The sequence below is a fragment of the Commensalibacter oyaizuii genome (assembly GCF_029953265.1).
GTDB lineage: Bacteria > Pseudomonadota > Alphaproteobacteria > Acetobacterales > Acetobacteraceae > Commensalibacter > Commensalibacter oyaizuii.
This window is the reverse complement of record NZ_JASBAO010000001.1, coordinates 1,038,085-1,095,755: the sequence shown is the minus strand read 5'-3', so window position 1 is coordinate 1,095,755 and position 57,671 is coordinate 1,038,085. Positions and strand designations below refer to the sequence as shown.

The following is a 57,671-nucleotide window of genomic DNA, read 5'->3' as shown; positions in this document are numbered from 1 at the left end:
TTGTATTCAAATAAAGAGCTTAATAAGTTGTATATTGAACAGATCTAAAATGATTACGGTTAAAAGATAATTGTTCAGGGGTTAGCTGAAAGCCAACCATTAACTCGTATCCATCAGGGGTTCTTGCAGGCGTTGCAGGGATTTTAAATAAGATTTTATCTGACTTTATTCTGGTTTGATCAATATTGTCAGGAAAATCGACGGTGGCGATCAGATTTTTTTTCTCGACAATCGCACCATTGCGGAAAGTTGCGATAAAATAGGGGATACGATAGTGTCGCTCTTGGGCTGCTGGGCCGCGTTGAACTTGCATGGTTACACTAAGCGTTGTATCGATTTTGTCTTGAAAATGTTTCTTTTTGTTTTTTTTCTCTTCTTTACTGGCATTTTTAGGATCATCAATACAACTTCCTTCGACTCCTAAGATACTGGCCCTGGTCACAAGATGAGAGATATCTGCCTTTTGATCTGCAAATTCGTAATAATCTGAAGCTGTAGGAACAACAGAAACTTTTGGGCAGGCGGGGGGAAAGTCATAGGTTACTTGTTCTGCACATCCCCACAAGAAAAAGCTAGAACCAAGTGAGATAGATAATAATTTAATTGTCTGTTTATGAAGAGCGTTTGAAAGAATCATAACTTTCCTGCCAATATAGTGTTATACGATCACTGAGTGTCATACCATAAAACAAAATGCTTTAATGTAAAATATGTTCTTTATATTAAAGTTCGATTGTTTAATGGTCTCTTGCTTACCAGCGCAAGTCGAAATATATAGTATATATATAGAATTTTATTAGTTATTTGGGAAAACGATGCCTAATCAAAATATTGATGCTTCTATTGAGCATTCTCGTGCATTAAAAGTCTTGTTGGCAGGACCACGCGGTTTTTGTGCAGGGGTCGATCGTGCCATTCGTGTGGTTGAAGAGGCGTTGCGCAGGTATGGTGCCCCCGTATACGTACGTCACGAGATTGTCCATAATCGAACCGTAGTTGAAAATTTAGAAAAAAAGGGTGCTATCTTTGTCGAGGAACTCGACGAGGTGCCAGAAGACGCACATGTTGTTTTTTCAGCTCATGGGGTACCAAAAACCGTTCCTTTAGAGGCAGTACGTCGGAATTTATTATATTTGGATGCAACTTGTCCTTTGGTTTCCAAAGTACACAGAGAGGCCGAACGTCATTTTGCAGATGGTGGGGCGAATTCCCGTCATATTTTGATGATTGGACATGCAGGACATCCTGAAGTTGTTGGCACAATGGGGCAATTACCCGTTGGAGCTGTAACATTAATCAAGGATGCTGACGAAGCCCGAACAGTACAGCCAGAAAATCCCGATCGTTTGGCATTTATTACACAAACAACCTTATCGGTTGATGACACTGCTGAAATTGTTGCTATTTTACGTGAACGTTTTCCTAAAATAGAGGGGCCAAAACGCGAAGATATTTGTTACGCTACGACGAATCGTCAAGAAGCAGTTAAACGTATCGCTCCAGAATGTGATCTGGTTTTGGTTATTGGATCGCCTAATTCATCAAATTCACAGCGTTTACGAGAGGTTGCAGAACGTTCTGGTGCACCCAAAGCTTTATTAATTCCTAAATTAGAGAATTTAGAGTGGGATGCATTGGACGGTGTTAATGTTTTGGGGATTACAGCAGGGGCCTCTGCACCAGAGACATTGGTTCAAGAGATTATTGAAGCACTATCTCAAAAATTTACATTGGATATTGAAGAACGCATTGTTAAAGAAGAACATGTTACGTTCAGTTTGCCAGCACCCTTAGGATAAGAAGGAACTAGGTCTTATCTCATGGCTGTTTATACACAAGTCAGCGAACAAGAAGTGATCCAATGTCTGAAAAATTATGATATTGGCACGCTTGTTATGCTCAAGGGAATTGCACAAGGGGTCGAAAATAGCAACTTTTTGTTAAAAACGACATCAGGGCAATATATTTTAACACTGTATGAAAAACGCGTTGATCCACAAGAATTGCCTTGGTATTTGGATTTGATGGGTCATTTGGTTAAAAATGGAGTATCTTGTCCTTTACCAGTGCAAGACAAACGTGGAAATGCATTAACTGTTTTGGCTGGTCGTCCAGCGGCTATTGTTACCTTCTTAGAAGGTAAAGAAACTTCAGAAATTACACCTGATCATTGCTTTGCCTTGGGCAAGGCAATTGCAAAATTGCATAAGGCAGGTGAGGGGTTTGAACAATATCGTAAAAATAATGTTGGGCCAGACTCTTGGCTAGGATTACTTGAAAAAATTACTGGGCTTGGACATGATGATTTAGTGCAAGAGATAAAGCCTGTATTAATGGATATTCTTGCTCAATGGCCAACGGATCAGGAACAATTACCAACAGGTCAAATTCATGCAGATATTTTCCCTGATAATGTATTTTTCAAAGATAATCAGTTAAGTGGCTTTATAGATTTTTACTTTGCGTGTACTGATTTACTTGCCTACGATTTAGCAATAGCTTTGAATGCATGGTGTTTTACAGAAGATGGGCAATGTTTAACAAATTGTGTGCAGGCATTAATTGCAGGGTATGAAACGATTCGTCCTTTAACTGAAATTGAAAAAAAGTATTTTTCAGTTTTAAATATGGGGGCGGCATTACGTTTTTTATTAACACGGTTGCATGATTGGATTCATACCCCTTCAACTGCACTGGTCACTCCTAAAGATCCCAAGCCTTATTTATATCGATTAAGATATCATCAAACGCTTAACTTGGTTGCTAATGGATAATATCGTGTCACAGGTTTCGTCCGGTCAGATTGTTGAAATATGGACAGATGGCGGATGCGCACCCAATCCAGGGCCTGGTGGGTGGGGGGTTTTGTTACGGTTTCGTGGTTCCGAGCGTGAAATAAAAGGTGGAGAACTCGAAACAACGAATAATCGTATGGAGCTTACTGCCGCTGCTGTGGCTTTGGAAACCTTAACCAGACCATGTCATGTTGAACTTTATACAGATAGTGAGTACGTGCGACGTGGAATTACTGAATGGCTGGCTGGATGGAAGAAAAATGGCTGGAGGACAGCTGCTAAAAAACCAGTAGCCAATGTAGATTTATGGCAGCGTTTGGAACAAGCTGCTCAAAAACACGATGTTTGTTGGCACTGGGTTAAGGGGCATGCGGGGGTTGCTGAAAATGAACGCGTTGATGAATTAGCAACGCTAGCTAGGCAAGAACTTACCGGTTCCTAATGAATACACGTGCGGTTATAATATTGATGCTTTGACAAGAGCGTCAAAGCATTAATTCGCAAAGTAGAGATAAAGCAGATTATAGATCATTAAAATCAAACTTTATCAGTAACCTTCACCCACACTTTGTTGTAATATTGTGCTGCGATTACCCCCTGGTTGACCAGCATAAGTATCATAAGATGCTGCAGCGTTGTAAGGGGGCGAAACTGGTGCGTTGAAATAAGCCCTTATCCCCGTTCCAGGGATGGTAATAGAGGGACCATTATAAGGTCTGTTTGGTGATTGGCTTGGTGTTGAACCTGGTAAACCTGGACCTTGCTGAGAGGTTACAGTATTAGATTGGGTCGCAGTCATAGAACTGGTATAATCTTCTACGGGTTGATATTGAGACATACCAGGCCCTGGAACCGGACGAGAGTTTTGTGCCATGCCAACCGAAGTTAAGCCCATACTGCCTATGATAATTGAAAAACTTAATAAAGTTTGTGAGAATGTTTTTTTTATTATCTTCATTTTTTTAATCCTTTTCCCTACTGTCACTTAACAAATAAGTGTTTTTCCTAGTTTATCAATGATAAAGAACCAGTATACAGGATTTTTTTTAAAAAATGGTTTTTATGTCATATTTTAAAAAATTATTTTAGTGGTGATATATAAATATTTAAGACGAATTATGGAATTAAACATATTTTATATTATAAACTATGATTAAATATAAATAAGATCATTACTCTGTAAATGTTAAGATAAAAGGCACGATCAATGAGCACAGAAAATCATACCAGTATAATGCCAATTGCTTTAAAGGATAACGAAGTTCAGGAATTAAACGCTGCTTTGGACAAATTAGAGTCTGGAAGAAGTGTTCTATTACGTTTGGCTGATATTATGGGAGGGGCTGTTGGTCATGCTGTCAAATTAGGTGGCCGCAGCCTAGGGATTTCAGCAAATTTTCAACAAAAGGTACAGAACCTTGCTGATAACGCTATTCAATGTGCGTTTGATGTTGCGGTTGTGGGGATGGACCCTAAATTAAATTTGTTCAAAGACATCCAAAAATACAAGAAGATACGTAATACCGCTGTACAAGCAATGGTCGTAACATCGGGGGCTGTGGGTGGATTTGCTGGGTTAACAGGAATGTTGCCTGATATTAGCTTTACAACCTTGGCTTTGATGCGTGAAATCGCCTGTATTGCTCAAGAAGAAGGGGAAGATTTAAATAGTGAAGAAACCAGACGGGCATGTTTAGAAGTTTTTGCGTTGCGTTCATTTGGAAATATTGGTCGGGCACATGATGAAAGTGAATTGGGATTCTTTTCTGCACGTTTGATGTTGCGTGGTCGCCCTATGGTTTTACTAATGGCAGATATTTCTTATCAATATGGACTTAGTCTTTCCCAAAAACTTAGTTTACAAATGATGCCTGTGGTCAGTGCGCTATGTGGGGCATCGTTAAATGCAGCATTCCTAGCTCATTATCGTTCTTTGGCGCGCGTGCATTTTATTGCCCGTCGTTTGGAACGTAATCATGGTCCTTTGGCCAAGGAAACTATAGAATTTATCCGTAAGCAGCGTTTTAATCAGTATTCTGCCGTATAATTTATGTTAGACAAACCACAATTAACCTCAGAGCTTTTGTTAAATGCCTATAAGGAAGGAATATTCCCTATGGCAGACGACAGGGATGATCCGCAACTATATTGGTATCGTCCAGAACAAAGAGGGATTATTCCCTTAGATCAATTTCACCTTCCCAGAAGATTGGCTAGAACGGTGCTGGCTGATTTGTATGAGGTCAAAGTTGATACGAATTTTGAGGCAGTGATTGACGGTTGTGCCTGCCCCGCCAAGGGGAGAGAGGAAACATGGATTAATCAGCCTATACGTTTATTGTTTTCTGATTTATTTGAACGGGGATACGCTCATACAGTCGAGGTATGGGACGGTATTAATTTAATTGGTGGTCTGTATGGTTTAGCCATTGGGCAGGCTTTTTTTGGTGAAAGTATGTTTTCACGTAAACGGGATGCCTCTAAAATAGCATTGGTGCATTTGGTTGCTCGGTTACGGTTGGGTGGTTTTCAGTTACTTGATACACAATTCATGACAACACACCTGACGCAATTCGGTGGATATGAAATTGACGAAATTGAATATGATTATCGTTTAAAAAGATCAATCTGCCAATCTGCACAATGGTTGGATAATCAATGGAAAGCCGATATTTTTCAAGAAATCAAAGCAATGCGTGCCTCTGCTTGGCAAATGTAATAATTGTTCATTATATATAGATCTATCGTCGGAAAAATCATAATAACGGTTGTGATTTTATTATCTTAAGGAAAAGAAATGCCATCACCTTTGCAAAAAATTATTCAACAACATCATTTGATATCGCTTGGGACGGGGATGATTGCTGCCTTGGGATCTTTTGGATCTTTTTTTGTGACTTTTGATGGTATGGCACAAGATACAATGCAACGACCTTTATTTATGCCAACGCGGGATGCGACGGTCGTTTATGCTGTGCAACCTGAAAATTCACCCTTAGTACAAACACGCAAAATATATTTCTCTGGCAATGGAAACACCTTACGAATTGATGGTCCAAATCATATTGGAATGACGATCGTTGATTCAGCAAAAAAAACGGCCATCGTGATTGCCAATAAATCCAAAGTATATACAGTCATTCCCAGTAAGTCTGGGCAATCTGGTTTGTTTTTAGATGATAATATGAAATTTGTGAAAAAAGGATCAGATCGGGTTGCTGGGATTTTATGTGATCGTTGGAAGGTTACCGGCAGTAAAGGTAAATCTGACGTTTGTATTACAAAAGATGGAGTTTTATTACAGCAAGAGGGCGTTGACGCTGATGGTCAAGAGGGAAAAACGGTTGCCATTTCCGTCGATTATAATGCTTTACCCGCATCTACTTTTCAGGTGCCTGTTGGTTATCAACAAATCAAGTTACCTGAACGAAAAGGGGACGTCCCTGCATTGGTTACCCCCAACAGTAATGGTCAACCTTTAAGTCCAATAAAGGCACAACCTCTTGATCCAAGTAAGGGGGTTAAGGTAAATGCAAATGAAAATCCATTTATCACCCCACAACGTGATGTGGATGTTGTTTATGCAATTGCCGCTGCAATGCCTGGGTTACCACCGTTTCATCAACGGATGCGGTGGTCGGTTGGCGAATGGAAACAACGTATAGATTCCCAAGGCGTTGATACGTATATGATTACTGATTATCGTAAACGTGAATTGGTTGTTTTAAATCCAGAGCTTAGGAAAAAAACTACGATGCCTGCACCTGGGGATGCCATTTTAGCACCTGGTCAAAAACCATCTGGTGATTATATCAAAGTGGGCGAAGCAACGGTTGCAGGGCAACATTGTAACGAATGGCAAATTGTTGATAGCGAGGGAAACCCCAATGATATTTGTTACACAGATGACGGGGTTATGTTAAGGGTTGTTCGTAATAACATCCCATTAGTGGTAGCATTGAAAGTAGCGTATGCACCGCAAGATTCTAAATTATTTAATGTGCCGACCAATTTGAAAGAATTGGCACCAGCACATCCATAAAAAAGATTAATGTTATAGGTTATATTGTTTTTGCGGCTTGTAAAACCTCTTCAACGTGACCTGTAACTTTAACTTTAGGCCAGATTTTAAGAATTTTACCCTGCTCATCAATTAAAAAGGTTGTGCGTTCAATACCCATATATTTGCGTCCATACATGGATTTTTCGACCCAAACACCATAATTTTCAGTGACACTTCCCCCTTCATCAGAGGCTAGGGGGAATGTTAGGTTGTATTTGTTGGCAAAGGCTTGTAATTTTTTTACTGGGTCTTTGGAAACCCCAATGACTGGGATATTTAAATCATTTAAAGCAGCTAAATTCTCTTCAAAGGCACATGCTTCTTTGGTGCATCCTGATGTATCGGCTTTTGGATAAAAATAAAGAATAAATTTCTTTCCCTGTAACGAAGCAAGAGAGATTGAATTATTTAACTGCGTAGGCATATTGAAATCGGGTGCTTTTGCACCTTCGGTTAATTGAGTCATGGTTATTCCTTGCAAGGTTGTATTTATACAGACTGATTAAGCTTATCATACAAAACTTATGGTAAAGGCCCAACAGTTTTAATAAAAATCTTACGAACTTGTTGACCAATTTTGTGGGCTTTTTCTTGTATGGTTTGTAGAGGGTTATCAGTATGTCTTTTGGATTTTTTTAATAAATCTCTGGATAATACTTCTATGATGGTTGGGGTAACTTCATTTGATAAATCTTGTGGTGGATGTTTTCCAAAAAAGATTCGTAGTAAACTTTGTGTATTGCGCCAAAAGTGATCTGCTTTGATTAAAGTTTTTGCTTCTTTGGGGGATAAATATCCATGATTTGCCAATCGACGCAAAGCAATACGGGTGCAAGGATGGCGTACTACCGCATCGCGAGCAGTTAATTGTAAGGCTTGGGCAATAAATTCAACTTCCATCAACCCACCTGTTAGATGCTTGATGTCCCACGGACTGGAAGGGGGGGCATCACGTAATAACCGTGCCCTCATGTTGGCAACATCTTGTAAGATAGCTTGGTTGCTATATTGATGCGGGGGGGTTGATAAGGCGTGATTAATTGCAGCCATAACGCGTTTTTGTAACTGAACAGAGCCACCAATAACGCGTGCGCGCGTTAAAGCCATCCGTTCCCATGTCCATGCTTCTTCTTTGTGATATCGTTCAAAAGAGGAAAGGGAAACCGCAACTGGACCTTTACTGCCAGAGGGACGCAAACGCATGTCAACCTCGTATAATGGGCCAGCTGTTCCAGCATTGGTAATGGCTGTGATAAATGTTTGGGTTAAACGGATATAATAATTATTTGTCGATAAAGATCGCTGGGCTGGGATTGCGTTTGGGGTGCAGACACTTTCATATGTTTCGGTGGGGTGATCAAAGATTAACATTAAATCCAGATCAGATCCCGAAGCCATTTCCCACGAACCTGCTTTACCTAAAACAACAATACAAATACCACCATCGGGAACAATACCGTATTTCTGTTGATGTTCTTTAGTAACTTTATCAAGTAATGCCTTCATGATGGTATTGGCCATGGCCGTACGTAAAATATGGGTTTTATTTAACCCTAGTTGATTTTCAATACGTGCAACTGATAATCTGAATTCTTCACTGTGAACCAAGCTGTGCAATGCTGGTAATGCATCAATGTAAGATTCAGAATTTTTCAAATAATCACGAATAGTTTTTTGCAAATTAAAGCGGCTTTTAACAATATTTACTTCTAATAAAGCATCCAGTGCTGAAGGATTATTTGCAATATATTCTGCTATAAAATGTGATGTTCCTATGATAGATGAAAGCCGTTTAATTAAGGCAGGGTTTCGTTCAAACAAAGAAAGCAATTGTATACCTGCACGATGACGTGCCAACAAAGTATCAAATCGCTGTAAAATAAGTAAAGGGTTTCTTTCGTTAGCAAAGGCATCTAAAATTTGAGGTAACACATTGGTTAAAATCGTTCTTGCTTTTGCTGTTCTTAGGGCCCTGGGACCACTGCCGTTCCACGATTGTAGAATAGTTGCAGCTTCATCAGGAAAACCTTTATTATTAAGATATTCTTTTAATTCGTGGGTAGGCATATCCAAGACGTATCGTTCTTTATGCTCTGGAGCAGCGAAAAGACCATCAAATGTTATACGTACGTGATGCATTAGAGGAAACAATTCACGAGCAAATTGTTCTGGGTTATCATATCCCATAAAGACTGAGAATTTTTTTACCTCCTCTAAATTATCAGGAAGGGAGTGCGTTTGATAGTCATTTTGCATTTGCAAGCGGTGTTCTGTTTTACGTAGCAATTCATAAGCGTTGATTAATTTTTGGGTTGAAGCCGAAGGAATTAGATCTTTTTCAACGAGTTTTTTTAGCCCCCCGACAGTGGTAGAGTCCTGTAATTCAGGAAAACGTCCCCCCCAAACCAATTGCATTGTTTGAGGGCAGAATTCAATTTCTCTAATTCCACCATGTCCTAATTTAATATTTTGGCCAGTCAACCACTCTAAAGCAAGATCATCGGCAAGATTGGGAGGGAGTTGGGAGAGATTACATTTGCCAATTTTTTTATGTTGGTCAATACGATTTTTCATCGCATGAATATCGTCAATGACGGTAAAATCTAGATGCCTGCGCCAGATAAAGGGGCGGATAGCTTCTAAAAATGCATAACCTGCGGCAATATCCCCTGCAATGGGTCTGGCTTTGCTCATTGCAGTTCTTTCCCATGTTTGACCAAGGCTTTCATAATAAGTAATCGCTGCAGGCAATGATACGGCAAGGGGCGACGACGATGGATCAGGACGCAGTCGTAAATCTGTGCGGAAGACATATCCGTTTTCATCGCGTTCTTCCATTAAAGTCACAAGCTGTCGGGTCATGCGAACAAAAATCGTATTTAACTCGTCATTATCAGGATATAAGTCAGGATCATACAAAATAATCAGATCAATATCAGAAGAATAGTTAAGCTCCTTTGCACCTAATTTTCCCATGCCAAGTACAATAAAACCGCTGTTTTTATCAGGTGTTTCAGGATGGGGTAGGGTGATTTTTTTGCTTTGATGCAGTTGTAATAAAAGGTGATTAACAGCCAGATTTAAGGTTGCTTGGGCTAAATTACTAAGGGTTAAGGTTATTTCTTGTAAAGACCAAAGATTACCGATATCCGCAATGGCACAGCTAAGGGCAATTTTTTGCTTGGTAATTCGTAATATTCTGGCGGTTGCTTGGCGTGATTCTTGTGTAGAAAAAGCGTGTAGCTGTGCAAAAGTGGTTTTGCATGCTTCGTCTGGACCGTGTTGCAGTAGAAAATCAAAGAATTCGATGTCTTTTAGGATTAAATCTGATAAATAGGGACTGTTCCCACCAATTCCATGGATTAATTCTATGACCTTATCGTGACTTAACACCAAAGGATCTTTTTCTTGTTGTATCCATATTTTCTTTATATCCTCAAGAAGAATATCAGCAGAACGTTGATCCGTTGGTTTAGGCCAATTTTTGTGAAACCATGGGGTATGTGATGGGGACGATGTTGGCATATGACGGTATGTTTCCTGTTGTTTTTTAAATTGTAAAGTGATTGATAGTTTGTTCAACATGCAGCCAGAAAAAAACCATAAATCAAAGACGATAATTAAACAGAACAATCTTATACGATGGATGAAAAACTTTCTATTAGTTCTTGGATTGTTGATTGGTTTTTTTGGACTGAGTTTATTGGTTATTGGAACATATATTACGTCTAAACCTATCGATATTACCTCGATTGTACATCGATGGTTACCTTTACCAATTATTATGGGGGCAGATAAAGCCCATCCAGCAGGAAGACTGACGTTCGATAAACTTGTTGTTACGTGGCCTGTGCAAAAGCAAGGGTTGTCTGCACCTCTTTACATTGACGTTGAAGGTCTAAAGTTATTAGATGCCAAGGGTGTTGTTCAAGATAGCTTGAATCAAGGGCAAGTTGTCATATCTGCTAAGGCATTATTGCACAAAACAATAGAACCCCTATCTGTATATATTTCTGGAGTAAAATTACATTTAAAACGAGGTTCAGATAAGAAAATTCAATTAGACCTTTCTGAACAAAGAAATGGTTCTAAATCTTCTTCTATTCGTTTTAATTTAATGCATTTGCGTCAGGTCAATGCACAACAAGGATATGTTCGGTTTATTGATGAAATTGATCATAGAACCTTGAAATTACAAAATTTTGATATTCATTTAAATCCTTTTTATGTTGATCATACATTGGCTGTCATAGGGCAGATAAGGATGCAATTTGATATAAATGGTCGTAAAGTCGATATTCAAGCCAGCAGCCAGCAAGACCCAAATACCTTAATAACGCATCAATCGTTAAAGCAAAACAGAACACTGCAATGGCAGATTAAATTGGACGAAGTAAATCCTGCCGATTTTGCTGAAATTATGCCTTCATTAAATTCATTAAAGGATATTGATCTTCCTATTTCAACGACAGCGATAATTGGATTTAATATTCAGAAAAATCAATCTATATTCACCCCTTATGACGTGCTACTTGATGTGAAAATGGGAAGGGGTAAAGTAGCTGTTAATAATCAGGCCTTATACCCTTCTGCTGTGCAAGGGCGCATTCATGTAACGTTGCCACCAGATCTGCATAAGCCAGTTCATGCAGAGATTCAAAAAATTGTGTTGCAATTACGCGATCCTGAAACCTTAAATGACGATAAAAGTGGTCCTTTCTTTCAATTTAAAGGAGATATTGGATTATCAAGTCTTGTACAAACAAAAGACGTTGATATTTCTTTTTCAGCGTTTAGCCCAACATTGAATTTTGCCACTATTAAGAAATATTGGCCTGCCACAGTGGCCAAAGGGGCTTACGCTTGGGTTACAGAGAACATCACAAAAGGGATTACAAGTGACTTTAATATTGATGTAGGTTTGTCCAGTCATACAGGATTGCATCATTTAGAATTGACTCATCTAAGTGGAGGTATTCAGAATGCCAAAGACGTTGAGATTCATTGGCTGCGTCCTGTACCACCTTTGCAAAAAATGTCGGCACAGTTAGAGTTCGTAGATACTGATCGAATAAAAATTATGTATCAAGGGGGATATCAAGTCGTTTATCCCAATAATAAACCAACAGAACAGTTCCATAAATTATTAGTGCCACAAGGGGAAATGTGGATTACAGGATTAAATAACCATCAAGAGACGGGAATTATTACCCCTACTATTCAAGGACGTTTACAAGACGTTTTGGCTTTATTGTCAGAACCAAGACTACGATTACTATCGCGTCATCCTATTCCCTTTAAAAATCCATCAGGGGATGTTACGACTCAATTGCGTGTAGAGCTGCCATTAAAAAAGAAAGTTAAAATCGAACAAGTCTTAATTCACGGGCATAATGTAATCAAAAATGCTTATTTAGGGGATGTTGCTCTGGGTAAAGATTTGAAGCAGACATCCTTGGTTATAGATGTAGATTCCAAGCATTTAGAACTAACAGGAAAAGGAATCTTTTCTGTTTTTCCTGTAACATTGAGTTATGCACAAAATTTTTATCATCAACAAAATAATAGTTTGGTGGAAAATGCACAAGCTAAGTTGGAAATAACACCTGCAACTTTAAAAAAAATGGGTGTTGATACTGTGGGTGATCTAAGCGGCGTGACAGAATTATTGGTAGATTATAAAAAGTTATATGATGGACGTTCTTGGGTTAAATTGAAATTTGATTTAACCCAAGCGGAGATTAAACTGCCGATTTGGCAAAAACCTATTGGTCAATATAGCGTTATGGCAGGGGATATTGCTCTTTATAAAAATCAGCTTATCAGTATACAAAATCTTTATGCTAAAGGCACTGATTTATCGGTCGTTGCCAATATAAATGTATATCAACATATTCCTCAACAACTTAATATCACATCTTTTAAAATAGGACGATCTGTTGGACAAGCTACGTTAAATTTTCCTATGACCAAGGCTGCTATCGATAACCCATCAAAAGGCGATATCAGATTATCTATTAAGGCAAAGATACTTGACGCAGTGCCATTTATTAAAAAATATATAGGTAACGATCAAACAAAAGCAGCAAATAGTAAAAAGGGTAAAAAATACCAGGTTCCTGTTGCTGCAACAGGTCGCTATTTAGGTCCTAAAGGTCGCAGATGGGTCGTTAACTTACAAGCACAAGAAATTTACTATAGTCAAAATCAATCCCTAAGTGCTGTTACCGCATATATGGAATATAATGGGGTACGCTTGATGCGTCTATCTTATGGGATGCGTAAACCTTTTTTAGTAACGGCCTCTTTATTTCCTAAAAATCAGTATCGCTATTTTTATTTAGAAGCTAGGGATTTCGGTCAATTACTACAAACATTTGGCATAACAACGCAGTTCGAAGGAGGAGATGCAGTTTTTGAAGGAAAATTTAACGATTCCAATCCATCAGCACCTTTTACAGGAAGTGTTAATATTAAAGATTTCACTTTAAAACATGCCCCTTATGCGATGCGTAAACTAAGCGATGCGTCTATTTACGGATTATTTAAAACCCGTAAAAATAAAGAAATTGTTCTAGATGAGTTGAAAGGTAAACTTTTTTTCGATGAGGGGCGATTAAAAATAATAGATGGTTTAGTTTATAACGCAGAACTAGGAGCAACTTTAGAAGGTGGTATTAGCTTTGATCATTCCTCTTTAGATTTAGAAGGTACGATTGTTCCTGCTTACGCAATTAACCGACTTTTTGGGAGATTGCCAGGTATCGGCAAATGGTTAAGCCCTGAAAAAGGGGGAGGTTTCATTGCGGTACCTTTTGACATTAAGGGACGCTTTTCCGATCCGCAATTTGATATCTACCCATCTCGAATTTTAACGCCTGGTGCTTTAAGAAAATTATTTTAACTTTTGAATATGCTATTTTTATTATCAAATTTGTGAAAAGTATTGTTTTCTATTTTGAACATATCTGCACAAGCAAATGGGTATTTGATCGTAGTATATGTTTAAATCAATAAAAATCATTATCGGTGGGAATAATATTATTTTTGTATTGGCACAGATGTTGATCCAAATATTGGATATAGAGTAATTAAGATCAGTAAATATTAGCCACTAAAATTTTCCTATTGTCCTAGCAATATTGTAAATTTTGCCTTAATCCCGCCTTGATTGGTAATTATTGGTTTGAGGGATATTTGTTAACGTTAAAATAAAAGCATTAAAAATATTGGATGTTGGTTTCGACCATTATTTTTAATCTTATTTCTAATTGTCTTACAAAATTATAAAACCCTCTATAGTTTAAAAAGATTGTCGTGGACCAGATTTAATGGTTACTTTTGATCAAGAAGTCGTCATATTTGTTAATGTTTTTTTATGTTTTACCTTTAAGGTTCAATAGATTAAAAGAGCTATACTATTAAAAAATTATGTTTATATTTAAAGATTAAAGAAATGGAGCATTTAGTAACGTGAATGCGATCGTTATTACGGCATTAAAACGCCCGTATACATTTGTTGTATTAGCTATTTTAATTTTAATTTTCGGTATTTTATCGATTTTTCGTACCCCAACAGACATTTTCCCTGATATTAAAATACCAGTTGTTGCAGTGGTTTGGAATTATACAGGATTGATGCCCGAGGACATGTCTGGACGGGTTGTATATTATTATGAGCGAGCGTTAACTTCAACCGTTGATAATATCGAGCATATCGAAAGTAATTCATTTTACGGGCGGGGTATCGTTAAAATCTTCTTTCAACCTGGGACAAATGTCGCAGAAGCACAAACGCAGATTACTTCAGTCTCTCAGACGGTTTTAAAGCAAATGCCAAGGGGGATTACGCCCCCATTAATATTGAGCTATAATGCTTCTTCAATTCCAGTATTAATGCTAAAAGTTTCTTCAGATACGCTGACAGGTTCGCAGCTATATGACATGGCCTCTAATCTTATTCGCCCATCGTTGGTATCTGTCGCTGGGGCGGCGTTACCATCGCCTTATGGTGGGGTATCTAGTTATGTGCAGGTTGATTTAAATCAAACACGTTTATTAGCCCATGGATTAACCGCTACAGATATTGGTAATGCATTGAGCCAACAAAATATTGTTTTACCTGCTGGTGATCAAAAAATTGGGGCGATTGACTTTATGGTGCAAACAAATGCCACCCCTCGAGCAGTGGAAGAATTTAATAATATTCCAATCAAACAGGTTGGAAACGCCACGGTTTATTTACGAGATGTGGCATGGGTGCATCGGGGGGGACCACCCCAAACCAACTTGGTTTTGGTTAAGGGACATAAAGCCATTTTAATGGTCGTGATGAAGACTGGGAATGTATCCACATTAAGTGTGGTCTCTGGCATAAAAAAACTATTACCGCAAGTTCAAAAAACGTTGCCCCCAGGGGTAAAGGTAGAGGTTATTTCTGATGCATCGACATTTGTAAAAGAATCTGTGCATGACGTGGTTCATGAAATGATTACGGCGGGATTGTTAACCAGCATTGTAGTTATTTTATTTTTGGGATCGTGGCGTTCTACGTTAATTATTGCGACATCTATTCCGTTGGCTATTTTATCAGCTTTAATTGGGTTGGAACTTATGGGGCAAACAATTAATGTGATGACACTGGGCGGATTGGCATTAGCAGTTGGAATTTTGGTGGATGATGCCACCGTGATGATCGAAAATATTGATACGCACATCGAAATGGGAAAAGATCTATATACTGCCATTATTGATGCTGCCAATCAGATTGTTATTCCGACTTTTGTAGCAACATTATGCATTTGTATTGTGTGGTTCCCATTATTCGAATTAACAGGGGTTGGTGGATGGTTATTCATGCCCATGGCAGAAGCAATTATATTTGCGATGTTAGCCTCTTTTATTTTATCACGAACTTTGGTTCCAACGATGGCTTATTATTTGCTGCCTGCGCAAATTGCAGAACACGCCAATCATGATCGTAAAAAATCTTGGTTTCAGCAAGGTCTGGATCGTTTTGATGCGGGGTTTGAGCGGTTCAGACAGCGTTATAAAAATTTATTGGCGCATTTGTTGTCTATACGAAAACGTTTTATCATTATTTTCTTGTCTTTTTCTGTCTTATCTATGGGATTATTATATTTTATCGGGGAAGATTTTTTCCCCGAGATTAAATCAGCAGAGTTAGACCTGCACATGCGTGCCCCTTTAGGAACGCGTATCGAAGAAACAGGTAAAATATCCTATTTAGTTAATCAAGAAATTGAACGGTTGCTTCCAGGTCAGGTCAAGGGAATAGTGAATAATTGTGGACTGCCATTTAGTAGTTTAAATCAAGCATTTATCGCCACACCAACAATTGGATCCCAAGATTGTGATATGACTATTTCGTTAAATAATCCTGAATCCCCTATTTCAGAGTATCGACGCATCTTAAGAAACGGGTTAAGGGATAAATTTCCAGGGACAGATTTTGCCTTTATGCCTGGTGATATTACAGCAAAAATTTTGAATTTTGGATTGCCTGCTCCGATTAATGTGCAAATTGTTGGTCGTAATTTATCCAGTAATTACGAGTTTGCTAAACATGTAGCATCCAAATTAAAACGTATCCCTGGTATTGCAGATGTCAGAGTACAGCAAACGGTTACAACGCCGACATTGATGATTAACACACGTCGTACTTTTGCATTAAATACAGGACTTACAGAATCTGATATTGCAAATAATGCCTTGGCAACTTTATCAGGTAGTGGTCAAGTCGCCCCAACTTATTGGTTGGATACGAAAACGGGCGTATCACATTTGGTGAATATACAAACCCCACAGTCAAATTTGCAAACTATGAATGATCTGGAAACTATTCCCATCAATGGCCCTGATGGGGCATCAGGAAAAACAAAAACGCAAATATTGGGTGCGTTAAGCCATATTTCTCAAACAGGCACTGGGGGTGAAATATCACATTACAATATTATGCCTGTTTTTGAAATTTACGCCAGTAACGAAGGACGTGATCTAGGGGCGGTGACCAAAGATGTAAAGCAAATTGTTAAAGACGTTACCCCGCAATTACCCAGAGGATCAACCTTGGCAATACGAGGGCAGGCAACAACAATGTACGATGCGTATGGTCAGTTGCTGGGTGGGCTAGCTATGTCAATTTTGTTGGTCTACCTGATTATTGTTGTTAATTTTCAGTCTTGGTTGGATCCTTTTATTATTATTACAGCTTTACCTGGTGCTTTGGCTGGTATTGCTTGGAGCTTGTTTTTGACCCATGGTTCGTTATCTGTGCCAGCGTTGACAGGGGCAATTATGTGTATGGGGACTGCAACCGCCAATTCTATTTTGGTTGTATCTTATGCACGTGAACGATTGGCTGAACATGGAGATGCAATTTTGGCAGCGTTAGAGGCTGGATATGGTCGTATTCGTCCTGTGATTATGACAGCCTCTGCCATGGTAATTGGGATGTTGCCCATGTCACTTAGCAATACACAAAATGCACCTTTAGGACGAGCCGTTATGGGTGGATTAACGATTGCAACGATTGCAACCTTGTTATTTGTTCCATGTATATTTGCCGTGGTGTATCATCGAAAAAATCAAAAAAAGGAAACCGTGTAATGTCGGGCTTTTCTAAAAAAACAAAAACGATTTTTGGTGTGGTGATTATTGGGGTAGTTGTTTATACAGGGTTTGAAATTATCCAACGCCAACAGCATGTGCATGAGTTAACAAAACAGGCAAAAGAGGATTCAATCCCAAGGGTGCAATATATTCACCCCCAGACGGGCCCTTCGGTAAGAAATCTAACATTACCAGGGAACGTGACCGCCTGGTACCAAGCACCAATTTACGCACAAGTTTCCGGATACGTGCAGCGATGGTATAAGGATTATGGTGCTGACGTTAAGGCTGGTGATTTGCTAGCAACAATCGATACACCTGGGCTGGACGCACAATATCAAGCTGCCAAGGCAAATTTAAAGGTTGCGCAAACAAAATATCAATTGGCCAAAGTTACTGCAAAGCGATGGCAAGCTTTATCAGGAACAAAGGCGGTTTCTCAGCAAGAGGTTGATGTTCAAGCTGCAAACGCCAAAGTACAACAGGCGTTGGTTGATGCAGCTAGTCACGACGTAGCACGATATGAGGCATTACAAGGTTTTAAAAATATTCGCGCCCCTTTTTCTGGTGTTGTGACTTCACGTTTGACTGATATTGGTGATTTCGTAAATGATAATGGTGATCTAAGTCGTCATGGTAAGGCAACAGAATTATTTACGGTTGCAGATATTCAGCGTTTGCGGGTATTTGTTGATGTTCCTCAAGATTATGCTTCTATTCTCAAGCCTGGATTAAATGTTGAATTAACAACTATTCAGTATCCTGGTAAAATTTTCAAAGCGAACTATTTGACTTCAGCGCGCGCTTTTAACACAACAACACGGACTGTTACGACAGAGTTAACCGTAGATAATGCATCGCACTTGTTATGGCCAGGAACATTTGTACAGGTGCATTTTATCGCCCCAGCAGATCCAGATATTCTGATTATTCCAGAACAAGCTTTGATTTTCAGGGCCCAAGGAATGCAGGTCGCCGTTGTTGGCCCTGATAATCGTGTTCGCATGCACAATGTTCAATTGGGAAATAATCTAGGAAAGTCAGTTCAAATTTTGTCAGGGATTAGTAAGACAGATAGGATTGTTAATAATCCTTCGGCAGGGTTGTTGGATGGGCAATTGGTGAAGGTTGTGGACAGCACGCCAGGTTATAATGATGATTTCCAAAATAGTGAACATGTTACATCCAAACATGAAAATGAATCATTGAAAAAGAATGCTGTGCAACCGAGCGAGGTGCAACAATGATTTCTAATTATACTTACAACAAATATAAAAAAGCAACCGTCTGTTTAGTCACAAGTTGTTTATTATTATCAGCTTGTGATCTTGCACCCAAATATAAGCCTGTTCAATTTGCATTGCCCGATAGTTGGCAGGGAACAAAACCTTTTTTTCCTGCTAATCCAGCAGATGAAATTCCAAAAGGCACTTGGTGGACAGTATTTAATGATCCTGTGTTAAATCAGTTAGAAGAACAGCTTAATCAAAATAATCCTGATTTGCAGGCTGCGGCTGAAACTTTTATGCAAAGCAGAGCAATTTTAAGCGAGGTTAAGTCACAATTATATCCTCAATTAAATTTGCAAGCAGGTGGGGGGAAATATAAACAATCTGAAAACCGTTTATTTCGAAGCTCTACTAGTAATGGACCTATTACTGAAACCAATACAGAATATCAGGGGGCTGCATTATGGGAAATTGATTTGTGGGGGCGCATTCGCAATCAAATCAAAATGCAACGCAGTTTAGCACAGGTTAGTGCTGCAGATTATCAGTCTGCTAAATTAAGTTTACAGGCAGATTTGGCACGACATTATATGATTTTGCGGGGATATGATGCGCAAAACGAAGTTTTAAAAGAGTCCATTCAATATTACGAAGCCGCGGTTGATGTAACGCGTATGCGCCAAATGGGGGCAATTGCCGCGGGGATTGATGTTTCAAGGGCCGAGAATCAGTTGGAGATGACTAAAGCACAACAAACAGAGGTGCAAGCACAACGCGATATTACTGAGCATGCTATTGCAATTTTGGTTAACAAAGTACCAATGGGTTTTCATATTGCCCCTATAAAGTCAAATGAAGCGATGAGGGTGCCTAAGGTGCCTTTGGGTATTCCGTCCAGTTTATTACAGCGCCGACCTGACATTGCCAGTGCTGAACGTCAAATGGCTGCTGCTAATCGTGCAATTGGCGTATCAAAAGCTGCTTTTTATCCTGATATTACAATTAATGCGGTTGGCGGATTTCAGGATAAAGGCTTTGGATTGGCTAATATGCCCAACAGTATGTGGTCTGCAGCTGTCCAAGCCACGTTGCCCTTGTTTCAAGGTGGTCTGCGTAGGGCAACATTGCAAAGAAGCTGGTCACAATATCGTCAGACAGAGGATAATTATCGTTCTGTTGTATTGAATGCATTTAAAGAAGTTGCAGATAATTTAACCTTAACCCAAAGAATGACCACAAAGTTGCAACAAAATAAAGAGGCTGTAAATGCTGCATTACGTACGCAAAGTATGGCCATGTCTTTATATACGGGGGGGTTAACGAATTATCTAGATGTTGTGACTGCCCAAAATGCTGCTTTAACAGCCCGAATTGCAGAGGTTGAGACAAAAACCAGTTTGATGCAGGCCTCGGTTGGATTAATTCGGGCATTAGGTGGGGGTTGGGATATAAAGGAATTGCCCGCAAAGAATTTAGAATCTGTGGGGGTATTTCAATATCAGAATCTTAGAAACGCTCATCAATTCCCTGGGTATGAGCAAAAAGAACAATCATCAAGTTATAATCTTAAAAACGATGAATAGGATAATATGTTTAATATAATATAAAATAATATTATTTCAAAAGGGATATCATTGTATGAAGTCATGTTTACTGGTTGGATCCGTTGGACATCCCAATTTTGGTGATGAAGCAATAATGCGTGTTTGGATTGATAATTATCAACAGGTTTTGCATGACAGAATAATATTTTGTGATGGTCCAGGCAGAAATTTAAAAAAATGTATTGATCAAAGTCGCGTGCAAAATGTTCATGTTGCGTCAGAGTTACAAAGTATTTATAGTACGGTTGGATATTTTGATTATACTGGAAGCAAAGTAGCCATTCGGGATATCGATCATTATAAAAAAACGATCAAATTAATTGCTAAAAATTTAAGGGAATTTGAAACGGAATCCATTCATCTTTTTGGGGGCGGTTATCTAAATTCTTTATGGAAACATAATTATGGTTTGATCATTTCTTCTTTATTGGTGGGTTTAGAAGCTAAAATTCCTGTATTTGCTTCTGGTTTAGGGGTATTACCTTGCGATCCCAAGAATCATAATCTTCTTAAATTATTGGAATATTTTATAGATCTTGATGTCAGAGATAAGGAAAGTTTTAATTTATTATCATCACTTTGCAATTCATCTGCGATCAGTTTTTCTGGCGATGATGTTCTTTTGGCTTTTTGTGCGGATAAAAATATATTGGTAAATGAGGAAGACGATCCGTCGATCGTAATTTGTTTACAAAATGACTTATTTGAAGGATACGGTTTTCTTGACAAGATTTTATCAGACGATTGTTTATCTGTATATATAAATAAAAACATTAAAAACATTAAAATCATTTCCGCTATGGAAGACGATGTTAAAATTCAAGATCAAGCAACATTGGACAGAATTCAATCGTTTGGTATGACGGTGACTAATATTGATCATTACGCCCTAATCGAACAGGGGTTGCCAGTCAATAAACATAGTTTTTATATTACAAGCCGCTATCACTTTCACCTTATTGCATCATTATGGGGATGCAAAGGGATTGCTGTGTCCAATCATCACTACTACGACGTTAAGCATAATTCTGTAAATATCATGGGAAGCTTATGGAAAGTATGTAATCTTGATGAAGCCACAAATATTTTTTTGGATTCAGAGAAAATATCTTATCTAATTGAGTTATCATCTTCTTATAATGAAACAGTCAGAAAATTTTATATGAGTAAAAAGATTGCTTTTAGAGACTCCTTATTACAAAAAATTGGTGGAACCATAGATGATAGTTTTAATATGGACTTCGTTGTTGATTTAATAAAGACGATTGATGCCCCGTCGGTGTTATAAGTAATTAAAATTTTACATAAAAAAAGTTTAAAAGACTTGACAAAATCTTAAAAAGAAAGCAAATAAACAAGTTCTTAATCGGAACGCGGGAGAATACTCTAATCATTAAGGGATGTTTCCTTGGGGTTTTCGTGTGAACCGCGGTCTGGGTAGAAAATTTTAAGGAGACCCGGATATGGCCAAAAAGATTGTTGGCTACATTAAATTACAAATTCCTGCGGGGAAGGCAAATCCATCCCCACCAGTTGGTCCAGCATTGGGGCAACGTGGTTTGAATATTATGCAATTCTGTAAAGAATTCAATGCTGCAACGCAAAATCTTGAGCCAGGAATGCCAATTCCTGTGGTGATTACAGCATATGCAGATCGTACATTTAGCTTTATTACCAAAACACCCCCTAACACTTATTTCTTGTTGAAAGCAGCCAAGCTTTCCAAAGGGGCGTCTGTAATTGGTAAAGGTGCAACAGTTGGTACTGTTAAAATGAGTCAATTGCGTGAAATTGCTGCTGAAAAAATGAAGGACATGAATGCGAATGATGTCGATGGTGCAGTTCGCATGTTGGTTGGTTCTGCACGTTCAATGGGCTTGAAAGTAGAGGAGTCTTAAGACATGGCTAAAAATAAACGTCTTGCTGCGGCTCAAGCTACTTTGGAACGGAATAAAGTTTATTCTCTACAAGAAGCAATTGCACTAGTCCTTGGAAATGCTAAAGCAAAATTTGATGAAACGATCGAAATTGCAATCAACTTGGGTGTAGATCCTCGTTATGCTGACCAAATGGTTCGTGGATTGATGTCTCTTCCTCATGGAACAGGTAAAACATTGCGCGTTGGTGTTTTTGCTCGTGGACCAAAAGCTGAAGAAGCAAAAGAAGCTGGTGCCGATGTTGTTGGTGATGAGGATTTAGCTGAAAAAATTCAAGCTGGTCAAATTGATTTTGATCGCTGTATTGCAACCCCTGATATGATGGCTTTGGTTGGTCGTTTGGGTAAGGTTCTTGGGCCACGTGGTCTGATGCCAAATCCTAAATTAGGAACCGTAACCATGGATGTTAAAGGGGCTGTACAAGCTGCTAAATCAGGTCAGGTGGAATACCGTGCTGAAAAAGGCGGTGTTGTCCATGCTGGTGTTGGTAAAGCATCTTTTAACGCTGACAATCTTCGTGAAAATATCCGTGCATTCGTGGATGCAGTGCAAAAAGCACGTCCTACAGGTGTTAAAGGTACCTATATGAAGAAGATTTATCTTTCTTCTACGATGGGTCCTGGTGTTGAAGTTGATGTTTCTAGTGTTAACGCTGGATAATATGATATTTGAGTTATCGTTGTTTTATTGTATAAAATAACGTATATACGGGGCAAGTTTAATTTGCCCCAACCTGTCCAAGACCGTGCGTAATTTTATTTTAAAAGTATTTATTGCTGCGAACGGGAGGCGGGGCTGGTATATTATAGGTTTTAGTAATCTGTTTATGTGCTAGTGATACCGTTTAGGACAGGCGAACCGAGTTATATCTTTATGGATATAACTTAAATGGCAACCTGAAAAGTCATTTTTTTTTGACTGATCAAAATGGAGACGGGATTTGGACCGCACGGAAAAACAAGCGTTTGTTGCTTCCATGGCATCTGTTTTCGCAAATACGTCAATGCTCGTTGTTACACGTAACAAAGGATTGGACGTTGCTGCTGTTACAGAATTGCGTCGTCGTATGCGCGCTGCTGGTGCAACTTACAGAGTTGGAAAAAACCGCTTGGTCACCCTCGCCGCTAAAGGTACCCCATTCGAAGCTATTACCCCATTGTTAACTGGACCTACTGCTCTTGCATGGGCACAAGATCCAGTTTCAGTTGCGAAAGTAGCCGTCGAGTTCGCCAAAACCAATGATAAACTGGAAATTCTTGGTGGTAATTTAGATGGGCAAATGCTTGATTTAAATCAAGTTAAAGCTCTTGCTGAATTGCCTTCATTGGATGTCTTGCGTGCACAGCTGGTTGGGCTTATCTCTACACCTGCTACACGTATTGCTGGTGTTGTTCAAGCTCCTGCTGGACAATTGGCACGGGTTTTTGGCGCTTATGCGGACAAAGGTGAAGCGGCTTAGGACTAAGCGTTTTAATATTTATTGGTCTGTTGAATGTTTCAATGGGCTTGTGTTGAGCCACTTATTAGTATATAAATAGGATAGATATCATGGCTGATTTAGCTAAAATTGTTGAAGAATTATCTGCATTGACTGTTTTGGAAGCTGCTGAGCTTTCTAAATTATTAGAAGAAAAATGGGGCGTTTCTGCTGCTGCTCCTGTTGCTGTTGCAGCTGCTGCACCAGCTGCTGGCGGTGCCGCTGCTGAAGAAAAAACAGAATTTGATGTAATTCTTGCTAAATCTGGTGACAAAAAAATTAACGTCATTAAAGAAGTTCGTGCAATCACAGGTCTTGGCTTGAAAGAAGCTAAAGATATGGTTGAAGGTGCGCCAAAAACTCTTAAAGAAGGCGTAAGTAAAGATGAAGCTGAAAAAATCAAGAAAACTCTTGAAGAGCAAGGTGCTACAATCGAACTTAAATAAGATTGTAAATCAAACAGTGGTGGGGCTTTCTTCATACTGTTCGGTTTGATTTTGGCAGGGCGGAACCCATATTTGGGTATCCGCCTGCTTGGTCGTTAAAGAGAAAATTCTTTAAGTGACCTAAAATATGTATAGATTCCCTATATAGTTTAGGGGTGGGCGTAATCTTGATATAGTCAGGATTACATGTAGTTATCATTAGCCAGATTATTTGTTTTGCTGATTTTAAATAAAGTAAGCGAATATATCAGGCAACAGGCGATGGGGCACAATACACGATGAACGCGGTAAGCAAATCGTTCACGGGACGCAAGCGCATTCGCAAAAATTTTGGACGGATTCCAGAGATCGCACCGATGCCAAATCTTATTGATGTGCAGCGGGCGAGTTATGAGGCTTTTTTACAGCGCGATGTAAAGCCAGAGAACCGTACATTAACAGGATTGGAAGAAGTATTTCGTTCAGTTTTTCCAATCAATGATTTTGCAGGTAATGGCCGTCTCGAATTTGTAAATTACGAATTTGAAGAACCGAAATATGATGTTGAAGAATGTCTTCAGCGTGGATTGACCTACGCGGCACCGTTAAAGGTTGTCCTTCGTTTGATTGTTTGGGATATTGACGAAGATACAGGGTCACGTTCCATTCGTGATATTAAAGAGCAACCCGTTTATATGGGTGATATGCCCTTAATGACGGAAAATGGTACTTTCATTGTGAATGGTACTGAACGCGTTATTGTATCACAAATGCACCGTAGTCCAGGGGTGTTTTTTGACCATGATGGTGGAAAAACGCACGCTTCGGGCAAGTTTTTATTTACAGCCAGAATTATTCCATATCGCGGTTCTTGGTTGGATTTCGAATTTGACAGTAAAGATTTAATTTATGTTCGTATTGATCGCAAACGTAAATTTCCAGTTACAACATTATTATACGCACTTGAAGGTGCAAACTCTATTGCTTTACGTGATGCAAAAGTAAAAGAGGGTGGTGATATAGATTCCGTTCCTGTGCGCGGAATGGATGATGATGAAATTCTTTCTTATTTTTATAATACTGTAACCTTTAAAAAGGTTGATGGTGGTTGGGCGCGTGATTTCGAGTCAGAAGCTTTCCGTAATATGAAATTATTGGCACCTTTGGTAGATGCTGATACAGGGAAAGTTGTTGCCGATGTAAATGTAAAATTAACAGCGCGCACTGTTCGTAAAATTGCTGAAAAAACGCAACGTGTCTTGGTTCGTCGTGAAGATTTGGTCGGTCGTTATTTTGCACATGACTTAGTTAACGAAAATACAGGCGAAATCTATGCCGAGGCAGGCGAAGAGCTAACCGAGGCAACGCTTGATATTTTAGAGTCATTAAAGTTAGATGAAATTCCAACGTTGGCAATTGACAACGCGACAGGTCCTTGGATTCGAAACACGTTGGTAACGGATAAAAATACCTCTAGAGATGATGCTTTGGTGGATATTTATCGGGTCATGCGTCCTGGTGAACCTCCAACTGCTGAAACTGCTGAATCTTTGTTGCACGGTCTATTCTTTGATTATGATCGTTACGATTTGTCCGCCGTTGGTCGTGTAAAAATGAATATGCGTTTGGGTGTCGAAGCAGAAGATACCATTCGTGTATTACGCAAAATCGATATTTTACGCACAATTAAGATTATGTGTGAATTGAAAGACGGTCATGGCAGTGTCGATGACATTGACAACTTAGGAAACCGTCGTGTGCGTTCCGTGGGTGAATTGATGGAAAATCAATATCGCCTTGGGTTATTGAGAATGGAACGTGCAATTCGTGAACGTATGGGGTCTGTTGATATTGATACGGTCATGCCTCATGATCTGATTAATGCTAAACCTGCTGTTGCAGCGGTACGCGAATTCTTTGGGTCTTCTCAGCTTTCACAATTTATGGATCAAACAAATCCATTATCAGAAGTGACGCATAAACGTCGTTTATCTGCTTTGGGTCCAGGTGGATTAACCCGCGAACGTGCGGGGTTTGAAGTTCGTGACGTTCATCCAACACACTATGGTCGTATTTGTCCGATTGAAACCCCTGAAGGTCCGAATATTGGGTTGATCAACTCTTTATCAACTTATGCTAAGGTAAATAAATACGGGTTTATCGAAACTCCTTATCGCTTGGTGCAAGATGGCAAGTTGCAAGATGGATGGAAATATCTCTCTGCAATGGAAGAAGATAAATTGATCGTGGCACAGGCTGATGCAAAGCAAGATGCTGATGGCAATCTAACGGATGATTTAGTGTCTGTTCGTAAAAGCGGGGACTTTCATCTTGTAAAACCTGAAGATGTTACTGCTTGCGACGTATCGCCAAAACAATTGGTATCGGTTGCTGCTGCTTTGATCCCGTTCCTTGAAAATGACGATGCAAACCGTGCATTGATGGGATCAAACATGCAACGTCAGGCAGTACCCTTGATTCGCTCTGATGCACCATTAGTGGGTACTGGGATGGAAGCTGCTGTGGCTCGTGATTCTGGTGCAACGATCGTTGCAAAACGTGGTGGTGTTGTAGACCAAATTGATGGTGCACGTATTGTTGTGCGAGCAACTGATGAAAATGGTGCAACGCAAGGTGTCGATATCTATCGCCTTCGTAAGTATACGCGTTCGAATCAATCAACTTGTATCAACCAACGTCCGTTGGTTTATGTTGGTGATCATATTAACGCAGGTGATATTATTGCCGATGGTCCATCAACCGAGTTAGGCGAATTGGCATTGGGGCGCAACGTATTGGTCGCATTTATGCCTTGGAATGGGTATAATTTCGAAGATTCAATTTTGATTTCCGAACGTATTGCTCGTGATGACGTTTTTACCTCAATTCATATTGAGGAATTCGAAGTGATGGCGCGTGATACTAAGTTGGGTCAAGAGGAAATTACTCGTGATATTCCAAATGTTGGCGAAGAAGCGCTGCGTAACCTTGACGAGGCAGGTATCGTCTATATTGGTGCTGAGGTAAATCCTGGAGATATTCTAGTTGGTAAAATCACCCCTAAGGGTGAAAGTCCAATGACTCCAGAAGAAAAACTACTTCGTTCTATCTTTGGTGAAAAAGCCTCTGATGTTCGGGATACTTCTTTAAAACTTCCTCCTGGGACCAGTGGTACGATTGTTGATGTTCGTGTGTTCTCTCGTCGTGGTATTGACAAAGATGAACGTGCTATGGCGATTGAACGTGCTGAAATCGAACGGTTAAGTAAGGACCGTGATGACGAGTTGGCTATTCAAGAACGTTCTTTTTACAACCGTCTCAGAGAGAATTTGTTAAATCAAACTGCTGGTGTCGGATTTAAGGGGATTTCTTCTGGAACCGTGTTGACATCAGAAGTATTGGCGGAACATCCTAAGGGAGCGTGGCGTAATATTGTTGTGGCTGATGATGCAGTCATGGCAAATATTGAAGCCGTAAAACGCGATTTTGATCGTGAAGTTGCTGGTGTTCAAGCCCGTTTTAACAATAAAGTTGAGAAGCTACAGCGCGGTGATGAATTGCCACCAGGTGTAATGAAAATGGTTAAAGTTTTCATTGCTGTAAAACGCAAGTTGCAACCTGGGGATAAAATGGCTGGCCGTCATGGTAACAAAGGGGTCGTTTCCCGTGTTGTTCCTGTAGAAGATATGCCTTTTCTTGAAGATGGAACTTCCGTTGATCTCGTGTTAAATCCTTTGGGTGTGCCTTCACGTATGAATGTTGGTCAGATTCTAGAAACACATTTGGGGTGGGCTTGTGCCAATGTTGGTAAACAAGTCAGTCAAGTGGTTGATCAATATATGCGTCAAGGAGAGCGTAAGCAGGAATTGTTAGATCGTTTGAAACAAATTTATGGTGATCAGATTTTTAATGAAAAAATCGCGACCCTTGATGAAAACGAGCTGATTGAATTCTGTCAGGATATCCGTAAAGGGGTATCTATCATGACGCCAGTATTTGACGGTGCTAGTATTCCAGATATTGAAGGTATGTTAACGCAAGCTGGATTGAATCCTTCTGGGCAAAGCACATTGATTGATGGCCGAACAGGTGAGGTTTTTGAACGTCCTGTCACGGTTGGTTATATCTACATGTTGAAATTACATCACTTGGTTGATGACAAGATCCACGCACGTTCAATCGGTCCGTATTCTTTGGTTACGCAACAGCCATTGGGCGGTAAAGCCCAATTTGGTGGTCAGCGTTTTGGGGAAATGGAAGTTTGGGCATTGGAAGCTTATGGCGCAGCGTATACACTTCAGGAAATGTTAACGGTAAAATCCGATGACGTTTCAGGTCGAACAAAAGTTTATGAAGCCATTGTCAAGGATCAAGATGATTTTGAAGCTGGTATTCCAGAAAGCTTTAATGTGTTGATTAAAGAACTGAAATCGCTCGGTTTAAATGTTGAGCTAGAACAAAACGTTGAATGATCGTTTGTTTTAGGTTGTAAGTGTTATCTTTAAGAGGTGCTATATTAATAGCACCTCTCTCCCCAAAAGGGTTTTAGGCGAATGAATGAACTAATGAAAATTCTTGGTCAATCAGGCCAAGCAATGACGTTTGATCAAATTAAAATTCAATTAGCCTCGTCTGAGCAAATACGGTCGTGGTCTTATGGTGAAGTTAAAAAACCAGAGACCATAAATTATCGTACATTTAAACCAGAACGAGACGGACTATTTTGTGCCCGTATTTTTGGGCCTATCAAAGATTATGAATGTTTGTGCGGCAAATACAAACGGATGAAGTTTCGTGGTATTGTTTGTGAAAAATGTGGCGTTGAAGTTACATTGGCAAAAGTACGTCGCGAACGTATGGGACATATCGAGCTTGCAAGCCCGGTCGCACATATTTGGTTTTTGAAATCTTTACCAAGTCGTATTGGTCTAATGGTCGATATGACCTTAAAAGATTTGGAACGCGTTTTATACTTTGAAAATTATGTTGTTTTAGAGCCTGGAACATCTCCTTTAAAGCAGTATAGTTTACTAACTGAAGAGCAATATCTTGATGCCATGGAAGAATATGGTCATGAAGGTGTTGAGATCAGTATTGGTGCAGAAGCTGTAAAAAAGATTTTAATTAATATCGATTGCGATATTGAGAAAGTCGATTTACGTGCTGAATTAAAAGAAACAACATCCGAAGTTAAACGCAAAAAACTGGTTAAACGTTTAAAATTGGTTGAAGCGTTTGCAGACAGCGGATGTCGTCCAGAATGGATGATTATGGATGTTGTTCCTGTTATTCCACCAGAATTACGTCCATTGGTGCCTTTGGATGGTGGTCGCTTTGCGACCTCTGACTTGAATGATTTATATCGTCGTGTAATCAACCGTAATAATCGTTTGAAACGGTTGATGGAACTACGTGCACCTGATATTATTATTCGTAACGAAAAACGTATGTTGCAGGAATCTGTAGACGCGTTATTTGATAATGGGCGCAGAGGTCGTGCAATTACAGGGGCGAATAAACGTCCGTTAAAATCTTTGGCGGATATGCTAAAGGGGAAACAGGGGCGTTTCCGTCAGAACTTGCTTGGTAAACGTGTGGATTACTCAGGTCGTTCTGTTATTGTGGTTGGACCTGAATTAAAACTACATCAATGTGGCTTGCCAAAAAAAATGGCGTTAGAGCTGTTCAAACCTTTCATTTATTCTAAACTTGAAAAATACGGACATGCAACCACGATTAAAGCTGCAAAGCGTATGGTTGAAAAAGAACGTCCAGAAGTCTGGGATATCATTGAAGAGGTCATCCGCGAACACCCTGTGATGTTAAACCGTGCGCCTACATTGCACCGTTTGGGTATTCAAGCCTTCGAACCTGTGTTGGTTGAAGGTAAGGCTATCCAGTTGCATCCATTGGTTTGTACGGCATTTAATGCTGATTTTGACGGTGACCAAATGGCTGTTCACGTGCCGTTGAGCCTCGAAGCTCAATTAGAAGCACGTGTTTTGATGATGTCAACGAATAATATTCTTAGCCCAGCCAGCGGTAAGCCAATTATTGTGCCTTCACAAGATATCGTGTTGGGACTTTATTATCTTAGTTTGGATGTGCCTGAATTTAAATTGACACCCGATCAAGCAGAATATGATGCAGAAGGACGCTTGGTTAAAGAAGGCGCACCTGTTTTTGCAAATATTGGCGAAATAGAACACGCTTTGGCTGTAAAAGCTATTAGCTTGCACGATAAAATTCGTACACGTTACACAACCAAAGATGCAGAGGGTAATGAAATTCTGCAACGTGTGATTACAACGCCAGGGCGAATGTTAATTGCTCAGATTTTACCAAAACATCCTGCGATTAGCTTTGATCTGATTAACCAACAATTAACAAAGAAATCTATTTCTGACATTATTGATATGGTTTATCGTCATTGTGGTCAAAAAGAGTGTGTGATTTTCGCCGATCGTATGATGGGTCTTGGATTTTCTTATGCTGCTCGTGCTGGTATTTCTTTTGGTAAGGATGATATGATCATTCCTGATGCTAAGAAAGAATTAGTTGAAAAAACGACAGCAGAAGTCAAAGAATTTGAGCAACAATATCAAGATGGTTTAATCACAGCAGGTGAACGTTATAACAAAGTGGTAGATGCTTGGTCACGTTGTACTGATGAAGTTCAAGCCGCCATGATGAAAGAGATTTCAAAGGTTGAACCTGGTCAGCGTATTAATTCTGTTTGGATGATGAGCCATTCTGGGGCCCGTGGGTCTCCAGCTCAGATGAAACAGCTTGCTGGTATGCGTGGGTTGATGGCAAAGCCGTCAGGTGAAATTATTGAACAGCCAATTATTGCAAACTTTAAAGAAGGTTTGTCTGTTCTTGATTATTTTACTTCTACTCACGGTGCACGAAAAGGTCTTGCCGATACTGCGTTAAAAACAGCGAACTCTGGATATTTGACACGTCGTTTGGTCGACGTTGCACAAGATTGCATCATTATTGATCAAGATTGCGGAACCGAACGTGGGTTGGTTGCTCGTGCGGTAATGGATGGTGGTGAAGTTATTTCATCCTTGTCTGAACGCATCTTGGGGCGGACTTTGGCTGCAGATGTTTTACATCCTGCATCAGGGACCGTTTTATATCCTCGCAATACTTTGGTCGAAGAAGCGGAAGCAGAAGCTATCGAGAAAGCTGGTGTTGAAAGCGTTATGATTCGTTCTGTCCTGACATGCGACAGCCAAGTTGGTGTTTGTGCGCACTGTTATGGTCGTGACTTGTCTCGTGGAACGCCAGTTAATATCGGTGAAGCCGTTGGAGTTATTGCTGCCCAATCAATTGGTGAGCCAGGAACACAGTTGACCATGCGTACATTCCATATTGGTGGTGCTGCTCAAAGAGGGGCAGAGCAATCAATGGTGGAGGCATCTCGTGATGGTACGATTAAAATTGTAAACTTGAATGTTGTTCAAAACAGTCAAGGTTTTGATATTGTGATGTCCAGGAATTGCGAAATCATTTTACTGGATGAAAACAACACTGAACGTGCACATTATCGTGTTCCTTATGGTGCAAGATTATTGGTCAAAAATGGCGCACAAGTTACACGTAACCAGAAGATGGCTGAATGGGATCCGTATACCCTACCAATTATTACTGAAAAATCAGGTGTGATCGAATATCAAGATCTGATTGAAGGGATTACATTGGTTGAACGTATGGATGAAGTCACAGGGTTGTCTTCCAAAGTTGTGGTTGATTACAAACAAACCAGCAAATCCCGTGACCTTAGACCAAGATTGCAACTGCAAGATGCAAATGGCGAAGTGATGAAGCTTGCGAACGGGAATGACGCGCGCTACTTCTTATCTCCGGATTCGTTACTTTCTGTCGAAAATGGTGTGCAGGTTAATGCAGGTGATGTATTGGCACGTATCCCAAGGGAAGGTTCTAAAACACGAGATATTACGGGGGGGCTACCTCGCGTTGCTGAATTGTTTGAAGCTCGTCGCCCAAAAGACCATGCAATTATCGCAGAGAATGATGGTGTTGTTGAATTTGGCAAAGATTATAAAGCCAAACGTCGTATCATTGTTCGTAACGAAGACACTGATGTTGAAACAGAATATTTAATTCCTAAAGGAAAGCATATTTCTGTACAAGAAGGTGACTTTGTTCGTAAAGGCGACCCGCTGGTTGATGGGCCACGTGTCCCTCATGACATTTTGAAAGTGTTAGGGGTAGAGGCTTTGTCCGACTATTTGATTGACGAAATTCAAAGCGTGTATCGTCTCCAAGGGGTAAAAATTAATGACAAGCATATTGAAGTTATCGTTCGTCAAATGTTGCAGAAAGTCGAAATTACAGATCCAGGTGACACAACATATCTAGTTGGTGAAACAGTCGATCGCCTTGAATTCGAGCACGAGAATACCAAGAGGATGAATGCTGGTGAACGTCCTGCAGTTGCATCGCCTGTTTTACAAGGTATAACCAAAGCGGCTCTGCAGACAAAATCATTTATTTCTGCAGCTTCCTTCCAAGAAACCACACGTGTATTAACTGAGGCTGCTTCTGCAGGAAAAGTTGATACATTAATGGGATTAAAGGAAAATGTCATTGTCGGACGATTAATTCCAGCAGGAACAGGAAGTGTGATGAATCGTTATCGTGCCTTGGCTTATTCTCGTGATAAGCAGAGATTGGCTGATGCGCGTAAACATATTCAACCACAAGAATCCGTCGACTCTTTAACAGTTTCCCAGGAAAGTGAAACACAAGACGTGACATAAATGTAGAAATACGTTATAAAAGAGCGATTCTAATACAAATTGGATGGAGCATATCCATCCAATTTATGAAAATACGGGACTTTTTCGTCTTTTGGCGGAAATAAAATGCTTTGTTTGAAAACGAAGCCTTAACGGGTTTGCACTGATTTTGCGATACGCAAATTTTACCTTGCAAATCGGTAGGGTTATTGTTAAAACAAGCATTAATGTTTGTTGAGAACAATATGTCTGTAAACTATTGGCAAAATAAAAAAGCTTTGCAAAATAGCAGACTAGATGTATTGAGAATGAGTAATATCTAATGCAAATTAGGTATCAATTGTTGTAAATGACCGTTAAGTAAGTTTATATTGCTTAACCTAGTAATAGTAAGGATCGGGAAAGGCGAATGCCGACCATTAACCAATTAATCGCTAAAGGCCGCGAACCTGCAGCCAAGCGCAATAAGGTTCCTGCCTTGCAGGGATGTCCGCAAAAACGAGGGGTATGTACTCGTGTTTATACAACAACACCTAAAAAACCGAACTCAGCATTGCGTAAAGTTGCAAAGGTACGTCTGACAAACGGTTACGAGGTGGTGAGTTATATTCCTGGTGAAGGTCATAACTTGCAAGAACATAGTGTGGTCTTGATACGCGGCGGGCGTGTTAAAGATTTACCAGGTGTGCGTTATCATATTTTACGTGGTGTCCTGGATACACAAGGTATTGCAAAGCGACGTCAACGTCGTTCTTTGTATGGTGCTAAACGTCCAAAATAATGAGGAATAATAGGCATGAGTCGCCGACACCGCGCAGTTAAGCGTGAGATACTTCCCGATCCAAAGTTTGGTGATGTGGTCATCACGCGTTTTATGAATGCGTTGATGTATGATGGAAAAAAATCAGTTGCTGAAAAAATCGTTTACGGAGCACTGGAAACATTACGTGCCCGTGGCGGTGAATCTGCAGATCCTGTGCGCCTGTTCCATGAGGCTTTGGATAATGTAAAGCCAGCTGTTGAAGTTCGCTCTCGCCGTGTAGGTGGTGCAACTTATCAGGTGCCTGTTGAAGTTCGTGCAGACCGACGTCAAGCTTTGGCAATTCGTTGGTTGATTGATGCGTCTCGTAAACGTGGTGAAAACACCATGGAAGAAAGACTATCGAACGAATTGTTGGATGCGGTTAATAATCGTGGATCAGCAGTAAAAAAACGAGAAGATACACATCGTATGGCTGAAGCTAATAAAGCATTCAGTCACTATCGCTGGTAGGTAAAAGATTTTTATTAATCTTTTAAGCGAATTTCTTGGTCTAGTCCAAGTTAACGGAGAGAGAAAATGGCAAAGGCTAAATTTGAGCGGAATAAGCCGCACTGTAATATTGGAACTATTGGTCACGTTGACCATGGTAAAACAACACTAACTGCTGCGATTACAAAAGTATTGGCAGAAGCTGGTGGTGCAGAATTCACTGCATATGATATGATCGATAAAGCACCTGAAGAACGTGCTCGTGGTATTACCATTTCAACAGCCCACGTTGAGTATCAAACTGACAAACGTCACTATGCTCACGTTGACTGTCCGGGCCACGCTGACTACGTTAAAAACATGATCACTGGTGCTGCTCAGATGGATGGTGCAATTCTTGTTGTGTCTGCGGCAGATGGTCCAATGCCTCAAACTCGTGAACACATTTTGCTGGCACGTCAGGTTGGCGTTCCTGCTCTTGTTGTTTTCATGAATAAATGTGACCAAGTAGACGATCCAGAACTTCTTGAATTGGTTGAAATGGAAATTCGTGAATTGCTTTCTTCATATGATTTCCCTGGTGACGATATTCCCATCATTAAAGGTTCTGCATTAGTAGCTCTTGAAGATGGTGATGCTGAATTAGGTAAAAACCGTATTCTTGATCTTATGAATGCTGTTGATGAATATATTCCTCAACCAGAACGTCCAGTTGATCGTCCTTTCTTGATGCCAATTGAAGATGTGTTCTCAATTTCTGGTCGTGGTACCGTTGTTACAGGCCGTGTTGAACGTGGTGAAGTTAACGTTGGTGAAGAAGTTGAAATTGTAGGTATTCGCCCTACAACAAAAACAACGGTTACTGGTGTTGAAATGTTCCGTAAGCTTCTTGATCGTGGGGAAGCTGGGGATAATATCGGTGCACTTCTTCGTGGTACAAAGCGCGAAGATGTTGAACGTGGTCAAGTTCTTGCTAAACCAGGAACCATTAAGCCACATAATAAGTTTAAAGCTGAAGCTTATATTCTTACTAAAGAAGAAGGTGGACGTCATACACCATTCTTTACCAATTATCGCCCTCAGTTCTATTTCCGTACAACTGACGTAACAGGTGTTGTGCATCTTCCAGAAGGTGTAGAAATGGTTATGCCTGGCGATAATGCTGCAATGGATGTAGAGCTGATTGCTCCTATTGCTATGGATGAAGGTCTACGTTTTGCTATTCGTGAAGGTGGACGTACAGTTGGAGCTGGTGTGGTTTCTAAAATCACCGAATAATTCCGTAGTGTTTAAGTTCGGATTCCCAGTCAAGAATTTGGCTGGGAATCTTGTTGCTATTTAGGATCTGGCTTTTTAGATCCGTTATTCAGATTAGGCAAATAGAAGATGGAAAGCCAAAATATCCGTATTCGCCTTAAAGCTTATGATTATCGAGTGCTTGACAACAGCACCAGAGAAATTGTAAATACAGCGAAGCGTACGGGGGCACAGGTACGAGGACCAATTCCTCTGCCAACGCATATTGAACGATTCACGGTTAATCGTTCACCCCATATTGATAAGAAGAGTCGTGAGCAGTTCGAAATCAGAACGCACCGACGTTTGTTAGATATTGTTGAGCCCAACCCGCAGACCGTGGATGCTCTAATGAAACTTGACCTCGCCGCTGGCGTGGATGTCGAGATTAAGCTATAAGGTCCAGACGATGCGTACCGGATTGATCGCAAAAAAGTTGGGGATGACCCGACTATTTAAAGAGGACGGCACTCATGTGCCGGTCACTGTTTTGCACTTAGATGAAGTGCAAGTTGTAGATACTCGTACACAAGACCGCGATGGTTATACCGCTGTACAGCTTGGTATTGGTAAAGCTAAGGTGAAAAACGTTAGTCAACCAAACCGTGGTCATTTTGCCCGAGTGAAAGTTGAACCAAAACAGAAACTTGTTGAATTTAGAGTTTCTGAGGATGCATTACTTGAATCAGGATCAACATTGACCGCAGCACATTTTATTGCTGGTCAAAAAGTTGACGTGACAGGAACCAGTAAAGGTAAAGGTTTTGCTGGTGCGATGAAACGCTGGAACTTCCGAGGATTGGAAGCAACCCATGGTGTTTCAATTAGTCACCGTTCCCATGGTTCCACAGGTAATCGTCAAGATCCTGGTAAAACTTTTAAAAATAAAAAGATGGCAGGACATTTGGGTGATGAAAGAGTCACTACTCAAAATTTAGAAGTTGCTGCTGTAGATGTTGAGAAAAATTTGATCATGATTAAAGGTTCAGTGCCTGGCGCAAAGAATAGCTTTGTCCTCGTACGTGATGCGATCAAGAAAGCCCGTCATGCGGATGCACCATTTCCTGCTGCATTAGCAACGGTTGCAGAGAAAGGTTGAGGGAAATGGATGTAGAAATCAAAACCCTCGATAATGGAAGTGCTGGTAACATCACACTCCCAGATGAAATTTTTGGGATTCAACCTCGCGCTGATATTATGGCAAGAGTAGTGCATTGGCAGCTTGCAAAGCGTCGTGCAGGAACTCATAAAGTAAAAGGCCGTGGCGAAGTTTCTGGAACAACTAAGAAGCCATATCGTCAAAAAGGTACTGGTCATGCCCGTCAAGGGTCTTTGCGTGGCCCTCAGTTCCGAACTGGTGGTATCGTTCATGGGCCAGTTGTGCGTGACCATGGTTATAGCCTTCCAAAACAGATCAGAAGACTTGGATTAATTTCTGCTTTGTCTCAAAAGTTGTCAGAAGGTAAATTGGTGGTTATTGACCAAGCCAATGGTGCGTCAAAAACTTCTGAGCTTGCTGCAAAATTAAAAGTCCTAGGTTGGAATTCTGCGTTAATCGTAGATGCTGTTGTTGATGAAAATTTCGGTCGCGCAGTAAGAAATATTCATTCAATTGATGTTCTTCCGACTGTGGGTGCAAATGTTTATGACATTTTGAATCATGAAGTGTTAGCAATCACACGTGCAGCAATTGATGGATTGAAGGAACGCTTAGTATGACAAATATTCTTGCACTTCGTCGTAAAGCAGAAAAAATGTCTCGTGAAGCGATGTTTAATATCATTCGTGCGCCATTAATCACAGAAAAAGCAACAATGTTGTCTGAGAAAAATCAGATTGCATTCAAAGTCGCACCTAACGCAACAAAGACACAAATTAAAGTTGCTATTGAAACCTTGTTTGGTGTTAAGGTGCTCGGCGTTAATACCCTTGTTTTAAAGGGAAAAACCAAAAGATTTAAAGGTCGTTTGGGGCGTCGTTCTGATGTTAAAAAAGCGTTTGTTCAGCTTGCAGAAGGTCAATCTATTGATTTGACCACTAAGCTGGTTTAAGCGTAGGGTAGGAACTGATGGCATTAAAACATTTTAATCCAGTTACTCCAAGTCTTCGTGGAACGATCTTAATTGATCGCAAGGAGCTTTGGAAAGGTAAGCCAGTTAAAACTCTTACAGAAGGTAAGAATAAGACTGGTGGTCGTAATAATAATGGTAGAATTACATCACGTTTTATTGGTGGTGGTCATAAGCAATCTTATCGTTATATCGATTTTAAACGTCGCAAATTTGATGTTCCCGCGACTGTAGAACGTTTGGAATATGATCCAAATCGTACAGCCTTCATTGCTTTGATTAAGTATGAGGATGGTGAGTTATCTTATATTTTAGCTCCGCAACGATTAAAAGTTGGGGATGTTGTTGTTGCCGGTCAACGTGTAGATGTAAAACCTGGCAATGCAATGCCTTTGGCTGCTATTCCTGTTGGGACTATTGTTCATAACATTGAACTTAAAGAAGGTGCTGGCGGTAAGCTAGTACGTTCTGCTGGAACTTATGCGCAATTGGTTGGTAAAGATGCTGGGTACGCACAAATCAAGTTGCAATCAAATGAATTGCGTTTGATCCGTGGTGAATGTATGGCAACTGTTGGTGCCGTATCTAATCCGGATAATATGAACCAACATTTTGGTAAAGCTGGTCGTACCCGCTGGAAAGGACGTCGTCCTCATAACCGTGGTGTCGTGATGAACCCAGTTGACCATCCACATGGTGGTGGTGAAGGTCGTACTTCAGGTGGTCGTCATCCAGTTACCCCATGGGGTAAACCAACAAAAGGTTACAAAACAAGAGTCAATAAGCGTACGGACAGTTTAATTATCCGTCGCCGTAAGACAGGCAAGTAAAGGGGCAAATTATAGATGGCAAGATCCGTCTGGAAAGGCCCGTTTGTAGACGGGTATCTATTAAAAAAAGCTGAGGCAGCTCGTGCTTCTGGTCGTAATGATGTGATTAAAATTTGGTCACGCCGTTCAACCATTTTACCACAATTCGTTGGTTTGGTTTTCGGTGTTTACAATGGTCATAAATTTTTACCAGTGCAAGTTAGTGAGAATATGGTAGGACATAAATTTGGTGAATTTTCTCCTACTCGTACTTACAATGGGCATGCTGCAGATAAAAAAGCAAAGCGGGGCTAGTTATGAGTAAACCAAAGCATCCACGTGCACTTGCTGAAAATCAAGCGCAGGCTATCGGTCGTAATATCAGAACAAGTCCACGTAAGTTAAATTTAGTTGCAGGGTTAATACGTAATGAACCTGTATCTGATGCTCTAGCAAAGTTAAGCTTTTCTAAGCGCAGAATTGCTCAACAGGTTAAGACTGTGCTAGAAAGTGCGATCGCTAACGCAGAAAATAATCATCAGCTTGATGTTGATCGTTTGGTCGTACATCGTGCAGAAGTTGGTAAGGCCATGGTTATGCGTCGTTTTCATGCAAGAGGTCGTGGGCGTTCAGCGCAAATTCAAAAGTTCTTTAGTCATATAAAGATCGTGGTTGCAGAACGTGAAGACAACGATGAAGGAAAGGCTGCATAAAAATGGGTCAAAAAGTTAATCCAATTGGTTTGCGTCTAGGCATTAATCGCACTTGGGACAGTCGTTGGTATGCTGATGAAGATTATACCAGATTGCTATTTGAAGATTTCAAACTTCGTGATCATCTGCGTAAAAAATTAGCAGGCGCTGGTGTTTCCCGCGTTGTTATCGAACGTCCTGCAAAAAAACCTCGTGTGACGATTTATGCAGCACGTCCTGGTATTGTCATCGGTAAAAAAGGTCAAGATATTGACAGTTTACGTAAAGAATTAGCAACGATGGCTAATGCAGATGTTGCGTTAAATATTGTTGAAATTCGTAAACCCGAAATTGATGCGACTCTTGTTGCTGAAAATATCGCGCAACAACTAGAAAGACGTGTAGCTTTTCGCCGTGCTATGAAACGTGCAGTTCAATCTGCGATGCGTTTAGGTGCACAAGGCATTCGTATTAATTGTAGTGGTCGTCTAGGTGGTGCTGAAATCGCACGCGTGGAATGGTATCGTGAAGGGCGCGTTCCTTTACATACGTTACGGGCTGATATTGATTATGGTGTGGCAGCAGCACATACGACTTATGGTAAATGCGGTGTGAAAGTCTGGATCTTTAAGGGTGAAATTATGGCCCATGATCCATTGGCTCAAGATCGCCGCGCTGCTGATCAAGTGCCACAACGGTAATTGATTAATGGTAGTTTAATAGTTATAAGTAAACTATTACAACGCATGAGGATATTAAATAATGCTATCTCCGCGGCGGACTAAGTTCCGCAAAGCTCATAAAGGCCGTATTCACGGAATGGCCAAAGGTGGAACGGAGCTTAACTTTGGAACCTATGGTTTAAAAGCTCTGCAACCTGAACGTATCACTGCGCGTCAAATTGAAGCATCTCGTCGTGCGATTACTCGTGCGATGAAGCGTATGGGACGTGTATGGATTCGTATTTTCCCAGACCTTCCAGTTTCTAGCAAACCTGCTGAAGTTCGTATGGGATCTGGTAAAGGATCTCCTGAATTTTGGGTTGCTCGTGTTAAACCTGGTCGCATTTTGTTCGAAATTGAAGGTGTTTCACCTGAAATTGCAAAGGAAGCTTTGACGCTCGGTGCGGCAAAGTTGCCTATTAAAACAAAATTTGTAACCCGTATAGGAGAGGCCTAAGAATGGCAAAGGCACTTAAGCCAGCTGATCTGCGCGCCAAAACCATAGATGAACTGAAAACATTGCTTGTTGATTTAAAGCGTGAACAGTTTAATTTGAGGTTCCAACGTGCGACAGGTCAAAATGAAGGGATCAGCCGTGTGGGTGTAATTCGTCGTGATATTGCACGGATTAAAACCATTATGGGTGAATTGGTTAACAAAAACGCCGTGGGTGCATCTGCATCCACCGGCAAGTCCTAAGGAGTTTGTGGGCGATGCCAAGGCGCGTTCTTACAGGTCGGGTGACTAGCGATAAGATGGACAAAACAGTAACAGTACTGGTTGTTCGTCGAGTTATGCATCCACTTTATAAAAAATTCATTCGTCGTTCAAAGAAATATGCAGCGCACGATGAATTAAATGAATGTAAAATTGGGGATACCGTTCGTATTATCGAATCTCCTCCAATATCTAAAAGAAAATCATGGGCTGTGATTTCTCGTAACGGTGCTCCTATTGGAGATGCCGTACAAGTTTCCAGCGTAGAAGTTTAAGGGAGGCTAGACATGATCCATCCCGAGACCAACCTTACCGTGGCTGATAATTCAGGCGCAAGAGAGGTGCAGTGCATTAAGGTGCTGGGCGGTTCAAAGCGGAAAACCGCTTCGGTCGGCGACGTGATTGTCGTTTCTGTCAAAGAGGCAATACCTCGTGGCAAAGTGAAAAAGGGTGATGTGCACCAGGCAGTTATCGTACGTACCAGTTATCCTGTACGTCGTGCTGATGGTACATCTATTCGTTTTGATAAAAACGCAGCTGTGTTGATAAATAAGCAGAACGAACCTATTGGAACACGTATTTTTGGCCCAGTGGTCAGAGAATTACGTGCACGCCAATTTATGAAAATTATCTCCTTAGCTCCGGAGGTTTTATAATGGCCGCACGTATTAAAAAAGGCGATCAAGTAGTAGTTATTACTGGCCCATATAAAGGTGTTAAAGGGGAGGTACTTTCTGTACTTCCTGCTGAAGATAAGGCTGTCGTTCGTGGTGTTGCAGTAGCAAAACATCATAAAAAGCCTACTCGTATGGGTGAAGCTGGTGGTATCATTGAAAGTGAAAAGCCAGTCCATTTATCCAACCTGAAGCTTGTCGATCCAAAATCTGGAAAGCCAACCCGTGTTGGATTCCGAATTTTGGAAGACGGACGTAAAGTTCGTGTTGCCAAAGCTACTGGCGAAGTGATTGAAAGCTAGGAGAGAGAGGAATGTCAGGAAATAATCAAGGGCAGTCTGAAGCACGCCTTTATACTCTCTATAAAAATGATTTACGTAATGGCTTACGTGAGCAGTTCGGTTATAAAAACGAGATGCAAATTCCGCGTCTTGAAAAAATCGTTTTAAACATGGGTGTTGGTGAAGCTGCTGCTGATCAAAAAAAATTAGATGCAGCATATGAAGAAATGACCTTGATTGCAGGTCAAAAACCAGTTAAAACACTTACAAAGAAAGCCATTGCTGGTTTCAAAATACGTGCTGGTTTACCGATTGGCTGTAAAGTAACATTGCGTGGTCATCGTATGTACGAATTTTTGGATCGTCTTGTGACGATTGCATTACCTCGTGTTCGTGACTTTAGAGGGTTACCAGCAAATAAAGGCTTTGACGGCCGTGGTAACTTTGCAATGGGTCTTAAAGAGCAAATTGTATTCCCTGAAATTGTTTATGACAAAGTGGACGATGTTCGTGGAATGGATATAATCTTTGTGACTACAGCTAAAACAAACGAAGAAGCCAAAGCTTTATTAAAAGCATTCTCGCTTCCTTTTGTTGGGTAAAAGTTAGTTCTTTCGCTGCAAGGTAATAATATTACCTTGCAAATCTGTTTATTTTTGGAAAACGGTCGAAACTAGTCGACAGGTTCCGGAGGGTAAAATTAAGCATGGCAAAAACTTCCGCCATCCATCGTAATGCCAAACGTGCGCGTATGTCTGCACGTGATAAAGCAAAGCGCATTGCGTTAAAAAATATTGTAATGGATAGAAGTCTGCCCGTTGAAGATCGTTTTGATGCTTCTTTAAAATTGGCAGAACTTCCTCGTAATGGATCTCGCGTAAGGGTGCGTTTACGTTGTAAATTAACGGGCCGTTCTCGTGGTAACTATCGTAAATTTGAGCTGTGCCGTATTGCATTGCGCGAATTAGCATCCACTGGGCAAATACCCGGTATGGTTAAATCAAGTTGGTGAGGGACAATAGATGTCATTATCTGATCCATTAGGTGATATGCTCACCCGTATTCGTAATGCGCAATCTGCTCGTCATACATCTTGCGTAGCGCCAGCTTCTAATTTAAGAATAAACGTATTGGAAGCCTTAAAACGCGAAGGTTATATTCGTGGCTATCAAACAGAAGAATTGCGTAAAGGGATAAGCCAACTGCGTATTGAATTGAAATATTCAGACGGTGAACCGGTTATTAAAGAAATTCAAAGGGTTTCAAAACCAGGTCGTCGTGTATATTCAAAGATTAAAGAATTGCCACGTGTTTATGGTGGTCTTGGCGTATCTATTCTTTCAACACCTCGTGGTGTTTTATCCGATATCGAAGCTCGCGCTGCCAATGTTGGCGGTGAAGTTCTTTGTCGTGTATTCTAAGGGGGATTAAATGTCACGTGTAGGCAAAAACCCCGTACAGATTCCGCAAGGGGTACAAGTTTCTTTCGTAAATGGCATTTTAACGGTTAAAGGAAAAAGAGGGGAATTATCTATCCCTGTTTCCGAACACGTTGAAACCACCATTGAAGATAGTCAAGTTATTGTTCAACCTAAAAGCAAAGCAGTTGTTGCCCGTACGATGTGGGGAACAACAAGAGCATTAGTTGCTAATATGGTTCAAGGTGTTTCTGAAGGTTATACTAAAGCTTTGGAAATTACCGGAACAGGTTTTCGTGCATCTGTTCAAGGTTCTAATCTCGTAATGAATCTTGGTTATTCACACGATATTGTTTATCCAATTCCAGCTGATATTAAAATTACAACGCCTCGTCCAACCGCAGTGGTTGTCGAAGGAAATGATAAGCAACGTGTTGGTCAAGTTGCTTTAGATCTTCGTAATTTTAGAAAGCCTGAACCTTATAAAGGTAAGGGTGTTCGTTATGACAATGAAGTCATACGTCGTAAAGAAGGCAAGAAGAAATAATGGGTACGCAACGTGAATTACAAACGCGCCGGCGTAGACGGTTGCGTTATCAGCTTCGTCAAAAAGGAAATGGACGTCCTCGTCTTTCAGTCTTCCGTTCTAGCAAAAATATTTATGCTCAGGTTATTGACGATGTGGCTGGTAAAACTTTAGCTGCAGCTTCTACTTTGGATGCTGCTGTTAAGGGACAATTGAAAACTGGAGCAGATATAGATGCGGCTCGTGCTGTTGGCAAATTAATTGCTGAACGCGCGAAAGCAGCTGGATTGGAACAGGTCGTGTTTGATCGTGGCTCCTATATTTATCATGGGCGTGTAAAAGCGCTTGCTGAGGCTGCCCGTGAGGGCGGACTTGCGTTCTAAGGGAGGTCGCGAATGGCACGTGAAGTAAAAGAAGGCGGTCGCGCAGGACGTGAACGTGAAAATGAAGATTTGATTGATAAACTCGTTTCTATCAATCGTGTTGCAAAAGTTGTTAAAGGTGGTAGACGCTTTGCTTTTGCTGCTTTAGTTGTTGTTGGTGATCAACGTGGACGTGTTGGATACGGTTCTGGTAAAGCCAGAGAAGTTCCTGAAGCAATCCGCAAAGCTACTGAACAAGCTAAGAAATCAATGATCCGCGTCCCTATGAAAGAGGGAAGAACGCTGCATCATGATGTTCATGGTTGTTTTGGAGCAGGTAAAGTCATTTTAAGATCAGCAGAATCTGGAACCGGTATTATTGCTGGTGGTCCAATGCGTGCTGTTTTTGAAAGTCTTGGGATCAACGACGTGGTTGCTAAGTCAACAGGAACTCGTAACCCACATAACATGGTAAAAGCTACCTTTGATGCATTGCGCAGATGTGCAAGCCCAAGAGTGGTTGCTGCTAGACGTGGTAAAAAGGTTTCTGAAATTTTAGGTCGTCGTGAACATACCTCTAATGCACAAGCGGAGGCTGTAAATGGTTGATTCTAGTGCTGCAAAAGTTAAAGTTACGCAAATTGCTTCTGCTATTGGTCGTCAAAAAGATCAAAAGCAGACCTTGATTGGTCTTGGGTTGAAGCGTATTGGTGCTACTCGTGAGTTGGAAAATACACCAGCTGTACAGGGAATGATCAATAAGGTTCGCCACCTTGTAAAGGTGGAGGTATAACAGATGAACTTAAATGAACTTCGTGATAATCCTGGCTCTAGATATCGTAAAAAACGGTTAGGTCGTGGTATTGGTTCTGGTAAAGGCAAAACATCCGGGAAAGGTGTCAAAGGTCAGTTAGCTAGATCTGGTGTTGCCATTAACGGTTTTGAAGGGGGGCAATTACCTCTTTATCGTCGTTTGCCTAAAAGGGGGTTTAAGAATATTTTTCGCAAACTTTATGCGGAAGTTAATCTTGAAACCTTATCTTCTGCCATCGAAAATGGTAAGCTAAATGCTTCTTCTATCATTAACGAGGATGCATTACGTAACGCAGGTTTATTCAAGGGTAAGAAATTTTCAGGTGTACGTTTGCTTGCCAAAGGTAAAATTAATCAGGCCCTAAATATTGAAGTCTCTGGTGCTTCTGTAGCTGCTGTTGAAGCAGTAAAACAGGCGGGTGGTTCTGTTAAGTTGCTATCACCAGCTAGGGATGTATCTGCAGATGCCTAAAGCATAAAGCGTAATATATTCCGACTTTATCATGCGGTAAAGATTTATACGTTTATATTATACTATATAACTAAGGGCTAAAATTACAGCGTCCCGTTAATTGAGCGGTGACGCTGTTTTTTCTGAAAGGATAAGGATATGGCCTCTATGGCCGAGCAATTAGCAGCTAATATTAATATCGGTGCCTTTTCTAAAGCTACCGAATTAAAAAAGCGGATTTGGTTTACTCTGGGTGCTTTGATTATTTATCGATTGGGTACTTATATCCCTGTTCCAGGAGTAGATGCGGTCGTTATGGCTCAACTACTTGCCAAACACCAAGGCGGTATTTTGGGCATGTTTGATATGTTTAGTGGTGGTGCGCTTGGTCGTATGACGATTTTCGCCCTAAATATTATGCCTTATATTAGTGCATCCATTATTATCCAGTTGATGTCTTCTGCGATGCCATCATTAGAGGCGTTGAAAAAAGAAGGTGAGCAAGGTCGCAAAAAGTTAAATCAATATACACGATACTTAACGGTATTTATCGCTTTATTCCAAGCGTATGGTATTGCCATTGGATTGGAAAGTATGCAAGGTGCCTCTGGTCCTGCAGTCATTAATCCTGGTTTTTTCTTTTTGGCAACATGTGTTATTACCCTAGTTGGTGGAACAATGTTCTTGATGTGGCTTGGGGAACAGATTACTGCCCGAGGGGTGGGAAATGGGATCTCATTGATCATCTTTGCTGGGATTGTCGCAAATTTACCTACCGCATTGGCAAGCTTATTTCAGTTGGGATATACTGGTGCATTGTCACCTGTTTTTGTTGCAATTTTTTTGGTATTAGCAGCAGTTACAATTGCCTTTATTGTATTTATGGAACAGGCACAACGTCGGGTTGTGATCCAATATCCCAAAAGACAGGTTGGCCAGCGCATGTATGGTGGTGATTCGACCCATATGCCACTGAAGGTTAATACTGCAGGGGTTATTCCGCCTATTTTTGCGTCTTCAGTCTTGTTGATTCCAGTAACTATTGCAGGGTTTTTAACAAATGATTCGACACCTGGTTGGTTATCCTATGTTGGACAAGAATTTAGTCAGGGGCGTTTCTTGTATATGCTGTTTTATGCGGCAATGATTGTCTTCTTCTCTTTTTTCTATGCTGCGGTCAGTTTTAACCCTAAAGAAACAGCAGATAATCTACGTAAGCAAGGTGGCTTTATACCAGGTATTCGCCCTGGCGCAAATACTGCATCTTATTTTGATGCTATTTTAACCCGTTTAACAACGATTGGTGCAATTTACTTGGTTGCAGTTTGCCTATTACCACAGTTTTTGATTAACCATTATAATGTTCCTTTTTATTTTGGAGGCACCAGTCTTATTATTATTGTTTCAGTCACTATTGATACCGTCACACAGGTTCAATCACATTTGGTTGCTCACCAGTATCAAGGATTGTTACGTAAATCACGAGGTGGCAAAGGAAAGAAGCGATGAAGTTAGTTTTTTTAGGACCCCCTGGTGCTGGAAAAGGGACGCAATCTCAACGTCTAGCTCAGCAATATCAAATTGCACAGATTTCTACTGGAGATATGCTAAGAGCAGAGGTCAAAGCACAATCAGAAATTGGTCAGTTGGCAAAGAAACTGATGGATAATGGTGATCTTGTTCCTGATGATTTGATTGTATCTATGATTGAAAAAAGAATCCAAGCTGAAGACTGTAAAAATGGATTTATTTTAGATGGCTTTCCACGAAGTTTAGGACAAGCTGAAGCACTAGATAAAATGTTTGAGCGTCAAGGAATGAAATTAGATGCTGTTCTCTCATTAAATGTTGATGAAGAGATGTTGGCAGATCGGATCTCTGGACGTTTTAGTTGTGCGAAATGTGGCGCAAGTTATCACAAAGTGTTTAAGAAACCTGCTGTTGAAGGTGTCTGTGATTCTTGTGGTTCAACAGAATTGGTATCCCGCGCTGATGACAATCGGGATACCGTATTGGCACGTTTAGAAACGTATAAAAAACAAACTGCGCCATTATTGCCATACTATGAGAAAAAAAGTTGTTTATATTCCATAAATGGCATGAAAAATGTGGAAGATGTTGCAAAAGACATTGACCTAATTTTAAAAAAAATTAAAGTGAGTAACTAGAAAATCTTTTTATTTTTATAAAATTATTTATGTTGCAGTCTTGACTCTAAAGGCACTAAAGATATATTCGTGCCTTTAAAGGCATTTTTAAGTTGTTGGCTATTAAATTCAATTATTACAGATTCGATAGTTTTTTCGTTGTTTTTAGTAGCTAATTGTTCAAAGAATTGAGCCTGAATTTTAAAGGTTTAACTGAGGAGTAACAGGCGTGGCGCGTATTGCCGGCGTAAATATCCCGACAAACAAACGGGTAGCGATCAGTCTGCGTTATATTTATGGCATTGGGCCGACAAAGGCGCAGGAAATTTGTAATAAACTTTCAATTCCTGACGAACGCAGAGTAAATGAACTTTCTGATGATGAAATTCTGAAGATTCGTGAATTAATTGATAGTGAATATCAAGTTGAGGGTGACCTTCGTCGCGAAGTAGCGATGAATATCAAACGCTTAATGGATTTAGGATGCTACCGTGGCTTGCGTCACCGTCGTGGTTTACCTGTAAGGGGGCAAAGAACCCATACTAATGCGCGTACGCGTAAGGGTAAGGCGGTTGCTATTGCTGGTAAGAAAAAGGCAACACGTTAGTCCCTAAGTTGGTTTTAATTTTGTAACTAGACAAACAGGATATAAAAAGTCATGGCGAAACCCGCCGCAACGCGCCTTCGAAAAAAAGAGCGCAAAAATATTATTTCTGGCGTAGCACATGTTTTGTCTACGTTTAATAATACTATGATTACAATATCTGATGTTCAAGGAAATGCAATTTCTTGGTCATCAGCAGGGGCTCAAGGGTTTAAAGGCTCTCGTAAATCTACACCTTATGCTGCGCAGGTTGCAGCAGAAGATGCAGGTAAAAAAGCACGTGAACATGGTATGGAAACGCTTGAAATTGAAGTTTCTGGCCCAGGTTCAGGTCGCGAAAGTGCACTTCGTGCGCTGCAGGCTGTAGGTTTTACCGTTACTTCTATTCGGGATACCACTCCTGTTCCACATAACGGATGTCGTCCTCGTAAACGACGTCGCGTATAGTGAGTTTCGTTTGTTATTTTTCTATTAAATTAGAGAGATAACTAGAGATTAATCCTAATCTTTTGGTTAGGATTTTGTCGCCTTTATGGCAAAATTCTGAATTGAAAGGCCACCACCTTGGTCCTCCAGAAAAACTGGCAATCTCTTATTAAGCCGGAGAAGCTGGAAGTCGAACCGGGCTCGGCGTCATCTAATGTGGCGACCGTGGTGGCGGAGCCACTTGAACGTGGCTTCGGCATGACGCTCGGTAACGCGCTTCGGCGAGTACTTCTTTCTTCTCTACAGGGAGCTGCTGTTACAGCAATTCGTATTGATGGCGTTCTTCATGAATTCTCGTCTGTAAATGGCGTTCGTGAAGATGTCACAGACATTGTGCTAAACGTCAAGCAACTGGCGATTCGTATGCATAATGAAGGTCCAAAACGTATGATATTATCTGCGGTTGGTCCCGGGAAAGTAACAGCAGGACAGATTCAAACAGATCATGATATCGAAATCATGAATCCTGATTTGGTAATCTGTACTCTTGATGATGGTGTAAAGTTGGGCATGGAATTTACCGTTAATATGGGTAAAGGTTATGTACCAGCAGCTGCAAATCGTCAGGAAGATGCTCCAATTGGCATGATTCCTATTGATGCGATTTATTCTCCGGTTCGTCGTGTTTCTTATAAAGTTGAACCAACTCGCGTTGGTCAAGTAACAGATTTCGATAAGTTGTTATTAACTTTGGAAACGGATGGATCTGTAACCCCTGAAAATGCAGTTGCTTTAGCAGCACGTATTTTGCAAGATCAGTTACAGTTATTCATTAACTTTGATGAACCTAAACCTGTTGTTACAGAAGAACCTCAAGAAGATCTTCCGTTTAATCGTAATTTGTTACGAAAAGTGGATGAACTTGAGCTATCAGTTCGTAGTGCTAATTGCTTAAAGAATGACAATATTGTATATATTGGTGACTTGGTACAAAGAACTGAACAGGAAATGTTGCGCACCCCCAATTTTGGGCGTAAATCATTGAATGAAATTAAAGAAGTTCTTTCTTCGATGGGGCTTTCATTAGGAATGAATGTGCCTGCTTGGCCACCAGAAAATATTGAAGAATTGGCAAAACGACTTGATGAGTTGTTTTAGCATTGTGAACAAAAAAGGATAGGATAGAATTATGCGTCACGGTATAGCTGGCCGTAAGCTCGGTGTAACAACATCTCATCGTAAAGCGATGTTTCGCAACATGGCTGTTGCTTTAATTAAACATGAACAAATTACAACAACTTTGCCAAAAGCCAAAGAATTACGCCCTGTTGTTGAAAAACTTGTAACCCTTGGTAAGCGTGGTGATTTACACGCTCGCAGACAAGCCTACGCTTTGTTGCGCGATGATACTATTGTAACAAAATTATTTTCTGTAATTGCAGAACGTTACAAAGGACGTCAAGGCGGATATATTCGCGTATTAAAAGCTGGCGTTCGCTACGGTGACGCAGCTGACATGGCAGTGATTGAATTTGTCGAACGCGACGTAAATGCCAAAGGGTTGGACAGCGGTCCAAAACCAGTGCATGAAGACGCCGATGATGAACTTGCTGCATAAGTTTTGTAATTATTTATAATAGCACTGCTTTGAGTAAAAAAGAGATAGAATTTTCTATCTCTTTTTTTATGGGGTAAAGTCTAAATAATTTTTTGACAATTGATGGAGAGACTTATGCCATTGGCAATATGGGCGTTGGCGATTATGACATTCGGTATTGGAATTACTGAATTTTCGATATCCGGTTTGTTACCTTTTATTGCCCATGATTTTTCGATTTCAATTGATGGGGCAGGGTATGCGGCAACGGTATATGCGCTAGGTGTTTTCCTATTTACCCCAATTATTGTCATTTTAGGGGGCAGAGTTCCTCAAAAAAAAATGCTTATCATTTTGATAGGTTTTTTTGTTGTAGGTAACTTAGTGACTGCTTGGTCACCTTATTTTTGGATTACTCTAGTGGGGCGTTTTATTACGTCTTTGACACATGGTGCATTTATTGGAATTGGTTCATTGATTGCTGTTGAATTATGTAAGGGAAAAGAAACTTCAGCAATTGCTTTTATGTTTAGTGGTCTGACCTTAGCAACTTTGATTGGAACGCCTTTGGTGACATACTTGGGATATCAAGTTTCATGGCACTCCGTATTTTATATGATTACATTGATTGGTATTATTGCGTTAATGGCTGTGATCAAATTTGTCCCTAATGATATTCATCCAGACAAAGCTATAGAATTGAATATCCGACAGGAACTGGCTGTGTTTAAAGATATGGATGTTCTAATTGCGATGGGAATAACTGTTTTAGGACCAGGGGCATTTTTTACATCGATAACTTATATCGCACCCGTTGTCACAAAGGTTGCAGGATTTCACGAGTCTGCGGTTGCGTGGATTTTATTTGTTTTTGGACTGGGTTTATGTATTGGAAATTTATTAGGTGGAAAATTGGCCAATAAGTCGTTGATGCCTCTTTTACTTTCCAGTCTAATATTGCAAGCTTTTGCCCTGTTCATTTTATATTTTATGGCTTATTCCAAAATTATTGTTATTTTGTGTGTGTTTTTTATTGCAGCATTTGGTTTTGCAACTGTATCGCCCATTCAGCATTTAGTAATGACCAAAGCAAAAGAAGCCGGAGCTGCGAACTTAATTGCATCCTTTAATATTGGTTTGTTTAATCTAGGAAATGCGTTAGGAGCATGGATCGGGGGACTGGTAATTATGCATAATTTTGGATATGCATCGCCTAATTTTGCAGGTGGATTATTATCTATTGCTGCTTTTGCTTTAGCATTATTTTCTTATTTACGCTCTATTAGATTAGAGAGCACATTGTAAAATAAAAGCCTTTTATCAATTAAAATAAAGGGCTTTTATATAAGTTAGTTTTTATTTTTTTGCAGGATAGGGGGGACGAATGGTAAATTCGATGTTAAAGAAGATCGGCTAGGCAGACGATCGGCATTCCATCCCCCCCCTAGATTTTGAATAAGTAAAACGCTGTCAACCATTCTTTGTTGTTGAACACCAATCAAAGTCTGTTGATTACTTAAAGATGTTACTTGCTGGGTTACAACGGTAGTATAATCTTGTGTTCCTGCTTTGTATTGATTTAACGCAATTTCTGCGGTTTGATTGGCGAGCTCGACAGCTTTGCTTTGTTCAATCGCTTGTTGTTCAAGAATACGTAAATTTGAAAGTTGATCTTCTACACCTTGCAGTGCTTCCAATACGGTCTGTCGATATTGGGCAACGGCCATGTCGTATTGTGCCTCTGCTTGTTTAACGACAGAGGTTCTGACACCTCCATCAAACAGGTTTTCTGATGCAGAAGCCCCCAAGGACCATATACGATTGGCAACTTGCACTAAGCTACCAACAGGGTTTCCACTATATGACAAATTGGCACTTAATGTTACATCTGGGAAGAAAGCGGCCATTGCAGCACCTATTTGTGCATTTTTCTCCTCCATCGCCCGCTCAGCAGAAGCAATATCAGGCCGGCGTTGTAACAAGGTTGATGGCAGCATAACAGGAATGGCAGGAACCGTAGAGCTAAGACTTCCACGAGGGATAGTGAGTTCAGCTGGGGGTTTACCAATTAAAATTGCAATGGCATGTTCATATTGCGCCCTGGCAATCCCAGCTTGGGTTAATTGTGCTTTTGTTTGTTGTAATTGTGTTTTTGCTTGTAAAAGTGCTGTTGGTTCAATAGTACCAGCGTTATGTTGGTTTTGGGTGACCCTTAACGAAGCCTCGTAAAAATCGACATTTTTTTGCAATAAATCAATTAAGGAATCTTGATATCTTAAGTTAAAATAAGTCTGAGCCAGCTGACTTTGATAAGATAAACGCGCATTAGCTAAATCAGCAGCACTTGCTTGGGCAGCAGCAACTTGACTTTGTGTGTTTCGACGAATTTTTCCCCATAAATCCAAATCCCAACTGGCCGCAGTTTGCAAAGCATAAGTATTTTGCGTTTGACTCATTGGATAACTTATATTCGACCCGCCATTGATACTGCGTGCACCACCACCATTTCCTTGTCGGTTGAAGCTAGTACCAATATTCATGGTTGGGAAAAAACCTGCACGTGTCTGATCAATTAATGCACGCGCATATCGATATGATGCTTCGGCTTGTTTCAGGTTTTGGTTTGAAATATCAATTTGTTCTTCTAGCTGATTAAGGACGGGATCGTTGTAGATTGTCCACCATTCCCCTTTTTCAAAAGATGCCATTGCGGGGTTTGCTTTTATCCAGCCTGCTGCAGGTTGCAATTCTTTAAATTTTGATGAAATAATAGCAGAAGGACGATGATAGTCAGGCCCGATCATACAGCTGGTCAAAGATAATAAACACAATGCAGAAGCGCATTGCATTGCGATTTTTCTGTTGAAACTTAGGAAATGAAAAAGAGAAGACGGTTTATACACGTTGTTGCCCTCTATTTGCAAAAAAACGTTTAAATGGACGCCACTTACGTAGACGATCCATATATAGATAAATAATTGGAGTTGTATATAATGTTAGGGCTTGGCTCATAATCAGTCCCCCGACAATTGCAATCCCAAGGGGACGACGAATCTCATTGGCATAACCACTGGCAACAATTAAGGGGATGCTGCCACAGGCAGCTGCAATTGTGGTCATGATAATCGGTCGGAACCTTAGCTTACAGGCTAATATAATGGCATCACGTGGTTTCATATTATCTAATTGTTCGGCGTTGATTGCAAAATCAACCAGCAAGATAGCATTCTTCTTAACAATCCCAATAAGCAAGATAATGCCAATTAAGGTAACCAATGAAAATTCTTGTCCGAAAATATCTAATGCCAAAAGGGCACCAACCCCAGCAGAAGGTAGGGTGGATAAAATGGTAATGGGATGGATATAACTTTCATATAATATTCCAAGTGTAACGTATACAGCTGCGATTGCTGCTATAATCAATAGGATATTATCATTTGTGCTTTTTTCAAATTGTGCAGCATTTCCAGCAAAGCTGCCTGATATGTTTTTGGGCAAATGAATACGAACTGTTTCTGATTTTATTAATTGTACAGCATCGCTCAAAGATTTTCCCTGTGCCAAATTAAAAGAAAGGGTTGCCGCAACAAATACGCCCTGATGATTAACACTAAGTGATGTTAGGGCTGGTTTTTGGTGGGTTACAATAGATAATGGCACCATGGTTTGGCTGCTGGTTGAAACGGCTGAACCATTGGATGCGCCGTTCCCTCCAGCAAGTTTATTGGCAATTTGGTTTTGAAAGTTCTGTTGATTGATTCTTTCTTCTTCACTAAGGGCTTGGTTGGTTGAAACGCGAATAGTGTTTGATGTCATGCCACCACCAGGGGTTCCCCCTGAGGTACTAACCCACATTTGTCTTAAAATATTTGAATTTTGTGCAATATCTGGATCCACTTCCATGATAACGCGATATTGATTTAGTGGATTATAGATGATGGATGCTGCTCTTTGTCCAAAAGCGTCATACAAAGTATTAGAAATAAGTTGAGGGGTTATTTGATAACGAGGGGCGGTATCTCTTAGTAAATCTACATCAATTGCCTCACCACCTTGTTGAACGTCGGAAGAGACGTCGGTAATAATGTTAGGATGTTGTTGTAGTGCTTTGATTAATTTAGGCATCCAGTCATAAAGTTCTTTAGAAGAGTCACTTTGTAGTGTGTATTGATAGGTTGCATTACTAGAACGTCCACCTGAGCGTACGAATCCAGGAATGGTAATATAAAATTCAGCACCAACTAAATTTTTTAATCGTTTTGACAACCGTGCTATAGTTGTATGAATTGAATCTGTGCGATCTTTTTTATCAATTAATTGGATAAAAACGCTACCTTGGTTAACGGCTCTTCCACCTGTAAATGCTGAAATGGATTGAACGTCTTGATCTTCCAAAACAGTTTTTTGTACTTCAATAATTTTTTGTTTCATGTTTTGGAAAGAGATTGATTGGTCGCCTTGCAGGTGACAAATTAATATCCCTGTGTCTTGATCAGGAAAAAACCCTTTTGGCATTGTTATAAATAAGAATATCATCAAGACAATGGTTGCAGGGATAGATAACGCAACAAGTACAGGATGCTTTAAGGCTGTTTGCAAGGTATTTTGATAAAAATCTGCAAAACTGTTCAGAACTTTTTCACAAAACAAGTCTATCTTTTCCCAAAACGTCAAAGAAGCATCTGGTTTTTTAGGAATGGGTCGATGAAGCATATAGGCGCACATCATTGGCGTCAAAGTTAATGATAAAATCATCGACGCCAATAATGTAATAGTCAGGGTCATGGCAAATTCATGGAACAAACGCCCCATTAGCCCCCCCATAAATAAAATGGGTATGAACACTGCAATCAGAGAAATCGTAATGGAAACAACTGTAAATGATACTTCTTTTGCCCCGTACAAAGCTGCTCTTTTGGGCGAGATTCCTGTTTCGATGTGGCGATTAATATTCTCTAAAACAACGATGGCATCATCAACGACAAATCCCGTAGAGATAGTCAAAGCCATTAAGGAAAAGTTATTTAATGAAAATCCCAAAAGTTCCATCACCGCAAAGGTTGCAATAATCGAAGTTGGAACAACAATGGCAGGTATAATCAGTGCTTGTAAATTACGTAAGAAAACCAACACAACTGCGATAACAAGAACCACAGATAATATCAATGTCATTTGTGTATCAGCCAAAGAGGCGCGAATGGTCAAAGACCGATCAATAGCAATATGTACATCAATATCGGGTGGCATAGATGCTTTTAACTGAGGCAGCTTTTCATGAACTGCATCTGTTGTTTCAATAACATTCGCCCCAGCTTGGGGAAAAATAATTACAATAATTGAGGGCTCTTTGTTATATAGGCCTGCATTATGTAAATCCTCTACACTATCTTGAATAGTTGCGACATTCTTCAACATAACAGGCGCATTATTGCGATAGGCAATAACAAGATTTTCGTAATCTTTTGCTTTGGTTGCCTGATCGTTTGTGGACAGCTCGTATCGTTTGTCCCCATCATCGATGAAACCTTTGGGGGTATGTGCATTAGTCGAGGCAAGGGCTGCACGAATATCCTCAAAGCCAATCCCGTATTTAAAAAGAGGCAGGGGATTAAGTTCCACACGGACGGCAGGCAGTGAGCTTCCCCCTATTTCCACCTGTCCCACACCATCAATGGCAGAAAGCTGTTGTTGTAATACGTTTGTTGTATAGTCGTAAAGTTGTGCCAGAGTTTTTGTTTTAGAAGTGACCGCCATAACCATAATAGGGGCTTCGGCAGGATTCATTTTAAAGTAGGACGGGTTGGAACGCATTGATGTTGGTAGATCAGCACGTGCTGCCTGCAATGCGGCCTGGACATCTTTGGCTGCGCTATTGATATCCCTGGACAGGTCAAATTGCATAATGATTCTGACTTGCCCCTGGGTGGATTGAGACGTCATTTCATTCGTCCCAGGAATTTGTCCCAAACGCTTTTCAAGAGGGGCAGCAATAGAGGTTGCAACTTCTTCTGGTGTGCCACCTGCTTGTTGGGCTCTGACCAATATAACGGGGAAGTCCACGTTGGGTAAATCCGCAATTGGCAGCATTCGATATCCTAAAATACCGCTTAAAATCAATGCTAAGGTTAATAGCATTGTGCCGATTGGACGTTGGATAAAGGGCTTGGATATATTCATTGTCCAGCTCTGCGCTCCAACTGTTTTTGTCTATATTTGGAAACAACACGTTTACGGGTCCAAAGGCTGAATTTTTCCATATATAAATAGACAACAGGGATTGTAAATAAAGTTAATAATTGGCTTGCTACTAATCCCCAAAAGATACAGACCCCTAATGGATGGCGTAGCTCTGATCCCGTACCAGTCCCAACCATCATGGGAACCGCTGCAAGCATGGCAGCCAAAGTTGTCATTAAAATAGGACGAAACCGCAATAATGCTGCTTGATGTATAGCTTCTAAGGGGGTTTTATGTTCTTTTCTTTCGGCTTCCAGTGCAAAATCGATCATCATAATGGCATTTTTTTTGACAATACCAATCAACAAAACAATTCCGATGATACCCATAATATCTAAATTACTGCCATCAATCCATAAAGCAAACAAAGCACCAATAGCGGCCGAGGGTAGCGTAGATAAAATGGTAATAGGGTGGATAAAGCTTTCGTATAAAATGCCCAAAACAATATAGACAGCAACGACCGCTGCGATTACTAGAAAAAGCTCATTTTTAAGACTTTTTTCAAAAGCTGCGGCAATTCCTTGGAAATTGGTAACAAAACTGCTGGGTAAATTTAATTCTTTTTCAATTTTGTTAATCGTTCGTGTCGCTTCACCCAAAGATGCATGCTTGACAATATTAAAGGAAATAGTTGTGGCGGGGAATTGTTTGAAATGTGTAATTAAAAGCGGAGCAGTGCCATTTTCAACCCGCGTTACCCCAAGCAGTGGTACTAATCCTGCTGTGGGTTTACGGGTTGGGCCACTGGTATTATCAGAGGAAGAATTCCCGCTGATTCCTGGTAAATAAAGCTGACTTAGAGATTTGATTTGCTTTTGAAATTTCGGATCTGCTTCTAGAATAATTCGGTATTGATTTGATTGCGTATAAATTGTTGAAATCTGACGTTGGCCAAATGAATCATACAATACGTTGTCAATTGTTTGAGGGGTAATTGAATAACGTGCCCCTGTTGCACGATCTAAAATTACGTTTGCAACCAATCCTTCTGCCAATAGGTCAGAGGTTACGTCTGTTAAAATCGGTTCTTTTTTTAATCTTTCAATAATTCTAGGAACCCAGATTTTAAACTGATTATAATCAGGATTTTCCAACAAGAATTGATACTGTGTTGCGGTGAATGAAGTTTCTAAAGATAGATCTTGCACAGGTTGCAGATATAGTTTTGTTCCAATGACTTTTTGAGAGGCTTTGATAATTCTCTGTGCGATTTCTGCTGCGGTTTCACTGCGGTCGTGACGGGGTTTAAGATTGATCAAAAAGCGCCCTTGATTGACAGTCATGTTTTGCCCATCAATTCCAATGAAAGACGATATACTGACAACGTCGGGGTCTTTTAGAATAACATCTGCTAATTGTTGCTGTTTTTTAGAGACTGCTTGCAAAGATGATGTCTGGGACATAACAGACATACCTTGTAAAATTCCATTATCTTGTTCAGGGAAAAATCCCTTTGGAATATAGTATGCAAGGCCGATTGTCAGCAGTAACGAAGCAAAGGTAACAGCTAAGGTGGCAGGCTGATGTCTGAAAACGAATTGTAACCCTTTATCATATGCTTGAATAACTTTATGAATAATACGATCAAAGAAATGTTCTTTTTGCTCAGAATTGTGTTCTTGCAGCATTCTGGCACATAACA

General features: G+C 40.3%; 55 protein-coding genes (1 of these 55 running past the window's edge). 48 read left to right on the top strand and 7 right to left on the bottom strand.

Features of this window, described 5'->3' with window-relative positions; translation table 11 throughout:
• Nucleotides 1–19: 19 nt before the first annotated feature.
• The gene (locus tag QJV27_RS04830; RefSeq protein WP_281447840.1) at nt 20–637 is read right to left on the bottom strand and encodes a hypothetical protein; all 618 of its coding nucleotides are present in this window, start codon (nt 635–637) and stop codon (nt 20–22) included.
• Between the two features lie 178 nt (nt 638–815).
• Here QJV27_RS04830 and ispH point away from each other — a divergent pair, with 178 nt between their 5' ends.
• The 3 genes from ispH to rnhA are packed head-to-tail and all read left to right on the top strand — an operon-like array spanning nt 816 to nt 3,237.
• On the top strand, nt 816–1,799 hold the full coding sequence (ispH, locus tag QJV27_RS04825; RefSeq protein WP_281447839.1) for a 4-hydroxy-3-methylbut-2-enyl diphosphate reductase: 984 nt from the start codon (nt 816–818) through the stop codon (nt 1,797–1,799).
• A gap of 21 nt (nt 1,800–1,820) precedes the next feature.
• Nucleotides 1,821–2,774: a homoserine kinase gene (locus QJV27_RS04820; protein ID WP_281447838.1), complete on the top strand. Its 954-nt coding sequence runs from the start codon at nt 1,821–1,823 to the stop codon at nt 2,772–2,774.
• A complete protein-coding gene (rnhA, locus tag QJV27_RS04815; RefSeq protein ID WP_281447837.1) occupies nt 2,767–3,237 on the top strand; it encodes a ribonuclease HI in 471 nt (156 codons plus the stop codon). Before QJV27_RS04820 ends, rnhA begins: the two co-directional genes overlap by 8 nt.
• A gap of 105 nt (nt 3,238–3,342) precedes the next feature.
• Here the strand turns inward: rnhA and QJV27_RS04810 are convergent, their stop codons facing one another.
• Nucleotides 3,343–3,753 (bottom strand): hypothetical protein, encoded by a 411-nt coding sequence (locus QJV27_RS04810; RefSeq protein WP_281447836.1) that lies wholly within the window; start codon nt 3,751–3,753, stop codon nt 3,343–3,345.
• 249 nt (nt 3,754–4,002) lie between these two features.
• On the opposite strand from QJV27_RS04810, the gene QJV27_RS04805 reads away from it, so the two are divergent.
• From QJV27_RS04805 to QJV27_RS04795, 3 genes are all read left to right on the top strand, one after another.
• Nucleotides 4,003–4,842, top strand: a complete 840-nt coding sequence (locus tag QJV27_RS04805) for an EcsC family protein (protein WP_281447835.1) — start codon at nt 4,003–4,005, stop codon at nt 4,840–4,842.
• A gap of 3 nt (nt 4,843–4,845) precedes the next feature.
• Nucleotides 4,846–5,514: a leucyl/phenylalanyl-tRNA--protein transferase gene (aat, locus tag QJV27_RS04800; RefSeq protein WP_281447834.1), complete on the top strand. Its 669-nt coding sequence runs from the start codon at nt 4,846–4,848 to the stop codon at nt 5,512–5,514.
• Nucleotides 5,515–5,592: 78 nt separating this feature from the next.
• Nucleotides 5,593–6,837 carry a DUF4412 domain-containing protein gene (locus QJV27_RS04795; protein ID WP_281447833.1) on the top strand — a complete coding sequence of 415 codons (1,245 nt, stop codon included), beginning with the start codon at nt 5,593–5,595 and terminating at the stop codon, nt 6,835–6,837.
• Between the two features lie 19 nt (nt 6,838–6,856).
• On the opposite strand, the gene bcp is transcribed toward QJV27_RS04795, so the two are convergent.
• Both bcp and QJV27_RS04785 read right to left on the bottom strand, forming a co-directional pair.
• Nucleotides 6,857–7,324, bottom strand: a complete 468-nt coding sequence (gene bcp / locus QJV27_RS04790) for a thioredoxin-dependent thiol peroxidase (protein ID WP_281447832.1) — start codon at nt 7,322–7,324, stop codon at nt 6,857–6,859.
• Between the two features lie 56 nt (nt 7,325–7,380).
• Nucleotides 7,381–10,443 (bottom strand): bifunctional [glutamine synthetase] adenylyltransferase/[glutamine synthetase]-adenylyl-L-tyrosine phosphorylase, encoded by a 3,063-nt coding sequence (locus QJV27_RS04785; RefSeq protein WP_281447831.1) that lies wholly within the window; start codon nt 10,441–10,443, stop codon nt 7,381–7,383.
• Between the two features lie 61 nt (nt 10,444–10,504).
• Between QJV27_RS04785 and QJV27_RS04780 the strand changes: the two genes are divergently transcribed.
• The 42 genes from QJV27_RS04780 (at nt 10,505) to QJV27_RS04575 (ending at nt 51,094) form a co-directional block, all read left to right on the top strand.
• A complete protein-coding gene (locus QJV27_RS04780; RefSeq protein WP_281447830.1) occupies nt 10,505–13,762 on the top strand; it encodes an AsmA-like C-terminal region-containing protein in 3,258 nt (1,085 codons plus the stop codon).
• Between the two features lie 569 nt (nt 13,763–14,331).
• Nucleotides 14,332–17,487, top strand: coding sequence for an efflux RND transporter permease subunit (locus tag QJV27_RS04775; protein WP_281447829.1), 3,156 nt, complete (start codon nt 14,332–14,334; stop codon nt 17,485–17,487).
• Nucleotides 17,487–18,737: an efflux RND transporter periplasmic adaptor subunit gene (locus QJV27_RS04770; RefSeq protein ID WP_281447828.1), complete on the top strand. Its 1,251-nt coding sequence runs from the start codon at nt 17,487–17,489 to the stop codon at nt 18,735–18,737. The genes QJV27_RS04775 and QJV27_RS04770 overlap by 1 nt, the downstream gene beginning before the upstream one ends.
• The gene (locus tag QJV27_RS04765; protein WP_281447827.1) at nt 18,734–20,302 is read left to right on the top strand and encodes an efflux transporter outer membrane subunit; all 1,569 of its coding nucleotides are present in this window, start codon (nt 18,734–18,736) and stop codon (nt 20,300–20,302) included. Before QJV27_RS04770 ends, QJV27_RS04765 begins: the two co-directional genes overlap by 4 nt.
• 55 nt (nt 20,303–20,357) lie before the next feature.
• Nucleotides 20,358–21,611: a polysaccharide pyruvyl transferase family protein gene (locus tag QJV27_RS04760; RefSeq protein WP_281447826.1), complete on the top strand. Its 1,254-nt coding sequence runs from the start codon at nt 20,358–20,360 to the stop codon at nt 21,609–21,611.
• A gap of 175 nt (nt 21,612–21,786) precedes the next feature.
• Entirely contained in the window at nt 21,787–22,221 is a 435-nt protein-coding gene (rplK, locus tag QJV27_RS04755) for a 50S ribosomal protein L11 (protein WP_281447825.1), read from the top strand.
• 3 nt (nt 22,222–22,224) lie between these two features.
• Nucleotides 22,225–22,920 carry a 50S ribosomal protein L1 gene (gene rplA, locus QJV27_RS04750; RefSeq protein WP_281447824.1) on the top strand — a complete coding sequence of 232 codons (696 nt, stop codon included), beginning with the start codon at nt 22,225–22,227 and terminating at the stop codon, nt 22,918–22,920.
• A 280-nt stretch (nt 22,921–23,200) separates the two neighbouring features.
• A complete protein-coding gene (gene rplJ, locus QJV27_RS04745) occupies nt 23,201–23,719 on the top strand; it encodes a 50S ribosomal protein L10 (RefSeq protein ID WP_281447823.1) in 519 nt (172 codons plus the stop codon).
• Nucleotides 23,720–23,808: 89 nt separating this feature from the next.
• On the top strand, nt 23,809–24,183 hold the full coding sequence (gene rplL, locus QJV27_RS04740) for a 50S ribosomal protein L7/L12 (protein ID WP_281447822.1): 375 nt from the start codon (nt 23,809–23,811) through the stop codon (nt 24,181–24,183).
• A gap of 278 nt (nt 24,184–24,461) precedes the next feature.
• Nucleotides 24,462–28,634, top strand: a complete 4,173-nt coding sequence (rpoB, locus tag QJV27_RS04735; RefSeq protein WP_281447821.1) for a DNA-directed RNA polymerase subunit beta — start codon at nt 24,462–24,464, stop codon at nt 28,632–28,634.
• A gap of 81 nt (nt 28,635–28,715) precedes the next feature.
• On the top strand, nt 28,716–32,954 hold the full coding sequence (rpoC, locus tag QJV27_RS04730) for a DNA-directed RNA polymerase subunit beta' (RefSeq protein WP_281447820.1): 4,239 nt from the start codon (nt 28,716–28,718) through the stop codon (nt 32,952–32,954).
• A 388-nt stretch (nt 32,955–33,342) separates the two neighbouring features.
• Nucleotides 33,343–33,714 (top strand): 30S ribosomal protein S12, encoded by a 372-nt coding sequence (gene rpsL / locus QJV27_RS04725; RefSeq protein WP_003621118.1) that lies wholly within the window; start codon nt 33,343–33,345, stop codon nt 33,712–33,714.
• A 15-nt stretch (nt 33,715–33,729) separates the two neighbouring features.
• On the top strand, nt 33,730–34,206 hold the full coding sequence (gene rpsG / locus QJV27_RS04720) for a 30S ribosomal protein S7 (protein ID WP_281447819.1): 477 nt from the start codon (nt 33,730–33,732) through the stop codon (nt 34,204–34,206).
• A gap of 66 nt (nt 34,207–34,272) precedes the next feature.
• On the top strand, nt 34,273–35,463 hold the full coding sequence (tuf, locus tag QJV27_RS04715; protein WP_281447818.1) for an elongation factor Tu: 1,191 nt from the start codon (nt 34,273–34,275) through the stop codon (nt 35,461–35,463).
• Between the two features lie 108 nt (nt 35,464–35,571).
• A complete protein-coding gene (gene rpsJ, locus QJV27_RS04710; protein WP_110438407.1) occupies nt 35,572–35,880 on the top strand; it encodes a 30S ribosomal protein S10 in 309 nt (102 codons plus the stop codon).
• 10 nt (nt 35,881–35,890) lie between these two features.
• Complete coding sequence (gene rplC / locus QJV27_RS04705) at nt 35,891–36,580, top strand: 50S ribosomal protein L3 (RefSeq protein WP_281447817.1); 690 nt, start codon at nt 35,891–35,893, stop codon at nt 36,578–36,580.
• Nucleotides 36,581–36,585: 5 nt separating this feature from the next.
• Complete coding sequence (gene rplD / locus QJV27_RS04700; RefSeq protein ID WP_281447816.1) at nt 36,586–37,200, top strand: 50S ribosomal protein L4; 615 nt, start codon at nt 36,586–36,588, stop codon at nt 37,198–37,200.
• A 35-nt stretch (nt 37,201–37,235) separates the two neighbouring features.
• The gene (locus QJV27_RS04695) at nt 37,236–37,532 is read left to right on the top strand and encodes a 50S ribosomal protein L23 (protein WP_281448972.1); all 297 of its coding nucleotides are present in this window, start codon (nt 37,236–37,238) and stop codon (nt 37,530–37,532) included.
• 17 nt (nt 37,533–37,549) lie between these two features.
• The gene (gene rplB / locus QJV27_RS04690; RefSeq protein ID WP_281447815.1) at nt 37,550–38,380 is read left to right on the top strand and encodes a 50S ribosomal protein L2; all 831 of its coding nucleotides are present in this window, start codon (nt 37,550–37,552) and stop codon (nt 38,378–38,380) included.
• Nucleotides 38,381–38,395: 15 nt separating this feature from the next.
• Nucleotides 38,396–38,674 (top strand): 30S ribosomal protein S19, encoded by a 279-nt coding sequence (gene rpsS, locus QJV27_RS04685; protein WP_271827483.1) that lies wholly within the window; start codon nt 38,396–38,398, stop codon nt 38,672–38,674.
• 2 nt (nt 38,675–38,676) lie between these two features.
• Complete coding sequence (gene rplV / locus QJV27_RS04680; protein ID WP_281447814.1) at nt 38,677–39,072, top strand: 50S ribosomal protein L22; 396 nt, start codon at nt 38,677–38,679, stop codon at nt 39,070–39,072.
• A 2-nt stretch (nt 39,073–39,074) separates the two neighbouring features.
• Nucleotides 39,075–39,752 (top strand): 30S ribosomal protein S3, encoded by a 678-nt coding sequence (gene rpsC, locus QJV27_RS04675; RefSeq protein WP_281447813.1) that lies wholly within the window; start codon nt 39,075–39,077, stop codon nt 39,750–39,752.
• Between the two features lie 61 nt (nt 39,753–39,813).
• Nucleotides 39,814–40,230, top strand: a complete 417-nt coding sequence (rplP, locus tag QJV27_RS04670; RefSeq protein ID WP_281447812.1) for a 50S ribosomal protein L16 — start codon at nt 39,814–39,816, stop codon at nt 40,228–40,230.
• 2 nt (nt 40,231–40,232) lie between these two features.
• Nucleotides 40,233–40,472: a 50S ribosomal protein L29 gene (gene rpmC, locus QJV27_RS04665; RefSeq protein WP_281447811.1), complete on the top strand. Its 240-nt coding sequence runs from the start codon at nt 40,233–40,235 to the stop codon at nt 40,470–40,472.
• Between the two features lie 14 nt (nt 40,473–40,486).
• The gene (rpsQ, locus tag QJV27_RS04660; RefSeq protein ID WP_281447810.1) at nt 40,487–40,765 is read left to right on the top strand and encodes a 30S ribosomal protein S17; all 279 of its coding nucleotides are present in this window, start codon (nt 40,487–40,489) and stop codon (nt 40,763–40,765) included.
• A gap of 12 nt (nt 40,766–40,777) precedes the next feature.
• A complete protein-coding gene (gene rplN, locus QJV27_RS04655; RefSeq protein WP_281447809.1) occupies nt 40,778–41,146 on the top strand; it encodes a 50S ribosomal protein L14 in 369 nt (122 codons plus the stop codon).
• Nucleotides 41,146–41,466: a 50S ribosomal protein L24 gene (gene rplX, locus QJV27_RS04650; protein WP_281447808.1), complete on the top strand. Its 321-nt coding sequence runs from the start codon at nt 41,146–41,148 to the stop codon at nt 41,464–41,466. Before rplN ends, rplX begins: the two co-directional genes overlap by 1 nt.
• Before the next feature lie 11 nt (nt 41,467–41,477).
• Nucleotides 41,478–42,047: a 50S ribosomal protein L5 gene (gene rplE / locus QJV27_RS04645; RefSeq protein ID WP_281447807.1), complete on the top strand. Its 570-nt coding sequence runs from the start codon at nt 41,478–41,480 to the stop codon at nt 42,045–42,047.
• A gap of 104 nt (nt 42,048–42,151) precedes the next feature.
• Nucleotides 42,152–42,457 (top strand): 30S ribosomal protein S14, encoded by a 306-nt coding sequence (gene rpsN / locus QJV27_RS04640; protein ID WP_281447806.1) that lies wholly within the window; start codon nt 42,152–42,154, stop codon nt 42,455–42,457.
• Nucleotides 42,458–42,467: 10 nt separating this feature from the next.
• Nucleotides 42,468–42,866, top strand: a complete 399-nt coding sequence (gene rpsH / locus QJV27_RS04635) for a 30S ribosomal protein S8 (protein WP_281447805.1) — start codon at nt 42,468–42,470, stop codon at nt 42,864–42,866.
• 10 nt (nt 42,867–42,876) lie between these two features.
• Nucleotides 42,877–43,410: a 50S ribosomal protein L6 gene (rplF, locus tag QJV27_RS04630; protein ID WP_281447804.1), complete on the top strand. Its 534-nt coding sequence runs from the start codon at nt 42,877–42,879 to the stop codon at nt 43,408–43,410.
• Nucleotides 43,410–43,772 (top strand): 50S ribosomal protein L18, encoded by a 363-nt coding sequence (rplR, locus tag QJV27_RS04625; RefSeq protein ID WP_281447803.1) that lies wholly within the window; start codon nt 43,410–43,412, stop codon nt 43,770–43,772. Before rplF ends, rplR begins: the two co-directional genes overlap by 1 nt.
• A 12-nt stretch (nt 43,773–43,784) precedes the next feature.
• On the top strand, nt 43,785–44,360 hold the full coding sequence (gene rpsE / locus QJV27_RS04620) for a 30S ribosomal protein S5 (protein WP_281447802.1): 576 nt from the start codon (nt 43,785–43,787) through the stop codon (nt 44,358–44,360).
• Entirely contained in the window at nt 44,353–44,544 is a 192-nt protein-coding gene (gene rpmD, locus QJV27_RS04615) for a 50S ribosomal protein L30 (RefSeq protein WP_281447801.1), read from the top strand. Before rpsE ends, rpmD begins: the two co-directional genes overlap by 8 nt.
• Before the next feature lie 3 nt (nt 44,545–44,547).
• Nucleotides 44,548–45,036, top strand: a complete 489-nt coding sequence (gene rplO, locus QJV27_RS04610) for a 50S ribosomal protein L15 (RefSeq protein ID WP_281447800.1) — start codon at nt 44,548–44,550, stop codon at nt 45,034–45,036.
• Between the two features lie 138 nt (nt 45,037–45,174).
• Entirely contained in the window at nt 45,175–46,524 is a 1,350-nt protein-coding gene (gene secY / locus QJV27_RS04605; protein ID WP_281447799.1) for a preprotein translocase subunit SecY, read from the top strand.
• Complete coding sequence (locus QJV27_RS04600) at nt 46,521–47,183, top strand: adenylate kinase (RefSeq protein WP_281447798.1); 663 nt, start codon at nt 46,521–46,523, stop codon at nt 47,181–47,183. The genes secY and QJV27_RS04600 overlap by 4 nt, the downstream gene beginning before the upstream one ends.
• Nucleotides 47,184–47,391: 208 nt before the next feature.
• A complete protein-coding gene (gene rpsM, locus QJV27_RS04595; RefSeq protein ID WP_281447797.1) occupies nt 47,392–47,769 on the top strand; it encodes a 30S ribosomal protein S13 in 378 nt (125 codons plus the stop codon).
• Nucleotides 47,770–47,820: 51 nt separating this feature from the next.
• Nucleotides 47,821–48,213: a 30S ribosomal protein S11 gene (gene rpsK, locus QJV27_RS04590; protein WP_281447796.1), complete on the top strand. Its 393-nt coding sequence runs from the start codon at nt 47,821–47,823 to the stop codon at nt 48,211–48,213.
• 117 nt (nt 48,214–48,330) lie between these two features.
• Nucleotides 48,331–49,350, top strand: coding sequence for a DNA-directed RNA polymerase subunit alpha (locus tag QJV27_RS04585; RefSeq protein ID WP_281447795.1), 1,020 nt, complete (start codon nt 48,331–48,333; stop codon nt 49,348–49,350).
• Nucleotides 49,351–49,381: 31 nt separating this feature from the next.
• Complete coding sequence (gene rplQ / locus QJV27_RS04580) at nt 49,382–49,810, top strand: 50S ribosomal protein L17 (RefSeq protein ID WP_281447794.1); 429 nt, start codon at nt 49,382–49,384, stop codon at nt 49,808–49,810.
• A gap of 114 nt (nt 49,811–49,924) precedes the next feature.
• The gene (locus tag QJV27_RS04575; RefSeq protein WP_281447793.1) at nt 49,925–51,094 is read left to right on the top strand and encodes an MFS transporter; all 1,170 of its coding nucleotides are present in this window, start codon (nt 49,925–49,927) and stop codon (nt 51,092–51,094) included.
• A gap of 44 nt (nt 51,095–51,138) precedes the next feature.
• Here QJV27_RS04575 and QJV27_RS04570 read toward each other — a convergent pair whose 3' ends face one another.
• The 3 genes in view from QJV27_RS04570 to QJV27_RS04560 are tightly spaced (at most 46 nt apart) and all read right to left on the bottom strand, a layout consistent with a single transcriptional unit that may run on beyond the window.
• Nucleotides 51,139–52,638 (bottom strand): efflux transporter outer membrane subunit, encoded by a 1,500-nt coding sequence (locus QJV27_RS04570; RefSeq protein ID WP_281447792.1) that lies wholly within the window; start codon nt 52,636–52,638, stop codon nt 51,139–51,141.
• Between the two features lie 46 nt (nt 52,639–52,684).
• Nucleotides 52,685–55,966 (bottom strand): efflux RND transporter permease subunit, encoded by a 3,282-nt coding sequence (locus tag QJV27_RS04565; protein ID WP_281447791.1) that lies wholly within the window; start codon nt 55,964–55,966, stop codon nt 52,685–52,687.
• Nucleotides 55,963–57,671 carry the 3' portion of an efflux RND transporter permease subunit gene (locus tag QJV27_RS04560; protein ID WP_281447790.1) on the bottom strand. The gene runs 1,450 nt beyond the window's last position, so 1,709 of the gene's 3,159 nt are visible here — the last part of the coding sequence; the start codon falls outside the window, past its right edge; the stop codon is at nt 55,963–55,965. The genes QJV27_RS04565 and QJV27_RS04560 overlap by 4 nt, the downstream gene beginning before the upstream one ends.

Excerpts from the sequence above, each read along its gene's own strand:
- QJV27_RS04830 (WP_281447840.1), bottom strand. The coding sequence starts at position 637 with ATGATTCTTTCAAACGCTCTTCATAAACAGACAATTAAATTATTATCT.
- ispH (WP_281447839.1), top strand. The coding sequence starts at position 816 with ATGCCTAATCAAAATATTGATGCTTCTATTGAGCATTCTCGTGCATTA.
- QJV27_RS04820 (WP_281447838.1), top strand. The coding sequence starts at position 1,821 with ATGGCTGTTTATACACAAGTCAGCGAACAAGAAGTGATCCAATGTCTG.
- rnhA (WP_281447837.1), top strand. The coding sequence starts at position 2,767 with ATGGATAATATCGTGTCACAGGTTTCGTCCGGTCAGATTGTTGAAATA.
- QJV27_RS04810 (WP_281447836.1), bottom strand. The coding sequence starts at position 3,753 with ATGAAGATAATAAAAAAAACATTCTCACAAACTTTATTAAGTTTTTCA.
- QJV27_RS04805 (WP_281447835.1), top strand. The coding sequence starts at position 4,003 with ATGAGCACAGAAAATCATACCAGTATAATGCCAATTGCTTTAAAGGAT.
- aat (WP_281447834.1), top strand. The coding sequence starts at position 4,846 with ATGTTAGACAAACCACAATTAACCTCAGAGCTTTTGTTAAATGCCTAT.
- QJV27_RS04795 (WP_281447833.1), top strand. The coding sequence starts at position 5,593 with ATGCCATCACCTTTGCAAAAAATTATTCAACAACATCATTTGATATCG.
- bcp (WP_281447832.1), bottom strand. The coding sequence starts at position 7,324 with ATGACTCAATTAACCGAAGGTGCAAAAGCACCCGATTTCAATATGCCT.
- QJV27_RS04785 (WP_281447831.1), bottom strand. The coding sequence starts at position 10,443 with ATGTTGAACAAACTATCAATCACTTTACAATTTAAAAAACAACAGGAA.
- QJV27_RS04780 (WP_281447830.1), top strand. The coding sequence starts at position 10,505 with ATGAAAAACTTTCTATTAGTTCTTGGATTGTTGATTGGTTTTTTTGGA.
- QJV27_RS04770 (WP_281447828.1), top strand. The coding sequence starts at position 17,487 with ATGTCGGGCTTTTCTAAAAAAACAAAAACGATTTTTGGTGTGGTGATT.
- QJV27_RS04765 (WP_281447827.1), top strand. The coding sequence starts at position 18,734 with ATGATTTCTAATTATACTTACAACAAATATAAAAAAGCAACCGTCTGT.
- QJV27_RS04760 (WP_281447826.1), top strand. The coding sequence starts at position 20,358 with ATGAAGTCATGTTTACTGGTTGGATCCGTTGGACATCCCAATTTTGGT.
- rplK (WP_281447825.1), top strand. The coding sequence starts at position 21,787 with ATGGCCAAAAAGATTGTTGGCTACATTAAATTACAAATTCCTGCGGGG.
- rplA (WP_281447824.1), top strand. The coding sequence starts at position 22,225 with ATGGCTAAAAATAAACGTCTTGCTGCGGCTCAAGCTACTTTGGAACGG.
- rplL (WP_281447822.1), top strand. The coding sequence starts at position 23,809 with ATGGCTGATTTAGCTAAAATTGTTGAAGAATTATCTGCATTGACTGTT.
- rpoB (WP_281447821.1), top strand. The coding sequence starts at position 24,462 with ATGAACGCGGTAAGCAAATCGTTCACGGGACGCAAGCGCATTCGCAAA.
- rpoC (WP_281447820.1), top strand. The coding sequence starts at position 28,716 with ATGAATGAACTAATGAAAATTCTTGGTCAATCAGGCCAAGCAATGACG.
- rpsL (WP_003621118.1), top strand. The coding sequence starts at position 33,343 with ATGCCGACCATTAACCAATTAATCGCTAAAGGCCGCGAACCTGCAGCC.
- rpsG (WP_281447819.1), top strand. The coding sequence starts at position 33,730 with ATGAGTCGCCGACACCGCGCAGTTAAGCGTGAGATACTTCCCGATCCA.
- tuf (WP_281447818.1), top strand. The coding sequence starts at position 34,273 with ATGGCAAAGGCTAAATTTGAGCGGAATAAGCCGCACTGTAATATTGGA.
- rpsJ (WP_110438407.1), top strand. The coding sequence starts at position 35,572 with ATGGAAAGCCAAAATATCCGTATTCGCCTTAAAGCTTATGATTATCGA.
- rplC (WP_281447817.1), top strand. The coding sequence starts at position 35,891 with ATGCGTACCGGATTGATCGCAAAAAAGTTGGGGATGACCCGACTATTT.
- rplD (WP_281447816.1), top strand. The coding sequence starts at position 36,586 with ATGGATGTAGAAATCAAAACCCTCGATAATGGAAGTGCTGGTAACATC.
- QJV27_RS04695 (WP_281448972.1), top strand. The coding sequence starts at position 37,236 with ATGTCTCGTGAAGCGATGTTTAATATCATTCGTGCGCCATTAATCACA.
- rplB (WP_281447815.1), top strand. The coding sequence starts at position 37,550 with ATGGCATTAAAACATTTTAATCCAGTTACTCCAAGTCTTCGTGGAACG.
- rpsS (WP_271827483.1), top strand. The coding sequence starts at position 38,396 with ATGGCAAGATCCGTCTGGAAAGGCCCGTTTGTAGACGGGTATCTATTA.
- rplV (WP_281447814.1), top strand. The coding sequence starts at position 38,677 with ATGAGTAAACCAAAGCATCCACGTGCACTTGCTGAAAATCAAGCGCAG.
- rpsC (WP_281447813.1), top strand. The coding sequence starts at position 39,075 with ATGGGTCAAAAAGTTAATCCAATTGGTTTGCGTCTAGGCATTAATCGC.
- rplP (WP_281447812.1), top strand. The coding sequence starts at position 39,814 with ATGCTATCTCCGCGGCGGACTAAGTTCCGCAAAGCTCATAAAGGCCGT.
- rpmC (WP_281447811.1), top strand. The coding sequence starts at position 40,233 with ATGGCAAAGGCACTTAAGCCAGCTGATCTGCGCGCCAAAACCATAGAT.
- rpsQ (WP_281447810.1), top strand. The coding sequence starts at position 40,487 with ATGCCAAGGCGCGTTCTTACAGGTCGGGTGACTAGCGATAAGATGGAC.
- rplN (WP_281447809.1), top strand. The coding sequence starts at position 40,778 with ATGATCCATCCCGAGACCAACCTTACCGTGGCTGATAATTCAGGCGCA.
- rplX (WP_281447808.1), top strand. The coding sequence starts at position 41,146 with ATGGCCGCACGTATTAAAAAAGGCGATCAAGTAGTAGTTATTACTGGC.
- rplE (WP_281447807.1), top strand. The coding sequence starts at position 41,478 with ATGTCAGGAAATAATCAAGGGCAGTCTGAAGCACGCCTTTATACTCTC.
- rpsN (WP_281447806.1), top strand. The coding sequence starts at position 42,152 with ATGGCAAAAACTTCCGCCATCCATCGTAATGCCAAACGTGCGCGTATG.
- rpsH (WP_281447805.1), top strand. The coding sequence starts at position 42,468 with ATGTCATTATCTGATCCATTAGGTGATATGCTCACCCGTATTCGTAAT.
- rplF (WP_281447804.1), top strand. The coding sequence starts at position 42,877 with ATGTCACGTGTAGGCAAAAACCCCGTACAGATTCCGCAAGGGGTACAA.
- rplR (WP_281447803.1), top strand. The coding sequence starts at position 43,410 with ATGGGTACGCAACGTGAATTACAAACGCGCCGGCGTAGACGGTTGCGT.
- rpsE (WP_281447802.1), top strand. The coding sequence starts at position 43,785 with ATGGCACGTGAAGTAAAAGAAGGCGGTCGCGCAGGACGTGAACGTGAA.
- rpmD (WP_281447801.1), top strand. The coding sequence starts at position 44,353 with ATGGTTGATTCTAGTGCTGCAAAAGTTAAAGTTACGCAAATTGCTTCT.
- rplO (WP_281447800.1), top strand. The coding sequence starts at position 44,548 with ATGAACTTAAATGAACTTCGTGATAATCCTGGCTCTAGATATCGTAAA.
- secY (WP_281447799.1), top strand. The coding sequence starts at position 45,175 with ATGGCCTCTATGGCCGAGCAATTAGCAGCTAATATTAATATCGGTGCC.
- QJV27_RS04600 (WP_281447798.1), top strand. The coding sequence starts at position 46,521 with ATGAAGTTAGTTTTTTTAGGACCCCCTGGTGCTGGAAAAGGGACGCAA.
- rpsK (WP_281447796.1), top strand. The coding sequence starts at position 47,821 with ATGGCGAAACCCGCCGCAACGCGCCTTCGAAAAAAAGAGCGCAAAAAT.
- rplQ (WP_281447794.1), top strand. The coding sequence starts at position 49,382 with ATGCGTCACGGTATAGCTGGCCGTAAGCTCGGTGTAACAACATCTCAT.
- QJV27_RS04575 (WP_281447793.1), top strand. The coding sequence starts at position 49,925 with ATGCCATTGGCAATATGGGCGTTGGCGATTATGACATTCGGTATTGGA.
- QJV27_RS04570 (WP_281447792.1), bottom strand. The coding sequence starts at position 52,638 with ATGCAATGCGCTTCTGCATTGTGTTTATTATCTTTGACCAGCTGTATG.
- QJV27_RS04565 (WP_281447791.1), bottom strand. The coding sequence starts at position 55,966 with ATGAATATATCCAAGCCCTTTATCCAACGTCCAATCGGCACAATGCTA.